The organism is Embleya sp. NPDC008237 (genome assembly GCF_042956465.1).
Taxonomy (GTDB): domain Bacteria; phylum Actinomycetota; class Actinomycetes; order Streptomycetales; family Streptomycetaceae; genus Embleya.
In genome coordinates this window covers 472,873-520,942 of sequence record NZ_JBIBGL010000006.1, presented here as the reverse complement: position 1 = coordinate 520,942, position 48,070 = coordinate 472,873, and the positions used below count along the sequence as shown (strand labels likewise).

The 48,070-nt window shown below is 71.4% G+C and carries 42 protein-coding genes (1 of these 42 cut by a window edge); 20 read left to right on the top strand and 22 right to left on the bottom strand.

Annotated features, from left to right (window positions below; genetic code table 11):
- A partial coding sequence (locus tag ACFZBU_RS18945; RefSeq protein WP_391584741.1) for a carbohydrate-binding protein occupies positions 1-585 on the top strand: 585 nt, incomplete at its 5' end.
- A 292-nt stretch (positions 586-877) separates the two neighbouring features.
- Here ACFZBU_RS18945 and ACFZBU_RS18940 read toward each other — a convergent pair.
- Complete coding sequence (locus ACFZBU_RS18940) at positions 878-1,855, bottom strand: alpha/beta fold hydrolase (RefSeq protein ID WP_391584740.1); 978 nt, start codon at positions 1,853-1,855, stop codon at positions 878-880.
- 75 nt (positions 1,856-1,930) lie between these two features.
- On the opposite strand from ACFZBU_RS18940, the gene ACFZBU_RS18935 reads away from it, so the two are divergent.
- Positions 1,931-2,650 carry a TetR/AcrR family transcriptional regulator gene (locus tag ACFZBU_RS18935; RefSeq protein ID WP_391584739.1) on the top strand — a complete coding sequence of 240 codons (720 nt, stop codon included), beginning with the start codon at positions 1,931-1,933 and terminating at the stop codon, positions 2,648-2,650.
- Positions 2,651-3,672: 1,022 nt separating this feature from the next.
- Here the strand turns inward: ACFZBU_RS18935 and ACFZBU_RS18930 are convergent.
- Positions 3,673-4,020, bottom strand: coding sequence for a MerR family transcriptional regulator (locus ACFZBU_RS18930; protein ID WP_391584738.1), 348 nt, complete (start codon positions 4,018-4,020; stop codon positions 3,673-3,675).
- Between the two features lie 1,030 nt (positions 4,021-5,050).
- Here ACFZBU_RS18930 and ACFZBU_RS18925 point away from each other — a divergent pair.
- The 3 genes from ACFZBU_RS18925 to ACFZBU_RS18915 all read left to right on the top strand — a co-directional run bounded on the left by ACFZBU_RS18925 (position 5,051) and on the right by ACFZBU_RS18915 (position 6,768).
- The gene (locus tag ACFZBU_RS18925; RefSeq protein WP_391584737.1) at positions 5,051-5,473 is read left to right on the top strand and encodes a hypothetical protein; all 423 of its coding nucleotides are present in this window, start codon (positions 5,051-5,053) and stop codon (positions 5,471-5,473) included.
- A 248-nt stretch (positions 5,474-5,721) separates the two neighbouring features.
- A complete protein-coding gene (locus ACFZBU_RS18920; RefSeq protein ID WP_391584736.1) occupies positions 5,722-6,153 on the top strand; it encodes an ester cyclase in 432 nt (143 codons plus the stop codon).
- Between the two features lie 291 nt (positions 6,154-6,444).
- Positions 6,445-6,768, top strand: a complete 324-nt coding sequence (locus ACFZBU_RS18915; RefSeq protein ID WP_391584735.1) for a cupin domain-containing protein — start codon at positions 6,445-6,447, stop codon at positions 6,766-6,768.
- Between the two features lie 129 nt (positions 6,769-6,897).
- On the opposite strand, the gene ACFZBU_RS18910 is transcribed toward ACFZBU_RS18915, so the two are convergent.
- The gene (locus ACFZBU_RS18910; protein WP_391584734.1) at positions 6,898-7,119 is read right to left on the bottom strand and encodes a hypothetical protein; all 222 of its coding nucleotides are present in this window, start codon (positions 7,117-7,119) and stop codon (positions 6,898-6,900) included.
- A gap of 380 nt (positions 7,120-7,499) precedes the next feature.
- On the opposite strand from ACFZBU_RS18910, the gene ACFZBU_RS18905 reads away from it, so the two are divergent.
- Complete coding sequence (locus tag ACFZBU_RS18905) at positions 7,500-8,231, top strand: dienelactone hydrolase family protein (RefSeq protein WP_391584733.1); 732 nt, start codon at positions 7,500-7,502, stop codon at positions 8,229-8,231.
- A gap of 161 nt (positions 8,232-8,392) precedes the next feature.
- Here the strand turns inward: ACFZBU_RS18905 and bla are convergent, their stop codons facing one another.
- Positions 8,393-9,367, bottom strand: coding sequence for a class A beta-lactamase (gene bla, locus ACFZBU_RS18900; protein WP_391584732.1), 975 nt, complete (start codon positions 9,365-9,367; stop codon positions 8,393-8,395).
- 212 nt (positions 9,368-9,579) lie between these two features.
- Here bla and ACFZBU_RS18895 point away from each other — a divergent pair, with 212 nt between their 5' ends.
- A complete protein-coding gene (locus ACFZBU_RS18895) occupies positions 9,580-10,170 on the top strand; it encodes a hypothetical protein (protein WP_391584731.1) in 591 nt (196 codons plus the stop codon).
- 70 nt (positions 10,171-10,240) lie between these two features.
- Here ACFZBU_RS18895 and tpg read toward each other — a convergent pair whose 3' ends face one another.
- Both tpg and tap read right to left on the bottom strand, forming a co-directional pair.
- Positions 10,241-10,804, bottom strand: a complete 564-nt coding sequence (gene tpg / locus ACFZBU_RS18890) for a telomere-protecting terminal protein Tpg (protein ID WP_391584730.1) — start codon at positions 10,802-10,804, stop codon at positions 10,241-10,243.
- 8 nt (positions 10,805-10,812) lie between these two features.
- Entirely contained in the window at positions 10,813-13,212 is a 2,400-nt protein-coding gene (tap, locus tag ACFZBU_RS18885; RefSeq protein WP_391584729.1) for a telomere-associated protein Tap, read from the bottom strand.
- A 619-nt stretch (positions 13,213-13,831) separates the two neighbouring features.
- On the opposite strand from tap, the gene ACFZBU_RS18880 reads away from it, so the two are divergent.
- The 5 genes from ACFZBU_RS18880 to ACFZBU_RS18860 all read left to right on the top strand — a co-directional run bounded on the left by ACFZBU_RS18880 (position 13,832) and on the right by ACFZBU_RS18860 (position 19,798).
- Positions 13,832-15,238, top strand: a complete 1,407-nt coding sequence (locus ACFZBU_RS18880; protein ID WP_391584728.1) for a glycosyltransferase — start codon at positions 13,832-13,834, stop codon at positions 15,236-15,238.
- 142 nt (positions 15,239-15,380) lie between these two features.
- Positions 15,381-16,232, top strand: a complete 852-nt coding sequence (locus ACFZBU_RS18875; protein WP_391584727.1) for a PIG-L deacetylase family protein — start codon at positions 15,381-15,383, stop codon at positions 16,230-16,232.
- A 24-nt stretch (positions 16,233-16,256) separates the two neighbouring features.
- Entirely contained in the window at positions 16,257-17,534 is a 1,278-nt protein-coding gene (locus tag ACFZBU_RS18870; RefSeq protein WP_391584726.1) for an MFS transporter, read from the top strand.
- A gap of 188 nt (positions 17,535-17,722) precedes the next feature.
- Positions 17,723-18,316, top strand: a complete 594-nt coding sequence (locus ACFZBU_RS18865) for a YbhB/YbcL family Raf kinase inhibitor-like protein (protein ID WP_391584725.1) — start codon at positions 17,723-17,725, stop codon at positions 18,314-18,316.
- A gap of 93 nt (positions 18,317-18,409) precedes the next feature.
- Entirely contained in the window at positions 18,410-19,798 is a 1,389-nt protein-coding gene (locus ACFZBU_RS18860; protein ID WP_391584724.1) for an NAD(P)/FAD-dependent oxidoreductase, read from the top strand.
- A 202-nt stretch (positions 19,799-20,000) separates the two neighbouring features.
- Here the strand turns inward: ACFZBU_RS18860 and ACFZBU_RS18855 are convergent, their stop codons facing one another.
- From ACFZBU_RS18855 to ACFZBU_RS18845, 3 genes are all read right to left on the bottom strand, one after another.
- Positions 20,001-22,229, bottom strand: a complete 2,229-nt coding sequence (locus ACFZBU_RS18855; protein WP_391584723.1) for an MMPL family transporter — start codon at positions 22,227-22,229, stop codon at positions 20,001-20,003.
- 449 nt (positions 22,230-22,678) lie between these two features.
- A complete protein-coding gene (locus ACFZBU_RS18850) occupies positions 22,679-23,854 on the bottom strand; it encodes a cytochrome P450 (protein WP_391584722.1) in 1,176 nt (391 codons plus the stop codon).
- Positions 23,855-24,156: 302 nt separating this feature from the next.
- A complete protein-coding gene (locus ACFZBU_RS18845; RefSeq protein ID WP_391584721.1) occupies positions 24,157-24,771 on the bottom strand; it encodes a TetR/AcrR family transcriptional regulator in 615 nt (204 codons plus the stop codon).
- A 214-nt stretch (positions 24,772-24,985) separates the two neighbouring features.
- Here ACFZBU_RS18845 and ACFZBU_RS18840 point away from each other — a divergent pair, with 214 nt between their 5' ends.
- Positions 24,986-25,360 (top strand): nitroreductase family deazaflavin-dependent oxidoreductase, encoded by a 375-nt coding sequence (locus tag ACFZBU_RS18840; RefSeq protein WP_391584720.1) that lies wholly within the window; start codon positions 24,986-24,988, stop codon positions 25,358-25,360.
- Between the two features lie 272 nt (positions 25,361-25,632).
- Here the strand turns inward: ACFZBU_RS18840 and ACFZBU_RS18835 are convergent, their stop codons facing one another.
- From ACFZBU_RS18835 to ACFZBU_RS18815, 5 genes are all read right to left on the bottom strand, one after another.
- A complete protein-coding gene (locus tag ACFZBU_RS18835) occupies positions 25,633-26,586 on the bottom strand; it encodes a 2-dehydropantoate 2-reductase (RefSeq protein WP_391584719.1) in 954 nt (317 codons plus the stop codon).
- Between the two features lie 191 nt (positions 26,587-26,777).
- A complete protein-coding gene (locus ACFZBU_RS18830; protein ID WP_391584755.1) occupies positions 26,778-27,890 on the bottom strand; it encodes an ABC transporter ATP-binding protein in 1,113 nt (370 codons plus the stop codon).
- Between the two features lie 2 nt (positions 27,891-27,892).
- A complete protein-coding gene (locus tag ACFZBU_RS18825) occupies positions 27,893-28,729 on the bottom strand; it encodes an ABC transporter permease (protein ID WP_391584718.1) in 837 nt (278 codons plus the stop codon).
- Positions 28,717-29,655 carry an ABC transporter permease gene (locus tag ACFZBU_RS18820; RefSeq protein WP_391584717.1) on the bottom strand — a complete coding sequence of 313 codons (939 nt, stop codon included), beginning with the start codon at positions 29,653-29,655 and terminating at the stop codon, positions 28,717-28,719. The genes ACFZBU_RS18825 and ACFZBU_RS18820 overlap by 13 nt, the downstream gene beginning before the upstream one ends.
- The gene (locus ACFZBU_RS18815) at positions 29,652-30,833 is read right to left on the bottom strand and encodes an ABC transporter substrate-binding protein (RefSeq protein ID WP_391584754.1); all 1,182 of its coding nucleotides are present in this window, start codon (positions 30,831-30,833) and stop codon (positions 29,652-29,654) included. The genes ACFZBU_RS18820 and ACFZBU_RS18815 overlap by 4 nt, the downstream gene beginning before the upstream one ends.
- 211 nt (positions 30,834-31,044) lie before the next feature.
- Between ACFZBU_RS18815 and ACFZBU_RS18810 the strand changes: the two genes are divergently transcribed.
- Positions 31,045-31,791: a GntR family transcriptional regulator gene (locus ACFZBU_RS18810; protein ID WP_391584753.1), complete on the top strand. Its 747-nt coding sequence runs from the start codon at positions 31,045-31,047 to the stop codon at positions 31,789-31,791.
- Between the two features lie 102 nt (positions 31,792-31,893).
- Here the strand turns inward: ACFZBU_RS18810 and ACFZBU_RS18805 are convergent, their stop codons facing one another.
- The gene (locus tag ACFZBU_RS18805) at positions 31,894-32,463 is read right to left on the bottom strand and encodes a phosphonate degradation HD-domain oxygenase (RefSeq protein ID WP_391584716.1); all 570 of its coding nucleotides are present in this window, start codon (positions 32,461-32,463) and stop codon (positions 31,894-31,896) included.
- The gene (locus ACFZBU_RS18800) at positions 32,460-33,527 is read right to left on the bottom strand and encodes a TauD/TfdA family dioxygenase (protein ID WP_391584715.1); all 1,068 of its coding nucleotides are present in this window, start codon (positions 33,525-33,527) and stop codon (positions 32,460-32,462) included. Before ACFZBU_RS18800 ends, ACFZBU_RS18805 begins: the two co-directional genes overlap by 4 nt.
- Before the next feature lie 443 nt (positions 33,528-33,970).
- Here ACFZBU_RS18800 and ACFZBU_RS18795 point away from each other — a divergent pair, with 443 nt between their 5' ends.
- Positions 33,971-35,044, top strand: coding sequence for a prenyltransferase (locus ACFZBU_RS18795; protein WP_391584714.1), 1,074 nt, complete (start codon positions 33,971-33,973; stop codon positions 35,042-35,044).
- Positions 35,045-35,081: 37 nt separating this feature from the next.
- Here the strand turns inward: ACFZBU_RS18795 and ACFZBU_RS18790 are convergent, their stop codons facing one another.
- The gene (locus ACFZBU_RS18790; RefSeq protein WP_391584713.1) at positions 35,082-35,708 is read right to left on the bottom strand and encodes a TetR family transcriptional regulator; all 627 of its coding nucleotides are present in this window, start codon (positions 35,706-35,708) and stop codon (positions 35,082-35,084) included.
- 99 nt (positions 35,709-35,807) lie between these two features.
- On the opposite strand from ACFZBU_RS18790, the gene ACFZBU_RS18785 reads away from it, so the two are divergent.
- Positions 35,808-36,659: an alpha/beta fold hydrolase gene (locus ACFZBU_RS18785; protein WP_391584712.1), complete on the top strand. Its 852-nt coding sequence runs from the start codon at positions 35,808-35,810 to the stop codon at positions 36,657-36,659.
- Between the two features lie 1,095 nt (positions 36,660-37,754).
- Here the strand turns inward: ACFZBU_RS18785 and ACFZBU_RS18780 are convergent.
- Together ACFZBU_RS18780 and ACFZBU_RS18775 are read right to left on the bottom strand one after the other, a co-directional pair.
- Positions 37,755-39,866 carry a trehalose-6-phosphate synthase gene (locus ACFZBU_RS18780; protein WP_391584711.1) on the bottom strand — a complete coding sequence of 704 codons (2,112 nt, stop codon included), beginning with the start codon at positions 39,864-39,866 and terminating at the stop codon, positions 37,755-37,757.
- Between the two features lie 208 nt (positions 39,867-40,074).
- Positions 40,075-41,007 (bottom strand): carbohydrate kinase family protein, encoded by a 933-nt coding sequence (locus ACFZBU_RS18775; RefSeq protein ID WP_391584710.1) that lies wholly within the window; start codon positions 41,005-41,007, stop codon positions 40,075-40,077.
- An 87-nt stretch (positions 41,008-41,094) separates the two neighbouring features.
- On the opposite strand from ACFZBU_RS18775, the gene ACFZBU_RS18770 reads away from it, so the two are divergent.
- A complete protein-coding gene (locus ACFZBU_RS18770; RefSeq protein WP_391584709.1) occupies positions 41,095-41,484 on the top strand; it encodes a hypothetical protein in 390 nt (129 codons plus the stop codon).
- Between the two features lie 37 nt (positions 41,485-41,521).
- Here the strand turns inward: ACFZBU_RS18770 and ACFZBU_RS18765 are convergent, their stop codons facing one another.
- A complete protein-coding gene (locus tag ACFZBU_RS18765; protein WP_391584708.1) occupies positions 41,522-41,833 on the bottom strand; it encodes a hypothetical protein in 312 nt (103 codons plus the stop codon).
- Positions 41,834-41,994: 161 nt separating this feature from the next.
- Between ACFZBU_RS18765 and fdh the strand changes: the two genes are divergently transcribed.
- Genes fdh through nrfD form a run of 3 tightly spaced genes read left to right on the top strand, consistent with a single transcriptional unit; the run spans position 41,995 to position 47,088 of the window.
- Positions 41,995-45,255 carry a formate dehydrogenase gene (gene fdh / locus ACFZBU_RS18760; protein ID WP_391584707.1) on the top strand — a complete coding sequence of 1,087 codons (3,261 nt, stop codon included), beginning with the start codon at positions 41,995-41,997 and terminating at the stop codon, positions 45,253-45,255.
- Between the two features lies 1 nt (position 45,256).
- Positions 45,257-46,156, top strand: coding sequence for a 4Fe-4S dicluster domain-containing protein (locus ACFZBU_RS18755; RefSeq protein WP_391584706.1), 900 nt, complete (start codon positions 45,257-45,259; stop codon positions 46,154-46,156).
- Positions 46,153-47,088: an NrfD/PsrC family molybdoenzyme membrane anchor subunit gene (nrfD, locus tag ACFZBU_RS18750; protein ID WP_391584705.1), complete on the top strand. Its 936-nt coding sequence runs from the start codon at positions 46,153-46,155 to the stop codon at positions 47,086-47,088. The genes ACFZBU_RS18755 and nrfD overlap by 4 nt, the downstream gene beginning before the upstream one ends.
- A gap of 43 nt (positions 47,089-47,131) precedes the next feature.
- On the opposite strand, the gene ACFZBU_RS18745 is transcribed toward nrfD, so the two are convergent.
- Both ACFZBU_RS18745 and ACFZBU_RS18740 read right to left on the bottom strand, forming a co-directional pair.
- Positions 47,132-47,911 carry a thioesterase II family protein gene (locus ACFZBU_RS18745; RefSeq protein WP_391584704.1) on the bottom strand — a complete coding sequence of 260 codons (780 nt, stop codon included), beginning with the start codon at positions 47,909-47,911 and terminating at the stop codon, positions 47,132-47,134.
- On the bottom strand, positions 47,904-48,070 hold the final stretch of the coding sequence (locus tag ACFZBU_RS18740) for an amino acid adenylation domain-containing protein (protein WP_391584703.1). 2,698 nt of this gene lie beyond the right edge of the window; only the last 167 of its 2,865 coding nucleotides appear in the window; the start codon falls outside the window, past its right edge — the gene reads right to left on this strand; the stop codon is at positions 47,904-47,906. The genes ACFZBU_RS18745 and ACFZBU_RS18740 overlap by 8 nt, the downstream gene beginning before the upstream one ends.

Sequence of the window (48,070 nt, the reverse complement as noted above, 5' to 3'; positions counted from 1 at the left end):
TCGGCCAAGACCCTCGACCCCACCTGCGTCCTGTTCAACAAGACCAAGGCCGCCTGGGACGCCGTCAGCCTGCCCGCACAGCCCAACGACCCCACCTGTAACGGTGGGCCGGGCAACCCCGACTTCTCGATCAGCCTCACCCCGAGCTCGGGCAACGTGGCGGTCGGCGGGGACGTCACCACCACCGTGGGCACCACGACCACCAGCGGTGCGGCGCAATCGCTCACCCTGACCGCGTCGAACCTGCCCAACGGGGTGACCGCGCAATTCACGCCGGCCACCGTCCAGTCCGGCAACAGCTCGTCCCTGAAGTTGTCGGCGAGTTCGACGGCGACCGCTGGTACGTACACGGTGACAGTGACCGGCAGCGGCGCCACCACCCATACGGCGCAATACACGCTGACCGTCGGCGGCACCGGACCGGGCACCTGCACCGCGCCCGCCTGGAACGCCGACTCGGTCTACACCAACGGCAGCGTGGTCTCCCATCAAGGCCACACCTACCGCGCCAAGTGGTGGACCCAGGGCGAAGTCCCCGGAACCACCGGCCAATGGGGCGTCTGGGTCGACCTCGGCCCCTGCTGAGCCGACCCGCACGCGGCAGGTAGCGCACGCACACCGCGGTCGTTCCCGATCGTGCTGCCCGGCAGGCCCGCAGGTCGGCCTGCCGGGCAGCCGGCACCGGTGTCACGCGTCGCGGTCGCGGACCTTCCATACCCCGGCCGCCACTCCCGCGAGTGTCCAGCCGACCATGACGAGCGGGACCCGCCGTGATGCTCCAAGGCCGCGGCACCGGCCCCACCGCGGATCCCCCGATCGTGGGGGCGCCCTCCCCGAGGCGGGGCAGACAGGAGCAGACGTCGGCAGGTGTACCCGGTCAGCCGAGCGTCCCGGGAGCCGGGGCCTTCCGGGGTCGCCTCCCGCCCGGTTCCGCCACCCGGGCCACCTCGCCCGCGACATCGGGCCACAGCGCCGCGGGCAGGTCGTGGCCGACACCCGGATAGGTGACCAGGCGGGCGCCTGGGATCGCCCGGGCGGTGGCGCGGCCGGCGCGCACCCGCAGGATCGGGTCCTGTTCGCCGTGCAGGACGAGCGTGGGGTGCCTCAGCTCCGCCAACTTCGGCCCGTGCCACTGTGCGCCGATCTGACGGCTCTGGGCCTTCTTGTCGCGCGGCCCGCTGTCGACCTCCGCCTCGACCCACGCGCGGGCCGCCTCCTCGTCGAACGGGTAGCCGGGCGAGGCGATCCCTCGCCACACCGTGAGAGACGCCTCGATGTCCCCCTCACGGCCTTCGGGGAACTTGGCGCGCGCGAGCTTCGCCAGGAGCCCGAAGCGCAGGTAGCGCAGTACGCCCAGGCCGGACACGTCGCTGGGAAGCGCGGCCGACGAGGTGAGGCTGAGCACCCGTTCCGGATACCGCAGCGCGAGCCGCTGGGCGATCAGCCCGCCCATCGAGTGACCGAAGACGTGCACACGCTCCCAACCGAGTTCGTCCATCACCGCAACGGCGTCGTCCGTCATGTCCTCGGCCGTGTACGCCTCGCCCCGCTTGCCGAACAGCGCCTTGAACGGGTTGCCCGTCGCCGTATCCGGCATCCGCGTCGACTCGCCCGCATCCCGCTGGTCGTAGCGGGCGACCTCGAATCCGGCGTCCGCGAACGCTCCGGAAAGGCCGTCGGGCCACCAGAACCGCGCCGTCGCCAGGCCCATCACCAGGAGCAGCGGCTCGCCCCGCGAGCCGTCGAGCCGGTCGTAGGCGATCTCGACACTGCCGTTGCGGGCGTACCGGGTCGGCGTCCACGAGCGCGCCGCGGGAGCGTCTTCCGGTGCGGAATCCCTGGCCGTCGTAGCCATCGTGTCCTCCTCCGCATCAACTGCGATCGATGTTCGCAGTTCTGGGACGCTACGATACTGCATACATCGTTCGCAGTGGAAAGAGGCATCGTCGTGGGCTCGGCCGACAACATCTGGCTCCGTCCCGAACGCGCCGCGCGCGGGCCGGCTCCCGGCTACGACCGCGACACTCTCGCCGCCGCGGGAATGGCCCTCGCCGACGCCCACGGCCTCGCCGCCGTCACCATGCGCGCCGTGGCCGACGCCCTCGGCGCGGGTCCGGCCTCGCTGTACCGCTACGTCGCCACGCGCGAGGAACTCGTCGAACTCATGGTCGACCGCGCGCACTCCGGGATCCGACACCCTCAACCCGGCGGCGACTGGCTCGAAGACCTCCTGGACCTCGCCCGCGAGAGCCGTCGCGTCACCCTCGCCCATCCCTGGCTTCTCGACGCGACCGCCACCCGAACCCCACTCGGGCCGAACACCATCGCGTATCTCGAATGCGCGCTGGGTGCGCTGTCCGGCCTCCAGGTTCCGTCCCGCACCAAGCTGGAGGCGATCGCCGTCCTCAGCGCCGTGGTCGCCGGACTCGCCCGCACGGAGATCAACCAGGCCCGAGCCGGCCGGACCCTCCCGCAATGGCAGCAGGCCCAGGCCGCCTACCTGACCCACGTCGCGACATCGGGCCGACACCCCCACCTGGCCGCCGCATTCGCCGCTCAGGGCACCGACGACGACGAGCCGGTGGAACACCTCTTCGACCGCATCGTCACGGGCGTCCTCACCGGCCTTCTCCGCCCCGACGCCGGCTGACCCGAAAGCCCTGAGAGTTCTGTTCTCCGCGAACACCGGAGGAAAGGACGATGCCGCCGCGGAGGGCGGCGTCCCGACGGATTCGGCTGTTCACACCGCTCACGACGAGGACCCCGGTGCCATGGCACCGGGGTCCGGGGTTTCGGGTTGTCTCACCATCCACCGGTCGAAGACCGGTGTCGTATCCGCACTGCCGCGCGGGGCGGCAGAATATGCGGGGATCGCGTATGCGTGACCGAAGACCACCTTTCGTTCGGATGGACCGCGGTGCCCGCTCGACCATGTCACCGATCGCGGGCTATCCGATGGCGTTCTGGAACCCTTCCCTTCTCCTCTGACTTGCAATTGCTCCGTGCGGGTTTTGCGTTTGCGGTTGCTGCGTTGCGCTTGTTTGCGTCTGCCTCGCCGCCAGTCGAAACCCTCTGCGATTCCCGGTCCCGATCTGCCCGACGATCCTTCCTACGTCTGCCGCCGGAGCCCCTTACCCACACCGGCCCCGACGATCACTCGACATGTTCCACTGCACGGGCAGTTCGTCATCTGCCACGTCCGTTTGACGTTTCCTTCGGTTCCGACATAGAGAACGCTAGCCGCGCTCCACATGAATGTCTACCTTCGGCGTGACAGATTTTCGCCCGTGTCGACGTCCGGCTCCGCCGAGGCGGATCGCGAGGCGGAGCAGCCGGCCGCGGGCCCGATCGGCGCGCCGGAGCGATTCAGGCAATTCCGATGGCGCGGGGCACGGTTCGTGTGTCGCGTGTCGTGGGAGGAGGCCGAACAGGCGGGGCGGCTCGACGTGGGTAATCCTCGGGCACCTGGGCGCCCGGACGCCCGGCGTCGCGAGGGCCTCCCGGGCCCAGTGGGCAAGCATCGGCCGGAGCACCGTCGCATGGGGGCCGGCGGGCGAACACCTGCGAACTTTCGGGGACGACCGAACCCGGCGGACCCGGCGGGCGGCCGGGTCGATCCGCTCGCCGGCGCGCGCCCCCGTGGGGGCACCGCGCCCGAGCGTCATCGCCAGGTCAGCTCTCGTCCGATTCGGTCTGGGCCGCCTCGCGCAATTCGGCGTTCAGGCGCAGGGCCTCTTCCAACTGGTCCTCGAGAATCACGATGCGGCAAGCGGCGTCGACGGCGGTGCCCTGGTCGACGAGTTCACGGGCACGCTGGGCAATACGCAACTGATAGCGGGAGTAACGGCGGTGGCCGCCCTCCGAACGCAGCGGGGTGATCAGACCGTACTCCCCGATCGCGCGCAGGAAACCCTGGGATGCGCCGATCAATTCGGCCGCGCGGCCCATCGTGTAGGCGGGGTAGTCGTCGTCATCGAGCTTGTCGGCCTTGGCCGGAGTCGAGCGGGATTTGGAAGCCATCGGCGCCTCTCTTGAGTTCGCATCCATCCATCGAGTTCACATCCGCCACAGCCGATCGGAAACGCGTCGAGGGGCCCTGGCGCCGTACGGCACCAGGGCCCCGAAAGAAATCCACACCATCCACCGACACCGACGTGTCGGCCTATCCGTTCCGCATCCGCCCCTGAGGGGCAGGCGCGGGGATCGCAATTGCGTGACCGCGGACACCTCTCCTACCGGCGTCTCCACGGATCCCACTCGGCCGAAATCTTCACCGCGCCGAGCGGGCGATCCGGATGGCGTTCGCTCCTTCCTCTCCTGTTCCTTCGTCCTGCAACGGGTACTGCCACCGCGGGTAAAACCGAACCACAAATACTGCCGGTTACTGCTTACTGCTCGTCCTACCGGTACTGCTCGTAATGCACGGCGACCCCGTGGGCCGCCCTCGGTTCTCCTCGGCCCGACAACCAGCCTCCGGAACCCTCGCCGAACAACCAACGGCCCCGGGACTCTGCTGTCGAACCCTCAACAACGCGCGCCAGTTCGTCTCTGTCGCGCCTCACTGATTCGCTTGGCTACGGAAGAAAACATACCTACCGATCCTCCCAATGTCTACTCCGGGCAGGACAGATTTTCCGCCACGTCGGGTACGCAAAACAGCTCCGCCCGCGGAGCCGTGGCCGACTCGCCGCGCCGGAAAAACCACCCCGACACGACGACCCACCACGAAGCACCGGCACCTCTCCCAGCCCTCGACGACCACACCACCGGAAGCCCCCGGCCGCCTCGCCGTACCCGCGGCCCGCCGCCCGCCCCGCCCTCACACTCGCCCTCGCCTTGACCCGGCACACAAGTCGAGCACGCGAGAAACCGTGTTCTCGCCCCCGGACGTCGCGCGCTGCACCGGGAATCGCAGCCGACAACGCAGCCACCCGCGCACGGTGTCCGCACCTGTCGATCGGCCGGAACTCCCGGTGTGGGTGTGCTCTTTCACCCTCCGGGGCAGACGTTCGGCCAACCCGCACGACAGGAATCGGCGACGGAGGTGGACGTGGACGAGTACGCCCGGGGGATACCGGAATCGCCCATGGGGTGGGGGCTCCTGGCGGCGGTCCTCGCCGTATTCGGTGCCGCCTTCCTCGTCCGGGCCCTGTGGCGCAAGAAAAGGGGGCACCCGGTGAGCACCCGGGACGACGAGAACCCCAACCGCCCCACCGAAGGTCCCAGCAGGAGTGCGTGGAAGTGGTGGCTCGGCGCCGGGGCCCTCGCCTATGTGGGGACGGTGATCGTCCGGATGGCCATGGGTGCGAGCGGTGTCGAAGTCTGGCTGTTCCCGGCACTCTTGTTCCCGGCCTGTAGCGTCCTCCTGCCGGCAAGAACGGCGCTCATGGCATGGAGCGCCCGAAAGGGCCAGGACTTCCGGGCGCGCCGGCGACACCCCCAGGACGAGGACACCGCCCCCGCCGGACGTTGAACCGGCACCCACGCCCCACTCGCCCGCGCTCGACAGCTCCCTCCCTGACGTCGAAATCACCGGCGCGAACCGGGACGGAAGATCCCGGAGGGCCGCGCGGTCGTCCCCGACCCGGAATTCGTCCTCGAAGCACCACGCCACCCCGAGGATTCGTGTCGACCGACGGCAGCGTCCCGACCCTGGCCCTGGCTCACGGGCCCCGGGAGAGGGATCATGGTGGTGGGGCCGTACCCGGCAGGAGGTACGTCATGGGACACGCACGTGAGGTCATGGATCGGCTCACCGAGGCGATGACCGAGTCCAGAGACATCGCATCCATTGCGGAGTGCTTCGCGGAGGACGCGGTGGCCACCACCCCGGAGGGCCGGTTCCGCGGTCGGGACGCCATCGCGGAGTACATGGGCGAATTCGCCGTCGCCGTACCGGACAGCGGATTCGAACACGAGCACCGGTACGAGGCGGGTGACACCGCGATCGACGAGGGATGGTTCCACGGGACCAACACCGGCCCGGTGAAACTTCCCGACGGCCGGACGCTTCCGCCGACCGGCAACGAGATCCGCGTCCACGGTTGCGACGTTGCCACCGTCAAGGACGATCGGATCGTCGACTACCGGCTGTACTTCGACCAGATGGCATTTCTTGAACAATTCGGATTGGCGGCCGAAGCCCGCGCCTGATCGGAGCGAGCGTCGCCGAGGGCGCTGCCGGCACCGACGCGCGCCGCCGCGGCGTGCGCGTCGGGCGCATACGCCCGGGCGAACGGCACGGGCGGCGTCATGCTCGCGCGCGACGAGTCGGCGGAGCCCGCGTACGTTCGTCGTCGAGGGCGGACGTCGGTTCGCGGGCGTGCGCATCATCCGGCCACCCGGCACGCGCCGGCACGTTCGGCGGTATCGTCGCGCGCCCGCAACTTTCCGGCAGCGGGAGTCCCCGGCTTCGGGCTGCAATCGCCGTGACATGATCACCGTATGGAGGTCATCGACGCCGGCCGGTTCACACCCGCCGCAGACGGTTCCGCCGATTACGTCGAGCACTTGCGGGTGCCCGCCCTCAGCTTCGGGACGTACTCGATCCCCGCCGGACAGCCCGACGATCAGGCTCCGCACCGGGAGGACGAGATCTACGCCGTGCTCAGCGGCCGCGGGACGTTCACCGCCGGCGGACGCACGGTCGATGTCGGCCCCGGCTCCACGCTGTTCGTCCCGGCGGGCGAGGAGCACCGCTTCCACGACGTCACCGAGGACCTCACGGTGCTGGTCTTCTTCGCGCCCGCCTACTCCGGGCGGCCCTGACCCGCACCCTGCCCACCGGGGATCGCCGCCGCCCGCCCACCCGTTCCCGGACGCCGTCCCGTCGGGGGTTGGCCGTTGTCCCGCTCCCCGGCGGTCGCCGGGGAGCGGGAGGAACTCGGTGCGGGTGGATCAGTGGGTGTAGAGGTAGAACCAGCCCTGGGAACTCGGCGTGCAGTAGAAGTTCGGGCCCCAGAGTTGGATGCCCGCCTGACCCGCCGCGTTGCACTCGGCATACGTCGTGTAGACGCCGCTCACATGGAACTCGCCTGCGGCGCTCGCCGAGGTCGCGGCGCCGATGGGGAACAAAACCGCCGCAGCGACGGCGACAAGCAGCCCGATGCGTTGTCTCACGTGCCAACTCCTTTTGCTTGGACGCGATCTGCCTGATCGTCAGCTCGGGTCGGAGATGGTGCGATGCCAGTCGCATGCTACGGGCGCAACACCGGAAAGGTCTAGACCAACCACCCAGGCAATGGACCGCCCCGCGGCGCGTGACCACGCGGGCCGGCCTGCGAGCGAACCACCCGGCCCCCTCCGGGTACCGCGACCGACGCCCCGCCGAGACATCCGGCCCAGACGCCGACGCGCACCCTTCGTGATACGTTCTGCGTCGCCGTACGCCGCTGCGAACCGAGGAGGTGAGACCGATCAACGCTGGGACAGGTCGGGACTCCCTCCCGCGCAGGGTCCGGGGAGTGCCCGCAGGAGGCACCCGAAAGGCTTGACACGCCATGCGCTTCACCTTCGAGACGTCGTCCGACGACGTCACCGAACAGCTCTTCACCCTCGGCGAGATCCCCGGCGTGCTGTGGACGCCGGACGGCGCCGCCGGTACTCGTCCCCTGATCCTGATGGGCCACGGCGGCGGGCAGCACAAGAAGGCCCCCGAAGTCGTGGCCCGGGCCCGCCGTTTCGTGACCGAGTGCGGTTTCGCGGTTGCTGCCGTCGACGTGCCCGGCCATGGTGACCGGCCGAAGGACCGGGAGTACGACCGGATCGCGACCGAGAACCGGGCTCGCGTGGATGCCGGTGCGGAACCGGCTCCGCTGATCGCCGACTTCCACGCACTCGTCGCTCGCCGGACCGTCTCGGAATGGCGGGCGGTCCTGGACGCGCTACGCCGGCTCGACCACGTCGGCCCCGGTCCGGTGGGCTATTGGGGCGTCTCGTTGGGTTGTGGACTCGGCGTTCCCTTCGTCGCCGCAGAACCGCGGGTCCGCGCAGCGGTGTTGGGCCTCGGTGGGGCGCAGGCGTCGGCCGAGGCCGCCGCGCGGATCACCGTCCCGGTGGAGTTCCTGGTGCAGTGGGACGACGAGCGGGTGCCTCGGGCCCGGAGCCTGGCGCTGTTCGACGCCTTGGCCTCGGCCGAGAAGACGCTGCACGCCAACCCCGGAGGACACGGGGAAGTCCCGGCCTTCGAACTGGACAGCACGCTAAGGTTCTTCGCCCGGCATCTCGGCTGACACCGCCACGGGTGGTCCGCGAGGCGTCGATCGGGATCCGCTCCCGATCGGCGCGTCCGGGAAGCGCCCGGGACGAACACCTCGGGCATCGCCCCGACGCTCGTTCACGAACGGGCAAGTGTGCCCGTACGCACGCCGTGCAGCGCTGTTCCTCGCCGCGGTCAGGCGAAGTGTGCCGCGACGAGGGTGGCCGCCTCGGCGAGGAGGGGCTCGTCGGCCGGTGCGTGGGCGTCGGGCTTGGTGCCGAACACGGCCAGGACGAGCGGGTCGCGGCCGGGTGGGCGGACGATCGCCACGTCGTTGGTGGTGCCGTAGCCGCCCGTGCCGGTCTTGTCGGCGACGCTCCACTGGGGTGGCAGGCCGGCGCGGATACGGTTGCCGCCGGTGGTGTTGGCGAGCAGCCATCCGCCGAGGCGGGTGCGATCCGCCGGCTCCAGGGCGGTGCCCAGGGTGAGTCGGGCGTAGGTGCGGGCGATCGCCCGAGGGCTGGTGATGTCGGTGTCACGGCCGGGTTCGGCCGAGTTCAGGTCCGGTTCCGGGCGGTCCAGGCGGGTCACGAAGTCGCCGACGGAGCGGCAGAAGCGGGTGACCGCATACGGTCCGGCGGCCTCGCCCGCCCGGCCTCCCAGGGCGCGGAGCAGCAGATTGGCCGCGGTGTTGTCGCTGTGCGTGATGGCCGCCCCGCACAGGTCCGCCACGGTCATGCCCCGGGCGAGATTCTCCGGCCGGCCGGTGATCGGCGCGTAGCCCGAACGGGCGACGTCCTGGTCGGTGTACCGGATGCGCTCGGCGAGAAATGTGCCGTCCCGATCCAGGCCCCGCAGGACGGCCGCGACGAGCACGGTCTTGAACACCGAGCAGATCGGGAAGCGCTCCTGGTCCCGGTAGCCCACGTGCCGTCCGGTGGCCGAGTCGAAGGCGAACACCCCCAGCCGGGCTGCATGTTGCTGCTCCAGTCGGCGCAGCCGGTGGAGGATCTCCGCATCCCGCCCCACCGCCGACGCCGTGCTCGCGTTCCTGCTCACACTCGTACTCGCGCTCGCGCTCGCGGTCGCCGGGACCACCAGGCCCAGCGTCGTCGCGGCGCCGACGGAAAGTATGTTGCGACGGGTGGGGCGGATGCGCGGCGAAACCAAGAGGGTCTCCTTCGGCCGATCCGAACACGTGCACCCATCCAACCGCAGGTGACAGGCCGGGCAAGAAGGCATTCGGGCGTGTCGGCGGTGCGTTTCCCGTCCGGGGGAAGTCTGTGGAACGAAGTAGCGCAGCCCCGCGGCCGCATCGGGGCGGTGCCGCGGACGACCCGGGCGCCCACGAGTGTCACCATGAGGACGGAGAATGTCTCCCCATGAAGACGAACCGGCAAGACCCGACCGTACCGACACCCAAAATCCCGGACGAGTCCTCTTCGCTCGCGTCCCTGCTTCGTCGGTACGCCACCCTGGGGAACGACGCGGACTTCGCGCGGGTAGGGACGTGGGCCCGGCGCGAGTTGCGAGGATACGACGACGCGGCCCTGGACGACCTCCCCGCCTACCGCCTCGTCGAGACGCCACCCAAAGGGCTCGAGGTCGACGCCAAGGGGAGCGGCTGGATGACCAGGGGGGAGCGCGTCGACGAATACAGGTTGCCCGAAGCGTGTCGCGCCTGGGTGCCGGAACGGGTCCCGCTGCGACACGGGGTCGATGAGATCGAGAGTCTGATCGCCGCCCGTACGCGCTTCGACAACTTCATCGCCGTGTCTCCCCCACGCGCGGAGGAGATCGCCCTGTCGCTCACCGAGAAGGTGAGGCCACCGCATGGCGATTTCACCGTCACCGCCGTGTACTGGTCGGTTCCGTATGCGGCCCTGAGTGGCCTGCTGGAGCGGATCCGTGAGCAACTGTCACAACTTGTCGCGGAGGCCGGAGCCGTCCTGCCCGACGGGCAACGGGTGTGAGGTGCGGGACATCCGTCACCGACCGGTCGTGCGTCGGCGCAGGAGCACGACGGGGCAGGGTCGTCGGGTCTCAGCCACGCAGGTCGAACTCGATGTAGTCGACGTCGGTGACGGTGACGTCGAGGTCGTCGGCACGGGTGCCGTGGTCCTGGAAGTACGCCTCGCCCAGGCCCGCGGCGACGATGCGCTCCAGATCGCGTTCGGAGGCTCCGGCGTGGTGAGCGTCGAACAGCTGCCGGGCGCGGGTGGGGGGCAGGGGCTGGGTGATGCGGCGCATGCGGGGGTCGTCGGTGGAGCCGGCCGCCGAGGAGAATCCGAACCGGGCCCGGGTTTCGACGATCACGCCGCCGGCGGCGGCCGCGCGCTGCTCGGCGCGCCGCCTGACTCGGGGTTGCCACAGGCGCCGAACCTCGGCGTCGATCTTCGCGTTGACGGGCGGGGGCGGGTTCTTGCGGTCGCCCTTGAGGTAGCGCTCGATGGTGCGTTGGCTGACGCCGAGGAGTCGGGCGACGTTGCGGGTGCGGCCCTGGTGCTTGCTCACCAGGAAGCGGATGCGGGCTTTGGTGGATCGGGGCGGGTTGCGGGTGAGGACGTGCTGGGCGGCCTGGTCGAGGCCGTCGGCGATCTTGCCCACAGGTGCTCCTATTCGCCTTCGGCGACGGCGTCGACGCCCTTGATGTGCCGGGCCGGGTTCTGTGCTTCCACGAGCAGGCCCAGGGCCCATTCGAGGGGGCGGGTGCCCTCGTGTTTGACCATGCCGGGGCTGACGCCGAGGCGGAAGCCGCCGGGGACCGGCCTGCCGTCGGCGCCGCGCGGGAGTACGTCCAGCGGGGAGGGGCCGGCGGCGGGGTAGACGACGCAGTCGGAGAGTACGGCGATGGGGTACAGGTCGGCGACGGTGGCGAGTTTGCGCATCTTGCGGTGCATGCCGACGCGCGCGTTGGCGATGACGGCGGCGCGGATGTCGGGGCGCCAGGTGGGGCGTTCCAGGGCCGGCCAGCGGTCGCCGGGGCGGTAGCGGGCACCCTGGGGGCGTTCGCGAAGTTTGCCGATGCCGCCCTTGACGGTGGCCTTGATCGCGGCCAGGACGATCGCGCGGGCCGGGTCGACCTGCTTGTGCGTGTGCATCGCGGCCAGGAACGCGACCTCGTCCAGGTCGGGCGTGACGCCGAGGTCGGCCATGGTGGTCAGGTAGGCGTCGCGCAGGCGGGTGTACCAGGGGTCGAGGTACGCGCCGTGGTCCGGGCGGATCCAGGCCTCGAACGGGTCGATGGCGGCGCCGAGTTCGGCCGCGTAGGCGACGGTGGGCGTGGCGTACCAGCCGGGCCCGGTCGGGCGCAGGCCGGTGGGGGTGAACGGGTTCGGCAGGCGCGGGTCGATCTCGATGCCGGAGAGGTCGACGTACCAGCAGCCGGGCATCTTCTTGTCGAACGTGGGCGCGTCCACGTGGACCGGGGCGCCCAGGCCCACCGGCAGCCTGGAGGCGGCGGCGAGGAAGGCGGCGTTGACGTCGAGGCCGACGGCGTGTTCGAGGTTGCCCTCGTCGTCGCCGACCAGGTGGATCGGGCGGTGCCAGTCGTACGCCTCCTCGACCAGGACCTCGCCGGCCGCGCGGGTCTGCGCGACCGGGTGCTCGTCCGGGGCCTCGGGCGGCGCGGGGTCCACGACCTCCGTCAGCGAACCCGCCACCGGACCCGAACGCCACGTGCCGCCGGCCTCGTCCTTGACGGCCTGGGTCGGCGGGCGCAGCTCGGTCATCAGCGCCAGGCCGGCGACGGCGGTGGAGCCGCGGGGGGTGACCACGCGGGCGGCGTAGGCGCCGAGCAGCCCGGCGAGTTCGGGCGCGGGCAGCGTGGCCGCGTCGCCCCAGGAGCGGGTGTCGAGGGCGTCCCAGCCCAGGAACGCGAACTGCACGCACTGCCGGCGGCCGCCGTCGGCGAGGGGACGGTAGACCTTGGTCCAGGGGCCGAAACCGCGCCGGGTCAGCCGCCAGCCGTCCTTGGTGACCTGCTTGACCAGGGCGTCGTCCTCCGGCAGGCGCAGGTTGCGGCGGTCCGTCAACTCGGCCGGCACGCCCAGGCGTTCGGCGGCGGCCGAGGTGAGCACGACCAGCGGGTCGGCGTCGCGGCCGGCGCGGTGCAGCCGCTCCGCCCCCAGGCCCGCGTCCAGGGCCCAGGCGACCAGCGCGGGCAACGACTTCGCCGGGCACGGCAGGACACGGCCGTCGACCAGGTGGGCGCGCAGCGTCTTGCCTTCGGTGTCCAGGACCGCGAGCGGGCCGGCCGGGAACCGGGCGGGCTGTGCCTCCTGGGGGGCCTGGTCGGTCCCGGCGGCCGGCCGGGACCGGGCCGGCGATTTCGCCGTCGCACCGCCCGGGGCGGGGGCCGCGGCGGGACGGGTCGTCGACACCGGCGGACCGGACGCCGTCGCCGGCTCCGACGCGGCCGACACCGGGGCGGCCGGCAACGGGGCGGAGGGTGGCCGGGCGGCGGGCGGCGAGGCGGCGGGCGGCGAGGTGCGGGCCCAGGGCGCGGCGGCCGTCAGGCCGCCGGCGGGTCTCGGATCGGGCGCAGGGCGTGCGGGCGACGCTGCCTCACCGGCCGGGGCGGTTGCGGAGGGGACGGGCTCGGCCGACGCGGCATGGTCCGGATCGGCCGCAGGGTCTGCGGGCGGAACCGCTTCGGCTTCGACGGCCTCCGCGGGCGCCGCCGGCGCGGGTTCGTCCCGGCCGGCGGCCACATCGCCGGGAGCGGCCCCGCCGGCCTCCGCGGTCTGCTCCCGATCCCGGTCCGTGCCGGGGAAACGCTGAGCGAGGCCGTTGAGGAGTCGGGCGTAGGCCTGACGCTGCGGAGGTCGGGGGTCGGTGCGGCCGGACTCCCAGGCCACGATCGTCACGCGTTGCACACCGAGGGCGTCGGCAACCTGACGCTGGGTCAGCCGTGCCGCCCGGCGCAGCCGCGCACGCTCGGCGGGCGCCGGCAGGTCACCCTGGTCGATCTGGTTCAGCAGGGCGTCGACCGCATCGAACAGTCCGTCTGTCACGACTCACCTCCGAGCGCGATTCTATCACGATCCTTGCTCTGAAATTTACCTGATCCGACATCGAATCTGACATCCATATAGTTGGATAGATCGAATCCACCGCCCCCGCAGCCGATAGCCGGCGGTGCCGATCGACGGCCGCCCGGGCGACCACGCCGACCACGCCGACTCGATGATCCGGTTGGCGCCGGCCGCTTCGGGCCGAGGGTGGGACCGGCCGGGGACAGCGGACTCAGGCGCCCGGGACAACCGAGCGGCGATCGTCTATGGCAGGCGATGTGATCGGGTTCCGAATCCGGAACCACCGAATCCGAGGCCGAACCAGGGATCGCAATCGGGGCCGAAGGGCCGCGCGCCGTCCCGCTCCCGAGCCCACCGCCACTTCTGTCCATACAGAGCAAGCAAGGCAACCACCATGAACCACACCGGGTGCCCGCACGGACCGCCTCTTCCGCGCCCCGTCGGCCGTTCCACGCATACCGTCACACCGAACCCGAACCCCAGTCCGACGCCGAACCCGAACCCGAACCCCGGCCCGAGGCCCAGTCCGAGCCCGGCTCGGCGCCGCGCCCCGGTCTCGCCCGCCCCGCCTCCCGCTGCGGCCTCTCCGCTCCCCGAGGTGCTGCTGCCGGCGATACCCCTGTCCCACCTCGAACACCTCGTCGGCGCACCCCGGTTGGCCGAGGTGCAGACTGCCCTGTGCGAGGCCCGTACGCGCCTCGACGGGCGCGAGGTGTGGCATGTCAGCGACAATCCGACACGCGGCGGGGTCGCCGAACTCCTCCGCACCACCCTGCCGCACCTGCGCGGTGCGGGTATCGACACCCGTTGGGCCACGATCGAGGGCAGCCGAGCGTTCCGCGCCTTCACCAAGGCGCTCTACTACCGGTTGTGCGGAGTGACCGCCAACGAACACGAGGACCCGCCGGACCCGGAAGCCGGACGGGCCCTGTACGAACAGGTGACCCGCGCCGCCGCGCAGCGGCTGCTCGGCGTCGTGGGTCGGCGCAGCGTGGTCGTCCTGCACGATCACCAGACGGCCGGCTTGATCCCGTACCTGCGCGACGCCGGGTGCGTCGTGTTGTGGCAGTGCCACGTCGGCACTCCCCTGCACGCCGAACCGGCGCTCCCCGCATGGGACTTCCTGCGTCGATACCTGGCCGCCGCGCACGGCTTCATCGCCTCGTACGACGGGGCGTTGCCCGCGGGGCTCCCGGATGCGCCGATCCGTATCCTGTCGCCGTCCATCAATCCGCTGGCGCCGAAGAACCTCCCGCTGCATCCCGCCGTGGAGGCGTCGCGGCTGATGGCACGCATCGGGGTCTTCCGGCAGCCCCGGCCGGACCGGACCGGGTCGGGAGTCGGCGATGCCTTCGCCGAGTTGCCGCTTCGCCATCCGGCTCGGATCGACCGCGAAGCCGGCCCGTTGCCGACGGGTACACCGCTCGTGACGCAGGTGAGTCGATGGGACCGGGTCAAGGACATACCGGGTGTGATCGAGGCGTTCACCGACCATGTCGACCCGGACTTCGGCGCACACCTGCTGCTGGTGGGACCCAGGGCGGCCGGCGATCCGCAGGCCGAGCAGGTGCTCGCGGAGTGCCGCGAGGCCCGCGAGCGTCGGCCGGGCCGACGGGGTCGGGTGCATCTGGTGCAGATCCCCACCGATCATCCCATCGAACACGCGCTGACGATCAACGCCATCCAGAGGTGCTCGACCGTGGTGATCCAAAAGAGCCTCGCGGAGGGATTCGGGCTGACCGTGTCCGAGGCCGCGTGGAAGGGGCGACCCGTCGTCGCCTCACCCGTGGGCGGCATTCGGCAGCAGATCGAACACGGCCGTTCCGGGCTGCTGTTGGCGCACGCTCGTGATCTGTCCGGGCTCGGCGCCGGGGTCGACCGGCTGCTCGCCGATCCGGCGTACGCCCGGGAGATGGGCGAGAACGGACGACGGCACGTACGCGGACGCTTCCTCGCCGACAGCGGCGTGCTGGGCCTGGCCCGGATTCTCTCCGAAGTCGCGTAGGCCACGGCGCACCGGGCGCGGACACACCGCGCAACGGTAGTCCGGACCGGCACTCCCGCGCCGGACGAGCCCCGGGCCCCGACCCCCTCCCCGCCTTCCTCCACCACGCCATGCCACGCCACGCCACCAAGGACCGATCCCCATGCGCATTCTCGCCCTCGGCGCCCACCCCGACGATGTCGAACTGCTGTGCGCCGGAACCCTCGCGCGCTACCGGGCACGAGGCGCCCACGTGAGCATCGCCATCCTGACGAACGGCGCGCCCACCACACGCACGACCAGGTCCGCCGCACGAACCAGCGGATCGGCCACACGAAGCACCCGGCCCACCGCACGAACCACCCGGTCCGCCGCGATGGTCGGCGTCCGCGCCCGCGAAGCCCGCGAAGCCGCGTCGCTGCTGGGAGCCGATCCGATCATGCTCGGCCTGCCGGACGGCTTCCTCTACGACACCCCCGAGACCCGACTGCTCGTCGTGGACCTGCTGCGCCGTGCCCGCCCCGACCTGCTCTTCGCACATCACCCCGAGGACTATCACCCCGACCATCGCGCCGCGAGCGCCCTGGCGAGCGCCGCGCGGCTGCTGGCGCGCGAGCCGGGCATCGAAACCGATCACCCCGCCCTCGGCGCGGTGCCGGCCATGTTCCACATGGATACCCTGACCGGCGCGAACGCGGGTACACCGGACCTGTGGGTCGACATCACGGACACGATGGCGACCAAGGAGGCCATGGTGTCGTGCCACAAGAGCCAGAACGACCGTCGCCGCCGGCGTGCCGGCCGGGACTTCGTGGATCTGGCCCGGCGGCAATCCGCTCTGCGCGGCGGCGAGGCGGGCGTCGCCCACGCGGAGGCGTTCACCGGTACGCGGGCCCATCCGCCGACGACCGCGGCCGACCTGGAATTGCCGTGGATCGCTCGTACCATGCCCGCCCCGGACGACGCGGCCCGAGCCGACGAGACGACCGACGAGCACCGCCGAACCGGGGCGTGAGACCCCGTGAGCGAATGGAACCCCATGCGCATCCGAGCCGACGCGGTACCCGGCACCCGCCTCCGGTCGCACCGACGCCGGACCGGGGAGCGCCGATCGCGCGCCGGACGCCGGGGGCTGTACGCCGTGTTCTTCCTCAACGGATCGATCCTGGCGAGTTGGGCGCCGCGCATCCCGCAGGTCAAGGCCGATCTCCGGCTTTCGGACGGGCAGTTGGGTATCGCGCTGCTCGGCGTCGCGCTCGGTTCGATCCCGGCGATGCGGGCGGCCGGCAGCGTGGTCGACCGATTCGGCAGCCGGATCGTCACGCGTGTCGCACTGCCGGCCTACGCGTCGGCGATCGCCCTGCTCGCGCCGGCCGACGGGATGGCCCCACTCACCCTCGCCCTCGCGGTTCTCGGCGCCGCCGTGGGCGCACTCGACGTGGCCATGAACACCCACGCCGTCGACGGCGAACGCGGCACGGCGCAATCCGGCATCTCGTCGTTCCACGGTCTCTACAGCGCGGGTGCGCTCACCGGCGCCCTGATCGGCACGGTTGCGGCGACGGCCGGGGTGCGTCCGGACACACAGTTCCTGGTGACCGCCGCCGTGGGCCTGGTCGTCTCGGTGCCGGCCGCCGCGGTGCTGCGGCCGTCCGCCCACCACGTTTCCCGGTCGCGGACGCGCTCCGTCGGCCGGGGCACGCTCGGACCACGCGGGCGCCTGCCGTGGCTCAGCCTGCTCGGGTTGTCCGTGCTGCTCATCGAGGGGGTGATCACCGATTGGGGCACGGTCTACCTCGCGGATTCGGTGCACGCGCAGCCCGGTGTGTCGGGCGCGGGCTACGTGGTGTTCGCCCTGGCGATGACGCTCGGGCGGCTCACCGGCGACCGCGCCGCGACACGTTTCGGCCCGGTTCGTATCGTGCGTTTCGGCGCCCTGGCGACCGGATCCGCCGCGGCGATCGCGATCGCCGCGCCCACCCCATGGGTCGTGGTGCCGGCCTTCGCGGCCGTCGGCCTGGGCATCGCGTGTTCGTTCCCCCTCGTGGTCGGCGGCGTCGGCCGGCAGTTCCCCGACGCCCCGGGCCCGGCGGTGGCCACCGTCTCCACCACCGGCTACCTGGCCTTCCTCGCCGGGCCGCCGCTCGTCGGTTTCCTCGCCGGCCACGTCACACTCCGCCTGGCCCTGCTCCTGCTCCCCGTACTCGCGCTCGTCGCCGCATCCCTCGCCGGACTCCTGTCCGCCGACCCCGCGCACCCCGGCGGGCGGCACCCGGACACCACCCCCACGGCACCGCAGGCCGACGAACGCGCCTGAAAGGATGCGTCCGGGACACCGACGACCCCGGCGACACGACTCGGACGATCACCGCGGCGGCACATACCTCGTTTGCATGGAAAAGTGATATTGGCCGCCGGAGTTCGCGCATCCATACGCTGGTTCCACCGCACGCCCACGGATGGACCAAGGGACCAAGGGACCAGAAGTATCCTCGGGAGCCTCCAGTGAAAAGCACACGGATTGTGCTGTCCGCCCTGCTCGTCACGTGGGCGGTCGGCCTCCCACCCGCCGCCGCGTCGTCGCTCGCCCCGACGTCGCCGGCAGGCCGGAGCGCGTTCGCCCTCTCCAGCGCCGCCTTCGCCGACGGCGGCGTCATCCCCAAGATCCACGAGTGCACCAGCGGCGGCGGCAACGACCCCGCCAAGAAGAACGAATCCCCACCCCTGACCTGGTCGGGCGCCCCGGCCGCGGCCAAGAGCTACGCGATCGTCATGCGCGACCTCGACAACGCCGACCTCATTCACTGGGTCGTCTACGACATCCCGGTGGGCACGACCTCGCTCCCCCAGAACGTCGACCACGCCTACCGGCCCTCGGTCCCCGCCGGAGCCCGGCAGGTCTACTACCGCGGAAGTGCGAGCCTGTACGGCTACCAGGGACCCTGCTCGCCCTCGACGGTGAACACCTACGAGTTCGTCGTCCACGCGCTCGACCGGACGTCGCTGACCGACCTGAACTCCGCCTCCTCGACCCGCACCGCCGCCAGGGTGATCGCCGCCGCCTCGATCGCCTCCGCCAGGATCAGCGGCGAGTCGTAGGCCCGCCGCCGCCGTGCGGAGCGGGAAAACGGGTCGCGGCGCCGAACGTCCGCGTGCCACCGTGTCGGATCGACGGAGGCACGAGGAGGCCCGATGGCATCGGTCGTCATCTGCGGCGCCGGCGTGGTCGGTCTGGCCACGGCCCTGATGCTGGCGCGCGACGGACACGAAGTGACCGTGTTCGAAAGTGACCCCTCCGTTCCACCGGATGATCCCGCCCAGGCGTGGACGGCGTGGCGGCGTCGGGGCGTGGCCCAGTTTCGCCAGCCGCACAACCTGCTGCCCCGGTTTCGCCGCGTGCTCGCCGAGGAGCTGCCCGAGGTGATCGACCTGCTCGTGGCGGCCGGTTGCTTCGAGGGCAACGCGCTGCACCCGCTGCCCCCGAGCGTCGCCGACTACGTCCCCCGGCCCGACGACGACCGCTTCCGCTTCCTCACCGGCCGACGTCCCGTCGTCGAGGCGGTGTTCGCGTCGGCCGCCGTCGCCGCCGGGATTCGCGTGCGTCGGGGCAGCAGGATCGTCGGCCTGCTCACCGGCGTGCCGATCCTCCCAGGCGTCACGCACGTGAGCGGCATACGCACCTCCGAAGGCATCGAGTTCCACGCCGACCTGGTGATCGACGCGACCGGCCGCCGGACCGCCTCGACGCGCCTGCTGACCGAGATCGGGGCGCCGGCTCCGCTCGTCGAGTCCGAGGACGGCGGATTCGCCTACTACACGCGCTACTTCACCGGTCCGCGACAGCCCGTCCGGCGGGGCGCGCCGTACACGCCCTACGACACCTTCTCGCTGCTGACCATTCCCGGCGACAACGACACGTGGTCGGTCACCGTGGTCGCCACGGCCGGCGATGCGCCGCTCAAGGCGCTGCGCGAGCCCGAATGCTTCACCCGGGTGGTCCGGGCCTGTCCGGCCCAGGCCCACTGGTTGGACGGCACACCGGTCTCCGACATCGTGGTGATGGCGGGCATCCTGGACCGTCGACGTCGGTTCGTGGTGGAGGGCCACCCGGTGGCCACCGGCTTCGCGGCGGTCGGCGACGCGTGGGCGTGTACCAATCCCACCGCCGCCCGAGGGCTGAGCGTCGGCCTGGTACATGCCCAACTGCTGCGTGACGTGGTGCGCCGATGCGCCGACGACCCGGCCGGTTTCCCGCTCGCCTGGGACGAGGCCACCGAACGGGTCGTCACGCCGTTCCATCACGACCAGATCCGGGCGGACCGCGCCCGCGCCGCGGCGATGTCCCCCGACCGGACCGCCGCCCCCGCCCCCACGCCGAGCCCGTTCGGCGCCGCGGCGTTTCGCGACGCCGAGGTCTTCCGCGCCCTCCTGGAGACGGCAACGTGCCTGGCGCTCCCCCGAGAGGTGCTCGCACGACCGGAGATCCGGGAGAGGATCGACGTCGCGCCGCCCGAATCCACGGACACGCCGGGGATACCGGGACCCGACCGCGAGAGCCTGCTGCGGCTCCTCGCCTCCTGACCGGACCGTCCGACCGCGGCAGGGGCGTGAATGCATCGGCGGCACGATCACGTGGTCGCGGCGCATCGGGCGATCGGCCGCCACGACCTCCTCGGTCGGCCGGTTTCGTCGGGCCCGGATCGCCGGCCGGATTCCTCGCAGGCGCGGCCGTGCCCGCCTCCGAGGTGGTGGAGGCGGGCACGGCGCGGGGTGGCTCGGGTGGTCAGGCTCCCGTCGAGTTGTGCGCGTACGGCGACTCGGCTGCGGGAGTCGCCGGCTTGGGGCCGCCCTCGCTGAGGCCGAATCGGTCGTGGAACCTGCGCAGCGGGCGGGGCGCGTACCAGGCCGAGCGGCCGAGCAGGCGCATCGCGGCGGGGACGAGGATGCCGCGTACGGCGATGGCATCGATGAGGATGGCCAGGCCGCTGCCCAGGCCGAACATCTGCATGAAGCTGAGTTCGGCCGTGCCGAAGGCGAAGAAGCTCACCGCGAGCAGGCAGGCCGCCGCGCTGACGATGCGTCCCGTGTGGCCGAGTCCGTCGACCACGGCCGACTCGGTGTCCTCGCCCTGGTCGTGGAGTTCCTTGATCCGGCTGGTGACGAACACCTCGTAGTCCATCGACAGACCGAAGGCGATGCAGAACATCAGCATGGTCATCGAGGTGTCCATCGGCTGTGGGGTGAAGCCGAGCACGGAATCGAGGTGGCCCTCCTGGAAGATCCAGGTCATCACGCCGAGGGTCGCTCCCAGGCTGACCATGTTCAGGACCAGCGCGCGCAGCGGTTGCACGACGCTGCCGGTGAACAGGAAGAGCAGGAGGAAGGTGGTGAGGGCGATCAGGGCCGCGGCGAGCGGGATCCGGCCGATGATGGAGTCCTTGGAGTCGACCAGTTCGGCGCCGGTGCCACCCACCCGGGGATGCGTCCCGGGCGGCGGGGTGACCGCTCGTACCTCCTTCACCAGGCTCTGGCCCTTGTCCGACTTCGGCGCCAGGCCGCTGACCACGTTGATCCGCTGTGCGTCGGGGCGGCCGAGGGCGGCGTTGGCGGGCCCGGGCGGGGTGGAGCGTCCGGCGACGTAGGTTCCGGTACTGGCCTCGACCCGGACGATGTCCTCGCGCTTGGACAGTTCCGCCGCGTAGGCGCCCAGCGGGGCCTCGCCCACGGCCTTGTCGATGACGATGTGCAAGGCGGCCGCGTCGTTGCCGTCGAAGTTCTTCCGCAGTTCCGTGGCGACCTGTCGGCTCTTCGCGTCCTCGGGCAGCACTCGCTCGTCCGGCGTGCCGAGGGTGATACCCAGCAGCGGGCTCGCCGCCAGCAGCAGTACCGCGAGCACGGGCAGCGCGGTGAGCGCGGGCCGCCGCATGACGGTACGAGCCAGCCGTCCCCACAGGGGCGCCCGGGAGGCGGAGCGCTCCTGCTTCGCCCACGGCAGCCGCCCGCTGTTGACCCGGTGCCCCAGGACCACGAACAGGGCGGGCATCACGAACAGGGTGCCGACGGCTGCGATGGCGACGACACCGACCCCGGCGTAGCCGAACGAGCGGAGGAAGTACTGCGGGAACACCAGAAGTGCGCTGAGTGCGGCCGCCACCGTCGCGGCGGAGAAGGCGACCGTACGGCCTGCGGTGTGCACCGTCTGCCGCACCGCGTCGTCCACGGTCGCCCCCGCGGCGAGTTGCTCTCGGAACCGGCTGACCATCAGCAGGGCGTAGTCGATGCCCAGGCCCAGGCCCAGGGCCGTGGTCAGGTTGGTCGCGAAGATGGAGACGTCGATGACGCTGCCGAGGAAGTAGAGCTCCGCGAACGTGCCTGCGATGGCGATGAGTCCGATGGCCAGTGGCAACAGGGCCGCGACCACGCTGCCGAAGACGACCAGGAGCAGCACGAGGGTCAGCGGCACGGCGATGGCCTCGGCCAGGAGGAGGTCCTTGCCCGACTGGGTGCCCAGGTCGCTGTTGACGGCGGCGCCCCCGCCGGCCTGCACGGTGAGGCCGTCCCGGTTCTTTCCGGTGTAGGTGTCGATGAGGCTCTTGGCGTTCTTGTCCCGCTCGGTGTCGTCGCCCTTCACGTGGGTGAGCACCATGGCCTCGCGGCCGTCCTTGGAGCGCAGGGCGGGGTTGTCCGTGTCCCAGTACGAGATCACGTTGTCGAGGTGCCGCTCCTTCTTGAGGTCGGCCACCAGGGACCGGCCGCTCTGCTTGGCGGCCGGGTCGTCGACGCCGCCCTGCGAGGCGCGGACCAGCAGGATCAGGTTCGTCTCGCCGCCGAACTTCTTCTCGATGACATCCCCGGCCCGGCTGGACTGGGAGGCCGGGTCGTCGTAGCCGCCGCCCATCAACTTGCCGAACGCGCCGGCGCCCGCGGCGCCCATCAGGGCCAGCGCAACGACGGCGACGACCAATACGAGCCGGGACCGGCGAATCACCAGTTCGGCTATGCGTTCAAACACGCGCTGACTCCTTATGGCATTCCTGCGGTGAAAACGACGTGAAGCAGCCGGGGTTGGCATCGGGGGGCCGGCGCGGGGCACGCGAAGGTTCCTCGCGCCGGCAGGTTGCTCTGCGGTGCCACACCACCCAGGGCGCTTAGTTGCCCTGCCGTTCGTTATAAGTTGTAACGCCCGCGAACAGCTAGCGTCAAGTGCGTACGTGATAACTTCTAACCAGAGCTTGAGCGCATAGCTCTTCGACGGGCGGCTCGACGGAATCGACGCGGCACGGTGAGGGCACGACGGCCTGCCGAAGCGGCACGACGTAGGCGCCGGGACACCGGCGCGGCGGGATCAGGCGCGTGGGCCGAGGAGGAGGCCGCCGCTTGCGTCGATGACGTGGCCGGTGATTCGGCGGGCGGCGTCCGAGGCGAGGAACACGACGATGTCAGGCCCCGCGGGTCATGGGTTCACGCCGTGACCAGGGGCAGGGTGTGCCAGCCGCGCAGGATGTTGTGCGGGCGCCGGGTGGGGGCACGGTCGGGGCTCGGGGCAAGGGTGCGGAAGCGGGTGGCCAGGGCGCCGAGGACGGCGTCGAATTCCAGGGTCGCGAGGTGGTTTCCGGCGCACTGGTGGATTCCCGAACCGAGCGCGAGGTGGTCACGGCTGTCGCGGGTGATGTCGAACGTATCGGCATTCGGCCCCCACTTGGCGCGGTCGCGGCCCGCGGAGCCGTAGAGCAGCAGGACCTGATCGCCGGCGGGTACGACGGTGTCGCCGACCCGGACGTCGCGGGTGGTGCGGCGGCCGAAGAACTGTATGGGGGCCTCCATCCTCAACGCCTCGGCCAGGACCGCTTCGGTGGGGACGACGCGGTCCCGCACGAGTGCCCACTGATCGGTGTGGGCCAACAGGTGCACGGCCGCGGTGATGGCGTGGATGGTGGTGTCCATGCCGGCGACGGTGTAGGAGAGCATGAGCGGCACCGCCTGGGATTCGTCGATGTCGCCGCGGTCGACCGCGATGTGGATCGCGCCGAGCCAACTGTCGGCCGCGATCCTGTCGCGGGTGGCGACCCGGTCGAGATAGCGGAACATCTCCTCGGCGTGGGGGAATGCGGCTCGGGTACGCGCGTTGTCGGGGCCGAACGTGTCGAACGTCGCGTCGGCGAGATCCAGGAGCAGGGCGCGGTCCTGCTCGGGCAGGCCCATCAGGCGCATCACGACGCCGGCGACGAAGGGGGCCGCCAGGTCGGTGACCGCGTCGAAGCCGCCGTCCCGAGGGAGCGCCTCGACCAGGGCACGGGCGCTTTCGCGCATGTCGCGAACGAGGGATTTCAGCGCCCGGGGCGCCAGTTGCCGCGAGAGCACGCGGCGCAACCGCGCGTGGGCGGCGCCGTCCGTGCCCACCACGGTGCCCACCAGGAGCCGGTCGTTGACCGTGTCGGTCAGGGCGAGGGCGCGTTCGCTGGAGTAGGTCGCCGGGTCCCGCAGCGCGGCGGCGACGCTCGCATGCCGCGGCAGTGCCCAGACGTCGTGCGTTTCGAGGCGGACGGCCGCGCCGAGTTCGCGCAGCCGGGCGTAGGCCGGATAGGGGTCCGCGAGGGTGGCGTCGTCGAAGAGGTCGATCCCGGAGGAGGCGTGCACGCTGAGCCTTTCGTGGCAAGGCCCCGCCCGGATGTCGTGCGCATGCCGACAACGGTGCTCGGGGGCGTGGGCTGCCAAGATCCGCCGGACCCGGGCCGGGGGTCAAGGGCGCATCGAAGCACGAGGCGCGAACGCGCGCGGCCATGGACTCGGGGGGCGCACCGACCGGCAGCCGACCGGGCAGCGCTGGTTCCCGTCGGCCGCGTGGCCCGGCGAGGTGGCCGATCGGCGGCGCGGCGCCGGACGACACGGCTGCCGGCAGGCGGCGATTCCCGGTCGTACGCACACCGTCGGCTCGGGCACTATCCCCTGCGGGCTTCGAGCGCGTCCAGGATCAGGTCCAGGCCGTAGCCGAACTCGCTCGCGTGGTCGTAGCCCGGCTGCAGGGCGTGGCCGACGATCACCTCCCTGAGGTAGGGCAACTCGTCCGCCGACACGTGCTCCAGGATGTCTTGGGCCAAGTCCCCGACGTCGCCCGGGGTCGTCGCCGGCAGGTTCGACTCCTGCAGGACGTATCCGCCGACGTAGCTGTCGATGAGCGAGACGGCGTGCACGGCCATCGCCGGTGTGAACCCCGCCTCCCGAAGCACGCCGAGGACGGCGTCGTGGTGGCGCAGCGTCGCCGACCCGGGGTTGCGGCGGGAGTCCATGAGGCCCAGCGCCCAGCTGTGCCGCGACAGCACCGCACGCGCGGAGTGGGCGCGGACCCGGATCGCGTCCCGCCAGTCGTCGCATTCGGCATCGGGCAGGTCGATCGCCGCGAACACCGTGTCGACCACGCCGTCGAGGATCGTGTCCTTGTTGGGCACGTGGTGGTAGAGCGACATCGCCTCCACGCCCAGTTCCTGCGCCACCTTGCGCATCGTGATCCCCTGCACCCCGCCGCTGTCCGCCACCCGGATCGCCGCTTCCAACACGCGCTCCTTGCTGAGCGGTTGCCGGGGTCGGGACGGACGCCGTGACGGCGGTGACGGCGGCGGTGACACGGCGGCTCCCGGGGTCGGACGTGTTGACAAGCTTACATGCGTAAGCCAGCCTTACGAGCGTAAGCCCGGGGTCGGGATCGGCCGGGAGGCCGACGATCGCGCCGGACCGAAACGCGCCCTGTCGGGGCGGGAGAAGGAGACGCCGATGCCGATGCCGAGGTGGTGGGGGCATGTGAACAAGCGGATGTTCAACCCTCGTGCGATCGCGGGCGGGAAGTGGCCGGTGCTGACCCACGTCGGGCGCACCTCCGGCCGGACGTACCGCACACCGCTCGACGCGCATCCCGTGGACGGCGGCTACCTGTTCGTCCCGGTGTACGGCTCGGGCTCGGACTGGGTACGCAACGTCCTGGCGGCCGACGGTGCACGGCTCCGGGCCGGCGGGAAGGAGATGAGACTCGCCGCCCCACGTCTCGTCGGAGCAGCCGAGGCGTTCCAGGCGCTCCCCGACGAGGTGGCCCGGCCACCGAAGCTGCTCCGGATCACCGAGTTCCTGCGGATGGACCTGGTCACCGACTGACGTCCGACTGCCGACCATCCGCCCCCGCCCGGCCCGGAGCACGCCCCGCTGTCGGGCTCGTCCGACTCGACGTGACCGCCCGCCGAGACGCAGCCCTTCGCCGTCCGAGCATCGGACCCGGCGGCCGTAACCCGGCACTCGGCGCCCGGCACCCGGCAGCCGTCACCCGACGGCCCCCGCGCCCGGCGCCCGGGCCGGTGCCGCATCGATCGCGGCACCGGCCCGGAGCGGTACGGCACGTCGACCCGTCCCTCGAACCGGACGAGTCCCAATCAACCGATGGTCTCGGGCGGGACCTCGGATCGAGCCGCACGCACGCTTGCCACCTCGTACAGGAGGTTGTTGACCGGCGTCGCGGTACCCGTGCGTGCGCCCAGGCGTACCACCGCGCCCGTCCAGGCCTCGAGTTCGGATCGGTGGCCGGAGGCGATGTCGCGCTGCAACGAGGATGTGCCGGTGGCGGGTTGTCCGTCCACGAACGCCATCGTCGTGTCCAGGATGTCGTCGGGCAGTGCGATGCCCATCGCCTGCGCGACCTGCCGGATCTCGCGCATGGCGTCGACGAGCAGCCGACGTGTGCCTTCGCGGGAGCGCAGCACTCCGATGGGCGCGTCGGTGGCGACGCCGAGACCGCCGAACGGCACCACGAACAGGAACTTCGCCCACAACTCGGCCCAGATGTCCGCGGATATCACCGCGGTCGTGCCGGCGGTGTCCAGCGCGGCGCGCAACCGTTCCGCTCGTTCCGTCGGCCGGTTGTCCCATTCCGCGAAGGTCAGTGCGGCCGGGCCGCCGACATGGCGCACTCGCCCGGGCCCGTCCAGGTTCGCGAAGATCTTCACGGTGCCGGGCAGGACGGCGTGTCGGCCGATCGCCTGGGCGACCTGTTCGGGGGCCTCGACACCGTTCTGCACGGTGACGACCGCCGTTCCCGGACCGACGAGCGGCTCCAACGCCGCGATGGCCGGGGGTAGTTGCCAGGTCTTCACGCACAACATCACCACGTCGACCTCGCCGATGTCGCGGGTGTCGTCGGTCGCCTGCGCCGGCGCGACGGTGAAGCTGCCGGCCACACTGTCCACGGACAACCCTTCGCGCCGCAGGGCCTCCAGATGTGCACCTCGTGCGACGAAGGTGACGTCGTGCCCCGCGGCGGCCAGCCGGCCGCCGAAGTAGCCGCCGATCCCGCCGGCACCGATCATCGCCACTCGCAACGTCTCTCCCATGGAGAACCCCTTTCCCGGGCACCGCCTGAACCACGGCCACTCACCGACCGCGGGTCCACGCCTGAAAGCTACCTGTGGGACATCCGCGTGATCATGCGGACCCGGTGCCGGAAGGGTCGCCGGCCACGCCTTGCGCGCGGCCTCGGCCCGCCGGCGGCCGACTCTGATCCCGCGCGAACGCTCCGACGGCCCTACGCGTGGGGCGGCTCCTTGCGGGGTGCGACCAGTACCGGCCGTTCCGGCAGGGCGAGTTCGACGCGAGAGCCCAGGGGCAGCGTCGTGGCGACGTGCGAGGGTATGTCGATCTTGACCGTCGCGCCGGCGGCCGAGCGCACGCTCAGGCGGGTGACCGCCCCCAGGAAGGCCGCGCCCAGCACCTGCGCCGAGCCGTCCGCCGCGGCCACCACCTCGATCGACTCCGGGCGCAGGAGCACGTCCACGTCACCGTGGGCCGGGTCGCCGTCGATCGGCAGGGTGCGGCCGAGGACGCGCACCACCGCACCGTCGGCGTGGGCGGGTACGCGGCTCATCACTCCGACGAACTCGGCGACGAACGCGGTTGCGGGTCGGGCGTACAGCTCCGCCGGCGGTGCGCACTGTTCCAGTCGGCCCGCGTTCATCACCGCGACCCGGTCGGCGAGCGAGAGCGCCTCCTCCTGATCGTGGGTCACGAACAGTGTGGTGATGCCGAGTTCCTGCTGGAGCCGGCGGATCTCGTCGCGCAGGGTCAGCCGTACCCGCGCGTCCAGCGCCGACAGCGGTTCGTCCAGCAGCAGGACACGTGGGCGCAGCGCGAGGGCCCGGGCCAGCGCGATCCGCTGTTGCTGGCCGCCGGAGAGCTGGTGCGGATACCGGTCGGCCCGGTCCGGAAGGCCGACCAGGTCCAGGAGTTCGCCGGCGCGAGCGCGCCGCTCGGCGCGACCCACGCCCCGCATCCGCAGGCCGAATGCCACGTTGTCCAGCGCGCTCAGATGCGGGAAGAGGCTGTACGACTGGAAGACCATGCCCGCGTCGCGACGATGCGCGGGGACTCGGGTGATGTCCTCGCCGTCGACCAGCACTTCGCCGGCGTCGGGGTGCTCGAAGCCCGCCACCACCCGCAGGGCGGTGGTCTTGCCGCATCCGGACGGACCCAAAAGGGCGACGAGTTCGCCCCGACCGACCGTCAGGTCGAGACCGGCCAGAGCCCGCACGTTCCCGAACGAGCGTTGCAGGCCCCGGAATTCGATCGTGGCCCCGGCTGCATCGGCGGCGCCGATCTGCGGTCCGGCCTCGGCGAGGGTCTTCGGCTGGTCGAACGTCATGGTCACGAGGTCTCCGGGGTGGTGTTCGTCCGGGCGCTGCGCGGCCGGCCGGCGGTGGCGAGTGCGAGCAGCAGCACCCAGGTGACGAGCAGGCCGATCACGGACACCGCGACCGACATCTCGGCCTGCGAACCGCCGATACCGACGATCCACACCGCGAAGGGGCGGTAGCCCAGGATCGCGGCCACGGTGTACTCGCCGAGCACGAGCGCGAGGGTCAGGAACGCGGTGTTGAGCAGCGCGCCGCGCAGGTTCGGCAGGACCACCCGGAGCACCGCGCGCGGCCAGGTCGCGCCGCACGCGCGCGCCGCCTCGACCAGCACCTTCAGGTCGATCGCGGCGAGCCCGCCGTCCAGCGTGCGGTACGCCAGCGGCAGCGCCATCAGCGTGTACGCCAGCACGAGCACTACGGGGAAGTCGGGGTCCTGGATGGCGATGAACGTGTCGTACAACGGGGTGTCGGCCAGGTGGTCCGGCCCCCAGCGCAGCACCGTGCCGATGCCGGCGACCAGCGCGATGGCGGGCACCACCAGCGGCAGTGAGCACACCACTTCGATCACCCAGCGCAGTCGCGGCGCGGTCAGCCGTACGGTGATCAGCGCGGGCACCAGCAGCAGCAACACCAATACCACGGTGGCAGCGGCGAGTTCGAGGGTGAGGACGAGGCTGTCCAGGAAGCCGTCGGCCCCCAGGATCCCGGTGTACGCATCGAACGTGATGCCCTGGCCGGGCACGTCGATGCTGAAGACCACCGAGCACACCATAGGCAGCAGGAAGTAGGTGCCGGCGATCAGCAGGACGACGCCCCGCGACCAGCGGATCCGGCCTAGTCGAGCCATCGGGCACTCCGGCGCTGAAGGGGCAGGTGAACGGCGGTGACCAGGCCGGCCACCACGACCATGTCCAGGCTGAGCGCGAGCGCCACGTTGCCCTGGTCGACCAGGACGTTGCCGGACAGCGCGTCGGCGATCTGCATCGTCACCAACGGCACCGAACTGCCGACCATCGCGGCTGCCGTCGCGTAGGCGGCGAACGCCGAGCCGAAGAGCAACACGAATCCGCCGAGCAGCGCGGGCGTCAGGATCGGCAACGCGACGTGCAACCAGTAGCGGAACGCGTTGGCCCCGTTGTTGCGCGCCGCCTCGCGCCACTGCTTGCGCAGTCCTTCGAGGGAGGGGGTCAGGATGAGCACCATGAGCGGGATCAGGAAGTAGAGGTAGACCACGGACAGTCCGGTGAAGCTGTAGAGGCTCCAGCCGTGCTCGGTCAGGTCCAATTCGCCGGTCACCACACCGGCGTTGCCGAGCGTGGCCACGAATGCGAACGCGAGTGCGACCCCGCCGAAGTTGGCGAGCACGCCGGATGCGGTCAGTGCCGCCTCGCGGACGAAGCGAAAGCGCGAGGTCACCACGGTGTAGGCGATCGGCAGTGCGCATCCGGTGGCGATCAGCGCCGTGACGGCGGACAACTTCACACTGCCGACCAGCGCGGTCAGGTAGGCGCCTTGCACGGAGGCGGCCATGTTGGCGCCGGTGGCCTGTACGCCGTCGGGGGCGGTGGCCGGCGTGGTGAAGGCGCCGAAGACCATCGCGGCCGTCGGCACGCCGAAGACCACGGCGGCGAACAGCAGCAACGGCGCGACGCCGAGCCAGTGCGGAGCGCGGCGCCGCCGCCGGGGCCGGACCGCACGCGGCGCGCGCGAGGCGGGCGCGGGCGCGATCCGGACCGCGGCGGAGGCGCGGACGTCGGAGAGGTCGGTGCTCATCCGGCGACTGCCTGGCCCCAGCCACCGGTGAGGACCTTCTTGGCCTTGTCCACCTGGTCCGGGGTCGGGAAGACCGGGGTGCCGCCACCGGGCACCGCGGGCAGCTTCGCGGCGAACCCGGCGTCCAGCGTGCCGGCCTCCTTCATGGCACCCATCAGCGCCGGACGGGCGTAGCCCTTGAGCCACAGGTTCTGGCCTTCGGGGCTGTACAGGAATTCCTGCCACAGGCGCGCGGCGGCCGGGTGCGGTGCCCACTTCACGATCGCCTGCGAGTAGTACTGGGCGTAGACCCCGTCGGCGGGGATGTTCACCTGCCAGTCGACGCCCTTGGACTTGAACTCGTCCGCATAGCCGGCGTTGAGGTAGTCCCAGTCGATGCTGATCGGCGTCTCGCCCTTTTGCACGGTGGCCGGGGTCGATTCGACCGGGTTGTAGTTGCCGTTCTTCTTGAGCTTGCCGAAGAAGTCCAGGCCGGGCTGGATGTCGTCGAACGAGCCGCCGCTCGCGAGGGCTGCCGCGTACACGCCGCCGAACGCCGAGCCGGACTTGGTCGGGTTGCCGTTGAGCGCGACCTGGCCCTTGTACTGCGGCTTGAGCAGATCGGCGAACGTCTTCGGGCACTCCTTGATCCGCGCGGCGTCGCAGCCGATCGAGATGTAGCCGCCGTAGTCGTTGAACCAACGGCCCTGGGCATCCTTCTGCGGCTCGGGGATCCGGTCGAACGCGGCGACCCGGTACGGCGCGAGCAGGTCCTGCTTGGCGGCGCTGAGCGCGAATGCGTTGCCCAGGTCCACCACGTCGGGCGAGCGGTCCTGGCCCTTGCGCTGGGTCACCGCGTTGATCTCGTCCTGGGACGAGCCGTCGGGGTTCTCCACCTCCACCTTGATGCCGTACTTGGCCTGGAAGGCGTCGATCAGCGCGCCGTAGTTGGCCCAGTCGCGGGGCAACGCGATCGCGTTGAGCCTGCCCTCCTTCTTCGCGGCGGCCACCAGCGCCTCCATGCCGCCGAAGTCCTGGACGGACGTGGCCGACGCCGCGTCCTTGGCCCCGGCGGGAGCGCCCGGCGTGGCGGAGGTGCCGGCCGCGGACGTCTTGTCGGATGCCGAGCCGCACGCGCTCAGGGTGAGCGCGGCCACGGCGAGGCCGGCCACCAGTCCGGTCGCACGAACGCGGAGCACTGTCACGGGGTTCTCCTGGAGCTTCGAATGGCGTGCCGGAGTTGGCTGTACAACTTGGTCCAGTACGCCCGACGTCGATGTCCGCCACGTGAACGCAGCGGCACGGGCGCGCGAGGTTCCCGGGAAATGGGCGTGCGGCCCGGCAGGCTCTCGACGAACGGGTAGGGTCGCCACGGTCGGACGTCCCGGCAAGGGAATTCGGGGGGTGGCGATGGGGGTTCAGGGCGAGGCGCGGTATCGGCAGGTCGCGGCCGATCTGCGCGAGGCGATCACGACCGGCAGGTACGGCTCCGGGGGCCGCTTGCCCACCGAAGCCGACCTCGCGCAGCACTACGGCGTCTCCCGCGGCACGGTGCGCCAGGCACTCGCGGTGTTGCGCGCGGACGGGATGGTCACCTCCCGACGCGGCACCCGTCGGGTGGTCCTGGGCGCCTCCCGGACGCAGAGCTTCGCCGAATTGTCGAGCTTCACCCGCTGGGCGCGCTCGATCGGCGAAGAGCCCGGGGGGCGCACCGTGGCGGTCGAGCCGGCGGTGGCCGATCCGGGCGAGTGCGCGCAGTTGGGCCTGGAGCCGGGGTCGTCGGTGTACCGGGTGTTGCGGCTGCGCACGCTCTCCCGGGTGCCGGTGATGATCGAGCGTACGGTCTATCCGGAGCGGATCGGGGCCCTGGTGCAGGGTTTCCCGATCGACGCGGTCTCGCACACCGAACCGCTGGAGGAACTGGGCGTGCTGTTCACCGACGCCGACCACACGATCGATCAGTGGCCGGCCGACGCGGAGGACGCCCGGCTGCTGGGCTGCCCGCCGGGCACGTCACTGCTCCGCGAGCGGCGTCGCACGACGGATCCGGCGGGCGTGCCCGTGGAGTGGTCGCAGGACCGCTACCTCCCGGGCACCGTGGCGTTCACGGTGCACAATTCGGTGGCCACGACGGCGCTGCACCGCCGACGGGGCTGACCGGGACGGCGGCGGGCGGTCGAGCGCCGGCGGCGGGCAACCGGCCCGGCAACGGACGGTCGGCCCGGCGGCCCGTGCGGCCGAGCGCACCGGGCCGACGGTTCACGGCAGCAGCAACCCGGTCAGCAGCGGCCGGAAATGGGCGAAGTCCGGAACACGCGCGTCGGCGTCCTTGGCCGCCTCGTCCCAGCGCCGCACCCGGACCGCGTCGACCGCGTACGGCCCGTCCGCGAAGGCCCGCGCCTCGGCCTCACCCATCGGGCCGCCCTGCACGGCGAGCGTGTACACGGACGCGTCCGACAGGCGTGCCGCGTAGTCCGGCTCGGTGGCGCACAGGTAGCGCTTCGCCGCCACGTGCAGCCGGATCGGCTCGGTCACCTCGGGCCCGAACCGCTTCGCGAGCCGGTCCGCGCCGGTGTGGCTGTGCCGGTTGTCCTCGCCCGCCATCAGGTCGCGGCCGGTCAGCGGCCCGTGGAAGTGCCCGATGTCGTGCAGCAGCGCCGCCGCGATCAGGTGCTCGGGGGCGCCCTCGGCCTCGGCGATCGCCCCGGCCTGGAGCATGTGTTCGGCCATCGTGACCGCCTCGCCGAGGTATTCGCCGGCACCCTGGTCGGCGAAAAGGTCGGCGAGTTCGTCGAGAATGGCCGTGTCGATCTCCCGACGGTGCGTCATGCCGCGTCCCCCGCCGTGCGATCGAGGACGCCCAACGTGCCGGCGAGGCCGTCCAGGTCGGCGTAGCAGCCCTGTAGATGCCGCCTGCCCGCACCGTCGAAAGCGGTACGCGCGTGCAGGACCCGGGTGTTGTCGAACACCACGCAGTCGCCCGGCTCCAGCCGCCGCGTCAGCATCGATTCGGGCCGGTTCAACGTCTCGGCGAAAGCGCGATAGGCCGCGTAGAACTCGGCGAGTTCGTCGGCCGGGAGCCGCAGGGTGCCCATCGACCGGTTGTTGAAGCGCACCTCGCGGATGCGACCGGCGGCGTCCGCGCCGATGATCGGCCGGTGCGCCCGCAGTTCGGTGTGCGCGTCGCGGAACTCGAACGGCACCGGCGTACGCACCAACACCCGGTATGCGTCCGGCTGTTCGTCGCGCAACAGCGCGGCGGCCCGGAATCCGTCGACGAAGCCGGAGTCGCCGCCGGCGGCCTCGTTGGCCAGACAGTGCAGGAGTTGCACGGTCGGCACCGGATCGCGATAGGGGTTGTCGGTGTGCGGGGTGATCGCCACGGAGGTGAAGGCGAGGTTGTTGGGTCGGTCCTCGACCCGGACGTCGAAGAGCCGGCCGTAGTTCGTTTCCCGCACGAAGCCGAACGTCCCCGCCACTGCCAGTACCTGCTCCTCGACGCAGGGGACGTCGCGGAGCACCGCGAGGCCGAGCCGTTGCACGGCGGTCAGTGCGGGTGCCGGGTCCCCCGGGTAGCTGCTCCAGGGGAACTCGAAGCGCTCCGCGCCCAGTTCCGCGGCATCCCACAACGACTTGGCGTCCTCGCTCCTGGGGTCCGGCTCCGCGGGCGCGTCGAACCACGAGCGGGCGTAGACGGATCGGTGCCCGTCGGGCGCCCACACGATCTCCACCTCGGAGCCGTGCTCGCGGACTTCGGCGGCGATCGCATCCGGCGGTAGGTCGGTGATCCCGAACAACTTCTGCCCGGTTCGCGGGTCGCGGCACAGCGGGCAGGGGCAGTTGTCCCGCAGCCACACGGCGGACAGGCCGCCGATGTCCAGGGCGGTAGCCATGGGCGTCTCCTCGGTCTCAGAGAGTGCGCAAAGTTGTCCATACAACCAGCACTCGGGGCTACCGTCGCAGGACGGCATGAGCACGCGACGACAGGCACGTGACGCCGACATGAACACCGGGTCGGCACGGCGCCGGCGGCCGACCGCGGTCGCCAGGGCCTTGCGGGCCGGCGGCGCGTCGGCGGGGCCCGCGCGCCCTCGGGACGGGTCGGCGGCGTCCGTGCTCCCGGTCGGGCGCGGGCCGCAGGTGATCCGTGAGGGGTTCCCCGACGCCGGTCACGGGCCTACCGTGGTCGTGCATTGTCCATCACGGAAGGTAGTCGAGCACCCTCGGCCGCCACAGGCGGATCTCGGCCGGGTCACCGACACCGCGCCGAAGGGATATCCGTCATGAGCGAGTTCGGCGCGCCCGGCGCGCCCGGTGCGTTCCCGGGAGCCGGGCCGTGACCCGCACCGAGTTGATCGGCTTCATCCGGCTGGCCCGATTACGATTCCTGCTCTACAACACGCTGCCCGTCGCGCTGGGCGGCGCCGTGGCCGTGCACGAGGGCCACCGCATCGACCTCGGGTGGTACGCGCTGGCCCAGGGCTTCGCCTGGGGCACCCACCTGATGACGCACTACTGCAACGAGTACTTCGATCTCGACGCGGATCGGGCCAACCGCTACCACACCCCCTGGACCGGCGGCAGCAGGGCGCTGGTCGACGGGCTGGTCCGCCCGAGCGTGGCGCTGTCCACCGGTTTCGTGCTGCTCACCGGCTCGGTGTTCCTCGCGGTCTCGATGCCCACGCTCCCCGCTCGCCTGATGGCCGCCGCCGGCATCGCGCTGGCCTGGTTCTACACCGCGCCACCGCTGCGCCTCAACTATCGGGGCCTGGGCGAACTGACCGTGGCCGTGGGCCTCAACGGCATCTGGCCCCTGGTGGCGGTGTCACTGCTCGGCGGCACCGTGCCCGGGCTGATCCTGCTGATCCTCGCCCCGACCGCGGTCCTTCAGGCGGCCCGCATGATGGTGATGAATCTCGCCGACATCGAATCCGACACCCGGGTCGGCAAACGCACCCTCCCGGTCCTGCTCGGGCCCCGTCGGGCCGTCACGATCATCGGCCTGTGTCAGATCGGCGCCTACACCGCACTGATCGCGTTCACCCTCGCCGGGTGGATCCCCTGGCCGGTCGGGGCGGCCATGGCCGGCACCGCGCCGATGTCGGTATGGCTGATCGCCCGCCTGCGTTCCGGCGCGCTCGCCGACCACGATCCCCGCCGCATGACGCCCGTGGTGTTCTGGGCCTCCAACCACGTCGCCCTCATCGTCTGCGCGGCCCTGATCGGCATGCTCGTCGAGACCGCCCGTCATGCCGACGACGCCCTCGCGGGTTCGCTGATCTTCCTGACCGCGGTCCTGGCGGCCTTCCTCGGGCTGTTCGCACTGCGCCTGTTCCTGGCCCTGCGTCGGCTGCCGCACCTCGACGCGGCCCACTCGGTCGAACGTCGCACCGAAGAGGTGTCCAGGTGAAAGCGCGGCAAAGAGCGGGGGGTTCATCGGCGCGACATCATCGCGGAGTCGAGTCGGGGTCCTGTCCGGCAACGGTCGTGCGCAGGATCTCGACCCACCAGTCGAGCATGCGTTCCCGCGCGGTCTCGTCGAGCCCGACGCTCCTGCGAAATTCACTGCCCAGTACCGGATCGGTCGCAACGGCCTGGTGCAATCCCGCCACCGTCAACTGGACCGCCTCGCGTGCCGGCGGCGTTCGTCCCGTGACCGCGCAGTGTCGGAGCGCCTGGGCGTGCAGCCGGTCCACCACCTCGTCGAGCAGTCCGCTGCCGGTGTCCCGCCAACCGGACCGATGCAGCGCGAGCGCCAGTTCGGCGTAGCCGTCGGCGTACAGCGCGGCCAGCGCGTGCACCAACTCGGCGGGGTCGATCGGGCCGTCGGTCCACGCACCCAGCACGGCGTGCAGTTCGGCCTTCAGTTTCGTCCCGCCGAATCGCAGCAGCGACTCCAATAGTCGATCGCGCGTGCCGAAGTGGTGGTTGACGGCGGCATCGGACACCCCGACCTCGGCGGCGACGGCGCGCACCTGCACGGCGGCCGGACCGCCTGCGGCGAGCAACCTGCTCGCCGCCTCCAGGATCATCCGCCGGGCGTCGTCGGGGTTGCGTCGTACTCGGGTGGCCACCGCCACAGCCTACCTTGACCACTCAAGGTAGCTCGCCTTACCTTGACTGCTCAAGGTAAGGCGGGAGGCACCGTGCACCCACACTTCACGATTCCGACGATGACCGAACTGGCGGCGACCCTGGGCGTCACCATCCACGATCCGACCCCGCCCCGCGAGATCCGCTTCTCCCGTGCCGGCTGCCGGTTGCACGCATTGGACTGGGGCGGAACCGGCCCGCCGGTGCTCCTGCTGCACGGCGGCGGGTTGACCGCGCACACGTGGGATTTCGTCTGCCTCGGCCTGCGCGGCGCCGCCCGGCCGGTGGCGCTCGACCTGCGTGGGCACGGCGACAGCGACTGGTCCGACAACTACCGCATCGACGCGATGGCGGCCGACGTCGTCGCCGCGGCCGACCACCTGGGCCTCGATCGCATCCGTCTGGTCGGCATGTCGCTCGGCGGCGTGGTCGCCGCCCACGTCGCCGATGCGCGGCCGGACCGGGTGGAACGCCTGGCCCTCGTCGACGTGGCACCCGGCGTGGACTTCGACAGCACCCGGCGCGTGCGGGCGTTCATGGCCGGACTCGGCCCCGTGAGCGCACTCGAATCGGTGGTCGAGGCCGCGATGCGGGTGAATCCGCGCGCCGACCGTGCGGGGGTCGCCTACCGCATGAGCACACTCTTTCGCCGTGCGCCCGACGGCGATTGGGTGCCGAAGGCCGATCCGCGCCCACCCGACTTCCCGGCCATCCTCGCGGCCATCGAGCGGCTGGCCGCCCGGCTGACCGCGGTTCCGGTGCTGCTGGTGCGCGGCGAACGCAGCAGGGTGCTCCCCCAGGCCACCGCCGAACGGCTGGTCGAGCGCATCCCGGACGGGCGACTCGCGGTCGTACCGAATGCGGGGCACATCGTGCAGGAGGACAATCCGGCAGCACTGATCAGCGCGTTGCGCTCCTTCCTCACCCGCTGACCGCAACGAGTTCGGCTCGGTGTTCGAGGCGCCGGGCGAGAGCCGAAGGGCGACGGCGGACCTTCGCGGACGGGCGGGCGGCGCGCCTCCCGCAGCGGCGGGAGATCGGGGGCGATGCTCGTCCCGTGTCGGTCCCCGGGCGCTTCGGTGGGATGCGCCGCATTCCTGGGGAGTAGCAAGTGGTGTTCTCCCTCGGGCGACAGGCGGTTAACCGGAATGTGGCATTCGGGTTCCTCGACCGCGACTGGGTGCTCGTGGTCGGGTGATCGCGACCCGGCCGTGCCACCCCGTGAGGTCGAGCCACCGTCCCCGGTGGGTGGGGCCTCGCATGCGTCGAGGAGTTGAAGTCCGCGTGTCACCACCTCTCCTGGGTGCTCGCCCGGCCCGCCTCCGCCCGGCGATGGCCACGCTCGCCCCGACCACCCTGCTCGTGGCCGGTCTCATGTCGGTCGCGCCCGCGGCCCGGGCCGACGAGGCCCCCTCGACCGCCGAGCGGCCGCAGGTCGGCGGCCCGACCCACGAGCTCGTGCTCGACCGTCCCGGCGAGTCGGTCGTCACCCGGCGCGAGGTCACCCCGGTCGCGCCCGGCCTCACGCTGACCTCCTTCGACCGCATCGGCAGGGCCGGCTGGATTCGCGGGCAGGTCCTGGTCGCGGACCTGAACACCAAGGGCCTGAGCGTCGACTACCTGTCCTCCGGCAAGGTGACGACTCGTCAGACCGTGTCGGAACAGGCCCAAAACGCCGGGGCCGTCGCCGCCGTCAACGGCGACTACTTCGACATGAACGCCTCCGAGGCCCCGCTCGGCGTCGGCGTGTCCCGGAAGGAGGGCCTGATCCACGCCCCGGTCCGGGGTTGGAACCAGGCCGTGACCGTGGGCACCGACGGACTCGCCCGGATGGCACAGGTGTTCCTCGAAGGCCAGGCCACCCTGCCCGACGGTCGGGAGGTGCTGCTCTCCGGCGTCAACATGACCCGGTCGTCGGCTCCATCGCGCACTCCGCGTCCCGTACGGCCGCCGGCAGCGGCCGTACGGGACGCGGTCGTTCTCCGTTCGACGTGGCAAGCCCGGCCGGCAGGTCGCGCCGGCGGACGTCAGGCGGTGCCCGCGGCCGAGGCCGCGACGGGTGGTGGGCCCGGGTCGGGGGCACCGCCCTCGATGGCGGCGATGATCCCGGCCGCCCAGTGTCGGGGGTGCTCGTGCCCGAGGGCCGTGGACAGCCGAGTCATGCGGGCACGTCGTTCGCGTCGAGGCATCCGCAACGCCCGCCGCAGTACCCGCACGAGGTCGATCGGCGAGCGCGGGTCCGTCAGCAGCGCGCCGCGGCCGAGTTGCTCGGCCGCTCCGGCGTAGCGCGACAGCACCAGCACTCCGGAGCCGCCCGCGGCCGACTGTGCCGCCACGAACTCCTTCGCCGTGAGGTTCATCCCGTCCTGGAGCGAGGTCACCCAGAACACGTCCGCGGCGAGGTACTCGTCGAGAACCTCGACGAAGGAGAGGTTGTGCGGAAGGTATTCGACCGGTTGCCAGGTCGCGGTGCCGAATCGATCGTTCACGTCGGCGATGCGGTCTTCGAGGGCGATCCGGGTCGAGTCGTAGGCGGTGATGCCCGATTCGGGCGGCGGGCAGACGAGTCGGAACCGAAGGCGGCCGTGCAGAGCAGGGTCGGCTGCGAGGAGGGCGGCGACGGCGGCGACCTTGCGCTCGGGGGCCTTCACGTAGTCCAGGCGCTCGACCGAAAGCACCAGACGCCCCGCGAAGGAACGCGCGCGCGGGCCTCGGGCGCGGACCAGCGCGTCGATGGCCTCACGGTCGACGCCCAGCGGATGCACGCTCACCCGCGGCGGTGCATCGCTCTCGCCCAGGGTGGCCCGGAAGTTGGCGGCGAATCCCTCGGTCTGGAATCCGGCCCAGTCCAGCGCCGTCAGGGACGTCCGCACCTCCGCCGCGACCGGCAGCGCGTCGAAGATCCGCACCGGTGGGAAGGGCGTGTGGTGAAACAGTCCGACCCGCAGATCCGGCCGCGCGGCACGCAGCAGTCCCGGCACGAGCCACAGGTTGTAGTCGTGCAGCCAGATGGTCCCCCGCTCGGCGGCTCGGTCCGCGATGTGTTCGGCGAAGCGGCGGTTCACGGTGCGATACTCGGTCCAGGCCGCGCTGTCGAAACACATGCGTTCCGGCTGCGACATCAGCGCCGGCCACAACATCTCCTTGCAGGCTCGGTGGAAGTACGCCGACCAGGCGGCGTAATCGAAGCGTTCCAGCGACAGGGCAGGCCGAAGACCGTGCTCCCCGACGTCCGGATCGGGCAGGTCGTCGTCGACCACCGATCCCGCGACCCACAGGGCCGAGACATCGCGGTCGTCCCCACGTTCGGCGCCCAGAACCGCACACAGGGTCGGCAGGATTCCGTTCGGGCTGGTCGGAGCGCGCCAACCGGTCGATGTCCACACCCGTGGTGGCCGGTGGTAGCCCACGACCAACGCGTGTTCCGGCGCCACCCAGCCCAGGTTCCGCAAGCCGGCAACAATCCCCGCCGCGCCGTGCTGCTCGGTGCGGTACACCGTCTCGTCCGCGGCCACCGCCCGACCGAGGGCGGGTTCGGCGCCACCGACCACCACGCCGTGCGCGCCGATTCCGAACATCGACAGATCGTTCAGCGAGTCGCCGGCGACCAGCACGTCCGCGAGCGCCCAACCCTGCGCGCGAGCCAGCGCCCGCACCGCGGCACCCTTGCTCGCCCTCGGCGGCAGCACGTCGAAGTACCGATCGGCCGAGTACGCCCACGAGCACCCCAACGCGGCGACCGCGGAGACGAGTTCGCCGGTCAGGTCGCCCGGACGCAGGTGGAAGGAACACCGTCCGTCCTGCGCCACCCCGTCCTGGTACCTCAGCGCCGGGAATCCGGAGAGTGCGTCACGCACCCGGGCCGCACCGGGCCAACCCTCGCGTAACCGGGACTGCACATCCATGACGGTGCTCAGGTCCCTGCCGTCGGCCACACTGGCTCCGACGTCGGCAATGATCCACCGTGGCCTGGGCACGAGCGGATCGGCGAGCACCTCGCGCACCGAGGCCAGTCCGCGACCGGTGGCGAAGACCACCGTGATCCGCGGATGACGCGAGAGAATCCCGTGCAGCCGACGGCGTTCGGCGTCCGTGCCACCCAACAACGTGCCGTCCAGATCGGTGACCAGGACCCCCATCGCGTACCCCCCGACCGACCGGATTCGCATGCCTCGAACACCGCACCCACGAGGGGGTGTTGGTCGACGTACGCAAAACGCCCTCCGCCCGATGAGCCGGAGAGCGTGGTCGACCGACGATCAGCGAACGCTAACACGTACGGGAAACCGTGGGGAGTGCCGCGACTACCAAAGGTGAGATGTGGCCTGCGCCGCTCGCACGCACCGCTCAACTCGACGATATGGGACCGACCTTGGCAAGCCACGCGGACAGTTGCTCGGCGTCCGGGGCCCCGCCCGACCCCGGCGACGTGGCGGCCGCCGATCCACAGGCCACCGCCGCCGCCAGGCACCGGGGCAGCTCCCAGTCGGCGAGAATGCCGTGTACGAAACCGGCGTTGAAGCAATCGCCGGACCCGGTGGTGTCCACCACACGAACCGGCACGGCGGGAACGGCGAACCGGCCCTCGGCGCGCAGCGCCAACGCTCCCTGTTCGCCGCGCTTGATCAGGACCGTGTCCACCAGTTCGCCCAACAACGTCGCCGCGTCGTCCGCCGTGGCGGCCCCGGTGAGGCGCCGTGCCTCGTCGAGGTTGGGCGCGAAGACGTCGACATGGGAAAGGACTTCGCGCACGGTCGCGGTCTCCAGCGTCACCGGGACGTCCTGGCAGTCCATGAAGATCGACGTGCCCGAATCTCGCACCACCCGCAGCGTCTCCGCGACTCCCGGGCCGTGCCGCAGTTCCGGCAGTACCAGGATCTTCGGCCGATACACTCGCACCAGTTCGTGCAGTGGGCGCGGTGTCATCGGGTCCTGAAAACTGACCATGGCCCGGTCGGTGGCATCCGAGAGCGCGACCGTGACACTACGCAAAGGACCCTGGTGGTACCGGAATCCGGACTCGTCCAGCCCCGCGGCGCGGGCCCCGGCCAGGACATACCGGCTGAACTCGTCCTCGCCGAAATCGGTGGCCCAGACCACGTCGTTCCCCAGCCGGTGCAGCGCCACCGCCGGGTTGAAGGCACCACCGGGCACCATCTCGAACCCACCCGCGAACGTCTCACGCCCCGCGGCGGGCGCGCCGGATAGATCACGGAAGATCAGGTCGGCGAAATATGCTCCGGCAACCAGAACCTCGCAGCGAACGTCCGCTATACCCATACCCGCATCAGCACTCCCGACCGGCACCATGAACGGATCCGAACCGTGCGCAGAGGATTATCGACGACCGCAGGCATCCTTGGCGCCGTGGCCGTCCTGGGGGCGTGTACCGCGTCGGACTCCGAGGTCGTCTGTGCCGCGCACTGGTCGGCTCCCGTGCGGATCGACATTGCCCCCGGCCTGGCCGATCGAGTCACCGACGTATCCATACGCCTCTGTCGCGCGGCGTCGTGCGACGAGCCGTCGGTGACGCTGTTGCCCGCCCGGGAGGGCGCCGCGCGGGTCGGCACGGTTTCCGACTCGGTGTTGACGGCGGAGGCGGTGGAGGCCACGGTGCAGGTGCGTACCGACGACGCCGCGCCGGTTGTTTCGCGGCTCACCATCACACCACGACGAACCCGACGCGGCGCGAACTGCGGAGTCGATTACAACGCACAACTCCACATCACCGACGACGCGAGCGTGACCCAGCCCTGAATCCCGGGCAGGGAGCGCTCCGTCGCAATCGTCGGTGTCACGCGCCGGGTTCCTCCGGGCCGAGTTCGGCGTCGAGACGGTCGAGCCAATCCGCATCGGCGAGTTCCGCGTCGAGCAGCAGGTCGCGCCAGTCCACCTCGGCGAGTTCGACGGCTCGGCGGAACCTGCCGATGTCGCCCTCGGCAAGCAGGACGATCGCGGCTCGGACGCGTTCGCTGCGCAATGCCTCCCGGTCATGCCCCGCAGCATCCGGAAGGGCGTCGAGAATGCGCAACACTTCCGGCGCGGAGCCCGGTTCGGGGAAGTCGCGTCGGATGCGCCGTTCGAGTCTTGTGCCGGCGGTGGTCATGACACACGTCTACCAGATGCCCCCACGCCGGGAGCGGGCCGGTGACCGGTTCGTGACGCGGACGGTCGGTGCTACCGCCGCTTGGGCCATATGCCAGGAATGGCCCCCGCCGCCCCGGGTAGTCGTCTCGGGTCGTGGACCAAGACCGGCAGGGAGCTGATGTGGACCCACGTAGGTGGTGGCGCGAGTGGCCCGTCCGACGCCAGCTCACCGGCGCCGACCGGCTCGGACGCGGCGCCGCGGCGCGTTCGGCCGAGACTGCCGACCTGCGGCCGCGGATCGCCGACGCCGATCGGGTGGTTCCGTCGGTGTGCCCATACTGCGCGGTGGGCTGCGGGCAGCAGGTCTACGTCAAGGACGAACGCGTCGTCCAGATCGAGGGCGACCCGGATTCGCCGGTGAGCCGGGGTCGGTTGTGTCCCAAGGGCTCGGCGACGCTCCAGCTCACCACCGGCTCGGCCCGCCGGGACAAGGTGCTGTATCGCGCGCCGTACGCGAGCGAGTGGAGCGAACTCGACCTGGACACCGCGATGCGCATGGTCGCCGATCGGGTCGTGCGCACCCGCCGGGACACGTGGCAGTGGGAACAGGACGGCAAGCGGGTCGCCCGCACCCTGGGCATCGCGAGTCTGGGCGGCGCGACGCTGGACAACGAGGAGAACTACCTGATCAAGAAGCTGTTCACCGGGCTGGGCGTGGTACAGGTGGAGAACCAGGCCCGGGTCTGTCACAGCTCGACGGTCGCGGGGTTGGGGACCACGTTCGGTCGTGGCGGCGCGACGATGTTCATGCAGGACCTTCAGCACTCCGACTGCATCGTGATCCAGGGTTCCAACTACGCCGAGGCGCACCCGGTGGGCTTCCAGTGGGTGATGGAGGCGAAGAAACGCGGCGCGACGGTGATCCACATCGACCCTCGGTTCACCCGTACGAGTGCGTTGGCCGATCTGCATGTGCCGATCCGGGCCGGGTCGGACATCGCCTTCCTCGGCGGCGTGATCAACCACGTGCTCACCGAGGGCAAGGACTTCCGCGAGTTCGTGCTCGCGTACACCAATGCCGCGAAGCTGGTCGGCGAGGATTTCCGGGACACCGAGGATCTGGCCGGGGTGTTCTCCGGCCTGGACGTGGAGAATCGCACCTACGACCAGAGTTCGTGGGCCTACGAGGGTGGTCCGGTCGAGCCCGCGGTGGGCGACCGGGACACGCGCCACGACGACCGCACGGGCGAGCATCGGCGGAAGGTGTCCGAGGCCGGGCGCAGCGAGACGCACGGTTCGGGTGGCGCGCCGACGCACACGAACGTGCCGCGCGATGCGACGTTGTCCCATCCGCGCTGCGTCTATCAGGTGCTCAAGCGGCATTTCGCGCGCTACACACCCGAGTTCGTCCAGGAGACGTGCGGCGTGCCCGCCGAGACGTTCCTGCGGGTGTGTCGTGCGTTGACCGAGAACTCCGGTCGCGAGCGCACCTCCGCCTTCGTGTACGCGGTGGGCTGGACGCAACATTCCGTCGGCGCGCAGTACATCCGCACGGCCTCGATCCTGCAGTTGCTCCTGGGCAATGTGGGTCGGCCCGGCGGGGGCATCCAGGCCCTGCGCGGGCACGCCAGCATTCAGGGGTCGAGCGACATCCCGACCCTGTTCGATCTGCTGCCGGGTTATCTGCCGATGCCGCACGCGCACGTGGACGAGGACCTCGACAGCTATATCGAGACGATGGTGGCCGAGAAGGGCTACTGGGCGGACATGCGCAAGTACACGGTGAGTCTGCTCAAGGCGTATTTCGGCGACGCGGCCACGGCCGAGAACGACTTCTGCTTCGGTCATGTGCCACGCCTGACCGGTTCGCACAGCACCTACGACACGGTGCTGGCCCAACTGGACGGGGTCTGCAAGGGCTTCTTCCTGATGGGTGAGAATCCGGCGGTGGGTTCGGCGAACGCGCGCATGCAGCGCATGGGGATGGCGGAGCTCGACTGGCTCGTGGTGCGCGATTTCTCGCTGATCGAATCGGCGACGTGGTGGCGGGACGGTCCCGAGATCGAGACGGGCGAGATGCGTACCGAGGAGATCGGCACCGAGGTGTTCTTCTTCCCGGCCGCGTCGCACACCGAGAAGTCGGGCTCGTTCACCAACACCAATCGCTGGTTGCAGTGGCATCACCAGGCGGTCGAACCGAGCGGCGACGCGCGCAGCGACCTGTGGTTCGTGTACCACCTGGGCCGGCTGATCCGCGCGCGACTCGCCGACTCCACCGACCCGATGGACCGTGCGGTGCTCGATCTGACCTGGGACTACCCGACCGAGGGACGCTACGACGACCCGGCCGCGGAGGCGATCCTGGCCGAGATCAACGGCTTCGGACCCGACGGCGAACACCTGTCCGCCTACACCGAGTTGGCCGACGACGGGTCCACGTCGTGCGGTTGTTGGATCTATTGCGGGGTGTACGCGGACGGGGTCAACCAGGCCGCGCGGCGCAAGCCGCACACCGAGCAGGACTGGCTCGCGGCGGAGTGGGCGTGGGCGTGGCCGGCGAATCGGCGGATCCTGTACAACCGGGCGTCCGCCGATCCGGACGGTCGGCCGTGGAGCGAGCGCAAGGCGTTGTTGCGGTGGGACGAGCAGGCGGGGCGGTGGACCGGTCCGGATGTGCCGGACTTCCCGCCGGACAAGTCCCCGCACTACCGGCCCCCGGAGGGAGCGCGCGGCGCCGAGGCGTTGGCGGGCGACGATCCGTTCATCATGCAGGCGGACGGCAAGGGCTGGTTGTACGCGCCCGCTGGGCTGGTGGACGGGCCGTTGCCCACCCATTACGAGCCGCAGGACTCGCCGTTCGTGAACCCGCTCCACCCGGAGCACTCGCGCAACCCGGTCCGTCAGGTGTTCGCTCGTCGGCACAATCGCTCGCATCCCAGCGGGGACGAGCCGGGCAGCGAGGTGTTCCCGTTCGTGGTGACCACGCATCGGCTCACCGAGCATTTCACCGCCGGTGGGATGAGCCGCTGGGTGCCCTATCTGGCCGAACTGCAGCCGGAGTTCTTCTGCGAGGTGTCGCCGGAGTTGGCGGCGGAGCGCGGCCTGGAGCACATGGGGTGGGCGACGATCGTCACCGCGCGGACCGCGATCGAGGCCCGGGTGATGGTGACGCGACGGATGCGGCCGCTGACGGTGCGCGGACGCACGCTGCATCAGATCGGGTTGCCGTTCCACTGGGGTCCCAACGGGATGAGCCGGGGCGACGCGGCCAACGAGCTGGCCTCGATCACGCTCGATCCGAACGTGCACATCCAGGAGGTCAAGGCGATGAGCGCGGACATCCGACCGGGTCGGCGCCCGCGCGGGCCCGAGTTGTTGCGGTTCGTCGCCGGGTATCGCCGCCGGGCGGGGATCACCGAGCGAACCGGAACGGAGGTCTGACATGGCGCAGTTCATCGGCGGGATCGGGCGCGCACCGAGGGATCCCGCGGACGGGCCGGGGGATCCGGCGGGCACGGCCGGGTGGGGCGAGGCGCACCCGCCGCGCATGGGCTTCTTCACCGATACGTCGGTGTGCATCGGGTGCAAGGCGTGCGAGGTGGCGTGCAAGGAGTGGAACGCCATCCCGCAGGACGGTCTCGAACTCACCGGGATGTCCTACGACAACAGCGCGGGCCTGGGTGCGAGCACGTGGCGCCATGTCGCGTTCATCGAGCAGGACCGGCCGGTGCGGGCCGCGCACGGCGATGCCTCCACGCCGGCCGGCGATGGCATGCGCTGGCTGATGTCCTCCGACGTGTGCAAGCACTGCACGCACGCGGCGTGCCTGGACGTGTGCCCCACCGGTTCGCTGTTTCGGACCGAATTCGGCACGGTCGTGGTCCAGCAGGACATCTGCAACGGCTGCGGCTACTGCGTTCCCGCCTGTCCGTACGGCGTGATCGACCAACGCCCCGAGGACGGACGGGTGTTCAAGTGCACGATGTGTTACGACCGGCTGGGCGTGGGGGCCGAGCCGGCCTGCGCGAAGGCGTGTCCGACCGAGTCGATCCGGTTCGGGCCGCTGGACGAGTTGCGCGCGGCGGCCCGGGAGCGGGTGGCCGATCTGCATGCCGACGGTGTGCCCGAGGCGCGGTTGTACGGCGAGGATCCCGCGGACGGGGTGGGCGGTGACGGGGCGTTCTTCCTGCTCCTGGACGAGCCCGAGGTCTACGGTCTGCCGCCGGATCCGGTGGTGACCACGCGCGATCTGCCCGCGATGTGGCGGCACGCGGGTGCGGCGGCGCTCACCCTGGCGGCCGGGGTCGCGGCCGCGTTCGCGTCCCGGGGAGGACGGCGATGACGCGCGGTGAGACGCGGATGGTCCCCGAGGTCGAGACCACGTCGTACTACGGGCGACCGATCGTCAAGGCTCCGGTGTGGGCGGCGACCGATATCGCCGGCTACATCTTCCTGGGTGGTCTGGCGGGCGCGTCCTCGCTGCTGGCGGCGGGCGCGCAGGCGACCGGACGCCCGGCGCTCGCGCGGGTGGGCAAGGTCGCGGCGCTGGGCGGGATCTCGATGTCGGCCGTCGCCCTCGTGCACGACCTGGGCCGGCCGGAACGTTTCGCGAACATGCTGCGCGTGTTCAAGCCGACGTCGCCGATGAGCATGGGCTCATGGCTGCTCGCGGCGTACGGCCCCGCCGCCGGGCTCGCCGCGGTCACCGACGTGTGCGGCCTGCTCCCCCGGGTCGGGCGCACCGCGACCGCCGGCGCGGCCCTGCTCGGCCCGGCCGTCGCCACCTATACGGCGGTCCTGTTCGCGGATACCGCCGTACCGGCGTGGCACGAGGGTCACCGCGAACTTCCGTTCGTCTTCGCCGGATCGGCCGCGAGCGCGGCGTCCGGTCTGGCCCTGCTCGCCACCCCGCCCGGCCAGGCGGGTCCGGCCCGGCGCACCGCGGTCGGCGGCGCGGTCGTGGAACTGGCCGCGGCGCACCGAATGCGGGCCCGCATGGGCGTGGTCGCCGAAACGTACCGCCGGGGCCGGGCCGGGCGGCTGATCCGGGCCGCCGAGGTGTTGACCGCTGCCGGCGCACTCGGTGCGGCCGTGTCCGGTGCCCGGACGGTCGGGCCCACCGCACGCCGGATCACCGCCGCCGCCGCCGGCGCGGCGCTGCTCGCGGGCTCGGTGTGCACGCGCTTCGGCGTCTTCGCCGCGGGCATGGCCTCGGCCCGGGACCCCAGGTACACGGTGATCCCCCAACGCGAACGCCTCGCGGCCCGCACCTGAACCGACCGGGGCGCGGGTGCGGGTCGCGGGACGACCCGGTTGTTCAGCCGCCCTCCAGGGCCTTGGCCAGGTCCGTCCGCAAGGCGCGAAGCACGAAGGGCCGTGCGTCGTCGAGGTGGAAGTGCCCTCCGGGAAAGCGTCGAACGACGGGTGTCGACGTCGGCGGGGCGACCCGGGCCCACTCGGGCAGTCTCGCTTCGGCGACCAGGTCGTCCTCCTGCCCGGCGTATACGGCGATCGGGCAGGTGAGCGGCGCGCCCGGCACGTGTGTGTAGGTCTCGGCGATCGTGTAGTCGGCGCGCAGGCGCGGCAGGATCGCCCGCAGCAGTTCGGTTTCCTCGGGGCCGGCCGCCGCACTGCCGCCGAGTCGGGCGATCTCGGCCAGGAATTCGTCGTCGGGCCACCGGTGGCGGTCGCGGGCACGTTCGCCGGTTCGCCAGGGGGCTTCGCTGCCGGACACGATCAGGAGCGCGGGTGGCCGGCCGCGCGCGCTCAGGCGCCGGGCCGTTTCGTACGCGGTGATCGCGCCGAGGCTGTGGCCGAAGAGCGCGTACGGCAGGGCGGGCCCGGTCTGCATGTGCTCGGCCAGCCCGTCCGCCGCCGCGTCCGCCAGGGTGCTCATGTCGGCCGGCACGGGTTCGTCGGGCCTGGTGTCGCGGCCGGGCAGGACGACGGGGCGGGCGTCGAACTCGGGGCGCAGGTCCGCCGTCCACCCGGCGTACGTGCCGCTTGCGCCTCCGGCGTGCGGAAAGCAGTACAACCGTGCCCGGCAGTCCGGATCGGGCTCGGGCGTGGGCAGGATCCAGCGATTGCTCTCAGGCATCGGCGCCTCCCGCCGTCGTCGTGTCGTGGGCCTGCTTCGATCGTGCGGACACCGCGGCGACGGTCGGTGCGGCGAGGAAGTTCTCCAGGTCGATGTCGATGCCCAGTTCGCGGCGCGCCCGCGCGACGAAGCGGGCGGCGTGCAGCGAACTTCCGCCGG

What these genes read in the sequence shown, in the direction of transcription:
- ACFZBU_RS18920 (WP_391584736.1), top strand. Translation starts at nt 5,722, where the DNA reads ATGGGACACGCACGTGAGGTCATGGATCGGCTCACCGAGGCGATGACC.
- ACFZBU_RS18905 (WP_391584733.1), top strand. Translation starts at nt 7,500, where the DNA reads ATGCGCTTCACCTTCGAGACGTCGTCCGACGACGTCACCGAACAGCTC.
- ACFZBU_RS18780 (WP_391584711.1), bottom strand. Translation starts at nt 39,866, where the DNA reads ATGGGGGTCCTGGTCACCGATCTGGACGGCACGTTGTTGGGTGGCACG.
- nrfD (WP_391584705.1), top strand. Translation starts at nt 46,153, where the DNA reads ATGACGCGCGGTGAGACGCGGATGGTCCCCGAGGTCGAGACCACGTCG.
- ACFZBU_RS18775 (WP_391584710.1), bottom strand. Translation starts at nt 41,007, where the DNA reads ATGGGTATAGCGGACGTTCGCTGCGAGGTTCTGGTTGCCGGAGCATAT.
- ACFZBU_RS18940 (WP_391584740.1), bottom strand. Translation starts at nt 1,855, where the DNA reads ATGGCTACGACGGCCAGGGATTCCGCACCGGAAGACGCTCCCGCGGCG.
- ACFZBU_RS18835 (WP_391584719.1), bottom strand. Translation starts at nt 26,586, where the DNA reads ATGGGAGAGACGTTGCGAGTGGCGATGATCGGTGCCGGCGGGATCGGC.
- ACFZBU_RS18785 (WP_391584712.1), top strand. Translation starts at nt 35,808, where the DNA reads ATGACCGAACTGGCGGCGACCCTGGGCGTCACCATCCACGATCCGACC.
- ACFZBU_RS18930 (WP_391584738.1), bottom strand. Translation starts at nt 4,020, where the DNA reads ATGGCTTCCAAATCCCGCTCGACTCCGGCCAAGGCCGACAAGCTCGAT.
- ACFZBU_RS18830 (WP_391584755.1), bottom strand. Translation starts at nt 27,890, where the DNA reads ATGACGTTCGACCAGCCGAAGACCCTCGCCGAGGCCGGACCGCAGATC.
- ACFZBU_RS18870 (WP_391584726.1), top strand. Translation starts at nt 16,257, where the DNA reads ATGCGCATCCGAGCCGACGCGGTACCCGGCACCCGCCTCCGGTCGCAC.
- ACFZBU_RS18825 (WP_391584718.1), bottom strand. Translation starts at nt 28,729, where the DNA reads ATGGCTCGACTAGGCCGGATCCGCTGGTCGCGGGGCGTCGTCCTGCTG.
- ACFZBU_RS18810 (WP_391584753.1), top strand. Translation starts at nt 31,045, where the DNA reads ATGGGGGTTCAGGGCGAGGCGCGGTATCGGCAGGTCGCGGCCGATCTG.
- ACFZBU_RS18800 (WP_391584715.1), bottom strand. Translation starts at nt 33,527, where the DNA reads ATGGCTACCGCCCTGGACATCGGCGGCCTGTCCGCCGTGTGGCTGCGG.
- ACFZBU_RS18875 (WP_391584727.1), top strand. Translation starts at nt 15,381, where the DNA reads ATGCGCATTCTCGCCCTCGGCGCCCACCCCGACGATGTCGAACTGCTG.
- ACFZBU_RS18860 (WP_391584724.1), top strand. Translation starts at nt 18,410, where the DNA reads ATGGCATCGGTCGTCATCTGCGGCGCCGGCGTGGTCGGTCTGGCCACG.
- ACFZBU_RS18765 (WP_391584708.1), bottom strand. Translation starts at nt 41,833, where the DNA reads ATGACCACCGCCGGCACAAGACTCGAACGGCGCATCCGACGCGACTTC.
- ACFZBU_RS18895 (WP_391584731.1), top strand. Translation starts at nt 9,580, where the DNA reads ATGAAGACGAACCGGCAAGACCCGACCGTACCGACACCCAAAATCCCG.
- ACFZBU_RS18745 (WP_391584704.1), bottom strand. Translation starts at nt 47,911, where the DNA reads ATGCCTGAGAGCAATCGCTGGATCCTGCCCACGCCCGAGCCCGATCCG.
- ACFZBU_RS18915 (WP_391584735.1), top strand. Translation starts at nt 6,445, where the DNA reads ATGGAGGTCATCGACGCCGGCCGGTTCACACCCGCCGCAGACGGTTCC.
- ACFZBU_RS18840 (WP_391584720.1), top strand. Translation starts at nt 24,986, where the DNA reads ATGCCGATGCCGAGGTGGTGGGGGCATGTGAACAAGCGGATGTTCAAC.
- ACFZBU_RS18755 (WP_391584706.1), top strand. Translation starts at nt 45,257, where the DNA reads ATGGCGCAGTTCATCGGCGGGATCGGGCGCGCACCGAGGGATCCCGCG.
- ACFZBU_RS18820 (WP_391584717.1), bottom strand. Translation starts at nt 29,655, where the DNA reads ATGAGCACCGACCTCTCCGACGTCCGCGCCTCCGCCGCGGTCCGGATC.
- ACFZBU_RS18805 (WP_391584716.1), bottom strand. Translation starts at nt 32,463, where the DNA reads ATGACGCACCGTCGGGAGATCGACACGGCCATTCTCGACGAACTCGCC.